The sequence below is a fragment of the Nocardia veterana NBRC 100344 genome, from assembly GCF_000308855.1.
GTDB classification, from domain to species: Bacteria; Actinomycetota; Actinomycetes; order Mycobacteriales; family Mycobacteriaceae; genus Nocardia; species Nocardia veterana.
Genome location: NZ_BAGM01000205.1, coordinates 1 through 56,068, shown reverse-complemented (window position 1 = coordinate 56,068; position 56,068 = coordinate 1). Strand labels below are relative to the sequence as shown.

At 64.8% G+C, this 56,068-nt stretch carries 57 protein-coding genes and 1 pseudogene (1 of these 58 cut by a window edge); 21 read left to right on the top strand and 37 right to left on the bottom strand.

Annotation, left to right across the window (positions count from 1 at the left end):
- The 8 genes from ON37_RS28795 to ON37_RS31345 form a co-directional block, all read right to left on the bottom strand.
- Window positions 1–347, bottom strand: partial view of an alpha/beta fold hydrolase gene (locus tag ON37_RS28795; RefSeq protein ID WP_157171670.1) — the 5' end (the start) only. Its footprint begins 589 nt before the window's first position; only the first 347 of its 936 coding nucleotides appear in the window; its start codon is at window positions 345–347; its stop codon lies beyond the left edge, outside the window.
- 107 nt (window positions 348–454) lie between these two features.
- Entirely contained in the window at window positions 455–739 is a 285-nt protein-coding gene (locus ON37_RS28790; RefSeq protein WP_040723948.1) for a hypothetical protein, read from the bottom strand.
- A 9-nt stretch (window positions 740–748) separates the two neighbouring features.
- Entirely contained in the window at window positions 749–1,396 is a 648-nt protein-coding gene (locus tag ON37_RS28785; RefSeq protein WP_051032253.1) for a CpaE/TadZ family protein, read from the bottom strand.
- Window positions 1,393–1,878: a DUF8176 domain-containing protein gene (locus ON37_RS28780; RefSeq protein WP_051032252.1), complete on the bottom strand. Its 486-nt coding sequence runs from the start codon at window positions 1,876–1,878 to the stop codon at window positions 1,393–1,395. Before ON37_RS28780 ends, ON37_RS28785 begins: the two co-directional genes overlap by 4 nt.
- Before the next feature lie 327 nt (window positions 1,879–2,205).
- Window positions 2,206–3,567, bottom strand: a complete 1,362-nt coding sequence (locus tag ON37_RS28775) for a cutinase family protein (protein ID WP_157171669.1) — start codon at window positions 3,565–3,567, stop codon at window positions 2,206–2,208.
- Between the two features lie 171 nt (window positions 3,568–3,738).
- Entirely contained in the window at window positions 3,739–4,836 is a 1,098-nt protein-coding gene (locus tag ON37_RS31350) for a lipase family protein (RefSeq protein ID WP_051032250.1), read from the bottom strand.
- Window positions 4,833–6,074: a cutinase family protein gene (locus ON37_RS28765; RefSeq protein ID WP_245553557.1), complete on the bottom strand. Its 1,242-nt coding sequence runs from the start codon at window positions 6,072–6,074 to the stop codon at window positions 4,833–4,835. Before ON37_RS28765 ends, ON37_RS31350 begins: the two co-directional genes overlap by 4 nt.
- Window positions 6,071–6,802 (bottom strand): hypothetical protein, encoded by a 732-nt coding sequence (locus ON37_RS31345; RefSeq protein ID WP_157171668.1) that lies wholly within the window; start codon window positions 6,800–6,802, stop codon window positions 6,071–6,073. The genes ON37_RS28765 and ON37_RS31345 overlap by 4 nt, the downstream gene beginning before the upstream one ends.
- Window positions 6,803–7,665: 863 nt before the next feature.
- Here ON37_RS31345 and ON37_RS28755 point away from each other — a divergent pair.
- The gene (locus tag ON37_RS28755) at window positions 7,666–8,454 is read left to right on the top strand and encodes an MmyB family transcriptional regulator (protein ID WP_157171667.1); all 789 of its coding nucleotides are present in this window, start codon (window positions 7,666–7,668) and stop codon (window positions 8,452–8,454) included.
- A gap of 408 nt (window positions 8,455–8,862) precedes the next feature.
- On the opposite strand, the gene ON37_RS28745 is transcribed toward ON37_RS28755, so the two are convergent.
- Window positions 8,863–9,846, bottom strand: coding sequence for a helix-turn-helix domain-containing protein (locus ON37_RS28745; protein ID WP_157171666.1), 984 nt, complete (start codon window positions 9,844–9,846; stop codon window positions 8,863–8,865).
- A 498-nt stretch (window positions 9,847–10,344) separates the two neighbouring features.
- Between ON37_RS28745 and ON37_RS28740 the strand changes: the two genes are divergently transcribed.
- The 4 genes from ON37_RS28740 to ON37_RS34890 are packed head-to-tail and all read left to right on the top strand — an operon-like array spanning window position 10,345 to window position 12,230.
- Window positions 10,345–11,091 (top strand): helix-turn-helix domain-containing protein, encoded by a 747-nt coding sequence (locus ON37_RS28740; RefSeq protein WP_157171665.1) that lies wholly within the window; start codon window positions 10,345–10,347, stop codon window positions 11,089–11,091.
- Window positions 11,082–11,435 (top strand): hypothetical protein, encoded by a 354-nt coding sequence (locus tag ON37_RS28735; RefSeq protein WP_040723941.1) that lies wholly within the window; start codon window positions 11,082–11,084, stop codon window positions 11,433–11,435. The genes ON37_RS28740 and ON37_RS28735 overlap by 10 nt, the downstream gene beginning before the upstream one ends.
- 9 nt (window positions 11,436–11,444) lie before the next feature.
- On the top strand, window positions 11,445–11,807 hold the full coding sequence (locus ON37_RS28730; protein ID WP_157171664.1) for a hypothetical protein: 363 nt from the start codon (window positions 11,445–11,447) through the stop codon (window positions 11,805–11,807).
- A 45-nt stretch (window positions 11,808–11,852) separates the two neighbouring features.
- Window positions 11,853–12,230 (top strand): TnsB C-terminal domain-containing protein, encoded by a 378-nt coding sequence (locus ON37_RS34890; protein ID WP_083893366.1) that lies wholly within the window; start codon window positions 11,853–11,855, stop codon window positions 12,228–12,230.
- Between the two features lie 261 nt (window positions 12,231–12,491).
- Here the strand turns inward: ON37_RS34890 and ON37_RS33320 are convergent, their stop codons facing one another.
- On the bottom strand, window positions 12,492–12,671 hold the full coding sequence (locus ON37_RS33320) for a hypothetical protein (protein ID WP_157171663.1): 180 nt from the start codon (window positions 12,669–12,671) through the stop codon (window positions 12,492–12,494).
- Window positions 12,672–12,926: 255 nt separating this feature from the next.
- Here ON37_RS33320 and ON37_RS34795 point away from each other — a divergent pair, with 255 nt between their 5' ends.
- The 3 genes from ON37_RS34795 (at window position 12,927) to ON37_RS28705 (ending at window position 15,620) form a co-directional block, all read left to right on the top strand.
- Window positions 12,927–14,204, top strand: a complete 1,278-nt coding sequence (locus ON37_RS34795; protein WP_373282096.1) for a nuclease-related domain-containing protein — start codon at window positions 12,927–12,929, stop codon at window positions 14,202–14,204.
- A gap of 671 nt (window positions 14,205–14,875) precedes the next feature.
- Window positions 14,876–15,154 (top strand): TetR/AcrR family transcriptional regulator, encoded by a 279-nt coding sequence (locus ON37_RS28710; protein WP_051032248.1) that lies wholly within the window; start codon window positions 14,876–14,878, stop codon window positions 15,152–15,154.
- A 103-nt stretch (window positions 15,155–15,257) separates the two neighbouring features.
- Window positions 15,258–15,620 carry a hypothetical protein gene (locus tag ON37_RS28705; RefSeq protein WP_040723935.1) on the top strand — a complete coding sequence of 121 codons (363 nt, stop codon included), beginning with the start codon at window positions 15,258–15,260 and terminating at the stop codon, window positions 15,618–15,620.
- 355 nt (window positions 15,621–15,975) lie between these two features.
- Here ON37_RS28705 and ON37_RS32200 read toward each other — a convergent pair.
- Window positions 15,976–16,330, bottom strand: a pseudogene (locus tag ON37_RS32200) (IS21 family transposase); the annotation flags it as partial.
- A gap of 955 nt (window positions 16,331–17,285) precedes the next feature.
- On the bottom strand, window positions 17,286–18,065 hold the full coding sequence (locus tag ON37_RS28700) for a hypothetical protein (protein ID WP_051032247.1): 780 nt from the start codon (window positions 18,063–18,065) through the stop codon (window positions 17,286–17,288).
- Window positions 18,066–18,842: 777 nt separating this feature from the next.
- Between ON37_RS28700 and ON37_RS28695 the strand changes: the two genes are divergently transcribed.
- Complete coding sequence (locus tag ON37_RS28695) at window positions 18,843–20,675, top strand: PEP-utilizing enzyme (RefSeq protein WP_245553556.1); 1,833 nt, start codon at window positions 18,843–18,845, stop codon at window positions 20,673–20,675.
- A gap of 336 nt (window positions 20,676–21,011) precedes the next feature.
- Here ON37_RS28695 and ON37_RS28690 read toward each other — a convergent pair whose 3' ends face one another.
- Genes ON37_RS28690 through ON37_RS28680 form a run of 3 tightly spaced genes read right to left on the bottom strand, consistent with a single transcriptional unit; the run spans window position 21,012 to window position 23,365 of the window.
- A complete protein-coding gene (locus ON37_RS28690) occupies window positions 21,012–21,227 on the bottom strand; it encodes a ferredoxin (protein WP_040723933.1) in 216 nt (71 codons plus the stop codon).
- 60 nt (window positions 21,228–21,287) lie between these two features.
- Window positions 21,288–21,941 carry a nuclear transport factor 2 family protein gene (locus ON37_RS28685; RefSeq protein ID WP_040723932.1) on the bottom strand — a complete coding sequence of 218 codons (654 nt, stop codon included), beginning with the start codon at window positions 21,939–21,941 and terminating at the stop codon, window positions 21,288–21,290.
- On the bottom strand, window positions 21,938–23,365 hold the full coding sequence (locus tag ON37_RS28680) for an FAD-dependent oxidoreductase (RefSeq protein ID WP_040723931.1): 1,428 nt from the start codon (window positions 23,363–23,365) through the stop codon (window positions 21,938–21,940). The genes ON37_RS28685 and ON37_RS28680 overlap by 4 nt, the downstream gene beginning before the upstream one ends.
- Window positions 23,366–23,846: 481 nt before the next feature.
- Here ON37_RS28680 and ON37_RS28675 point away from each other — a divergent pair, with 481 nt between their 5' ends.
- Window positions 23,847–25,154, top strand: a complete 1,308-nt coding sequence (locus ON37_RS28675; protein ID WP_051032246.1) for a cytochrome P450 — start codon at window positions 23,847–23,849, stop codon at window positions 25,152–25,154.
- Window positions 25,155–25,202: 48 nt separating this feature from the next.
- Here ON37_RS28675 and ON37_RS28670 read toward each other — a convergent pair whose 3' ends face one another.
- Entirely contained in the window at window positions 25,203–25,988 is a 786-nt protein-coding gene (locus ON37_RS28670; protein ID WP_040723930.1) for a ThuA domain-containing protein, read from the bottom strand.
- 13 nt (window positions 25,989–26,001) lie between these two features.
- Window positions 26,002–26,766 (bottom strand): SDR family NAD(P)-dependent oxidoreductase, encoded by a 765-nt coding sequence (locus ON37_RS28665; protein ID WP_040723929.1) that lies wholly within the window; start codon window positions 26,764–26,766, stop codon window positions 26,002–26,004.
- A 91-nt stretch (window positions 26,767–26,857) separates the two neighbouring features.
- Here ON37_RS28665 and ON37_RS31340 point away from each other — a divergent pair, with 91 nt between their 5' ends.
- On the top strand, window positions 26,858–27,265 hold the full coding sequence (locus tag ON37_RS31340) for a VOC family protein (protein WP_051032244.1): 408 nt from the start codon (window positions 26,858–26,860) through the stop codon (window positions 27,263–27,265).
- 128 nt (window positions 27,266–27,393) lie between these two features.
- Here ON37_RS31340 and ON37_RS28655 read toward each other — a convergent pair whose 3' ends face one another.
- The 3 genes from ON37_RS28655 to ON37_RS28645 are packed head-to-tail and all read right to left on the bottom strand — an operon-like array spanning window position 27,394 to window position 29,470.
- On the bottom strand, window positions 27,394–27,864 hold the full coding sequence (locus ON37_RS28655; protein ID WP_040723928.1) for a VOC family protein: 471 nt from the start codon (window positions 27,862–27,864) through the stop codon (window positions 27,394–27,396).
- 24 nt (window positions 27,865–27,888) lie between these two features.
- Window positions 27,889–28,968 (bottom strand): LLM class flavin-dependent oxidoreductase, encoded by a 1,080-nt coding sequence (locus ON37_RS28650; RefSeq protein WP_083893362.1) that lies wholly within the window; start codon window positions 28,966–28,968, stop codon window positions 27,889–27,891.
- Complete coding sequence (locus ON37_RS28645; protein WP_051032243.1) at window positions 28,937–29,470, bottom strand: nuclear transport factor 2 family protein; 534 nt, start codon at window positions 29,468–29,470, stop codon at window positions 28,937–28,939. Before ON37_RS28645 ends, ON37_RS28650 begins: the two co-directional genes overlap by 32 nt.
- A 247-nt stretch (window positions 29,471–29,717) precedes the next feature.
- On the opposite strand from ON37_RS28645, the gene ON37_RS34790 reads away from it, so the two are divergent.
- Window positions 29,718–30,203, top strand: coding sequence for a universal stress protein (locus ON37_RS34790; protein WP_373282095.1), 486 nt, complete (start codon window positions 29,718–29,720; stop codon window positions 30,201–30,203).
- A gap of 83 nt (window positions 30,204–30,286) precedes the next feature.
- Here ON37_RS34790 and ON37_RS28635 read toward each other — a convergent pair whose 3' ends face one another.
- Complete coding sequence (locus tag ON37_RS28635) at window positions 30,287–30,550, bottom strand: hypothetical protein (protein WP_040723925.1); 264 nt, start codon at window positions 30,548–30,550, stop codon at window positions 30,287–30,289.
- A gap of 138 nt (window positions 30,551–30,688) precedes the next feature.
- Window positions 30,689–31,825, bottom strand: coding sequence for a Gfo/Idh/MocA family protein (locus ON37_RS28630; RefSeq protein WP_040723924.1), 1,137 nt, complete (start codon window positions 31,823–31,825; stop codon window positions 30,689–30,691).
- A 210-nt stretch (window positions 31,826–32,035) separates the two neighbouring features.
- On the opposite strand from ON37_RS28630, the gene ON37_RS28625 reads away from it, so the two are divergent.
- Genes ON37_RS28625 through ON37_RS28615 form a run of 3 tightly spaced genes read left to right on the top strand, consistent with a single transcriptional unit; the run spans window position 32,036 to window position 34,578 of the window.
- Window positions 32,036–32,455, top strand: a complete 420-nt coding sequence (locus ON37_RS28625) for a nuclear transport factor 2 family protein (protein ID WP_083893360.1) — start codon at window positions 32,036–32,038, stop codon at window positions 32,453–32,455.
- 30 nt (window positions 32,456–32,485) lie between these two features.
- Window positions 32,486–33,337, top strand: coding sequence for an acyl-CoA thioesterase (locus tag ON37_RS28620; protein ID WP_040723922.1), 852 nt, complete (start codon window positions 32,486–32,488; stop codon window positions 33,335–33,337).
- Between the two features lie 50 nt (window positions 33,338–33,387).
- Window positions 33,388–34,578 (top strand): thiolase family protein, encoded by a 1,191-nt coding sequence (locus ON37_RS28615; RefSeq protein ID WP_040723921.1) that lies wholly within the window; start codon window positions 33,388–33,390, stop codon window positions 34,576–34,578.
- A 79-nt stretch (window positions 34,579–34,657) separates the two neighbouring features.
- Here the strand turns inward: ON37_RS28615 and ON37_RS34525 are convergent, their stop codons facing one another.
- On the bottom strand, window positions 34,658–36,313 hold the full coding sequence (locus ON37_RS34525) for a PEP-utilizing enzyme (protein ID WP_281004702.1): 1,656 nt from the start codon (window positions 36,311–36,313) through the stop codon (window positions 34,658–34,660).
- Window positions 36,314–36,585: 272 nt separating this feature from the next.
- Here ON37_RS34525 and ON37_RS28605 point away from each other — a divergent pair, with 272 nt between their 5' ends.
- A complete protein-coding gene (locus ON37_RS28605) occupies window positions 36,586–37,026 on the top strand; it encodes a limonene-1,2-epoxide hydrolase family protein (protein WP_040723918.1) in 441 nt (146 codons plus the stop codon).
- 78 nt (window positions 37,027–37,104) lie between these two features.
- On the opposite strand, the gene ON37_RS28600 is transcribed toward ON37_RS28605, so the two are convergent.
- Entirely contained in the window at window positions 37,105–38,427 is a 1,323-nt protein-coding gene (locus ON37_RS28600) for an FAD-dependent oxidoreductase (protein WP_051032241.1), read from the bottom strand.
- A gap of 139 nt (window positions 38,428–38,566) precedes the next feature.
- Here ON37_RS28600 and ON37_RS28595 point away from each other — a divergent pair, with 139 nt between their 5' ends.
- From ON37_RS28595 to ON37_RS28580, 4 genes are read left to right on the top strand one after another with little or no spacing between them, the layout of a single operon-like run.
- Entirely contained in the window at window positions 38,567–38,998 is a 432-nt protein-coding gene (locus ON37_RS28595; RefSeq protein WP_040723916.1) for a limonene-1,2-epoxide hydrolase family protein, read from the top strand.
- A 34-nt stretch (window positions 38,999–39,032) separates the two neighbouring features.
- Window positions 39,033–39,500 carry a nuclear transport factor 2 family protein gene (locus ON37_RS28590; RefSeq protein ID WP_245553554.1) on the top strand — a complete coding sequence of 156 codons (468 nt, stop codon included), beginning with the start codon at window positions 39,033–39,035 and terminating at the stop codon, window positions 39,498–39,500.
- Complete coding sequence (locus ON37_RS28585) at window positions 39,497–40,405, top strand: TIGR03619 family F420-dependent LLM class oxidoreductase (RefSeq protein ID WP_040723914.1); 909 nt, start codon at window positions 39,497–39,499, stop codon at window positions 40,403–40,405. The genes ON37_RS28590 and ON37_RS28585 overlap by 4 nt, the downstream gene beginning before the upstream one ends.
- A 25-nt stretch (window positions 40,406–40,430) precedes the next feature.
- Window positions 40,431–41,384 (top strand): PDR/VanB family oxidoreductase, encoded by a 954-nt coding sequence (locus ON37_RS28580; RefSeq protein ID WP_040723913.1) that lies wholly within the window; start codon window positions 40,431–40,433, stop codon window positions 41,382–41,384.
- Between the two features lie 78 nt (window positions 41,385–41,462).
- Here ON37_RS28580 and ON37_RS28575 read toward each other — a convergent pair whose 3' ends face one another.
- Window positions 41,463–42,632, bottom strand: coding sequence for an Rv3169 family protein (locus tag ON37_RS28575; RefSeq protein ID WP_040723912.1), 1,170 nt, complete (start codon window positions 42,630–42,632; stop codon window positions 41,463–41,465).
- Between the two features lie 91 nt (window positions 42,633–42,723).
- On the opposite strand from ON37_RS28575, the gene ON37_RS28570 reads away from it, so the two are divergent.
- Window positions 42,724–44,022: a cytochrome P450 gene (locus ON37_RS28570; protein WP_040723911.1), complete on the top strand. Its 1,299-nt coding sequence runs from the start codon at window positions 42,724–42,726 to the stop codon at window positions 44,020–44,022.
- Between the two features lie 99 nt (window positions 44,023–44,121).
- Here the strand turns inward: ON37_RS28570 and ON37_RS28565 are convergent, their stop codons facing one another.
- The 12 genes from ON37_RS28565 to ON37_RS28510 form a co-directional block, all read right to left on the bottom strand.
- Entirely contained in the window at window positions 44,122–44,547 is a 426-nt protein-coding gene (locus tag ON37_RS28565) for a hypothetical protein (RefSeq protein ID WP_040723910.1), read from the bottom strand.
- Between the two features lie 21 nt (window positions 44,548–44,568).
- On the bottom strand, window positions 44,569–45,621 hold the full coding sequence (locus ON37_RS28560) for a phosphotransferase family protein (protein ID WP_040723909.1): 1,053 nt from the start codon (window positions 45,619–45,621) through the stop codon (window positions 44,569–44,571).
- Window positions 45,615–46,391, bottom strand: coding sequence for an enoyl-CoA hydratase/isomerase family protein (locus tag ON37_RS28555; protein WP_040723907.1), 777 nt, complete (start codon window positions 46,389–46,391; stop codon window positions 45,615–45,617). Before ON37_RS28555 ends, ON37_RS28560 begins: the two co-directional genes overlap by 7 nt.
- Entirely contained in the window at window positions 46,384–47,511 is a 1,128-nt protein-coding gene (locus tag ON37_RS28550) for an acyl-CoA dehydrogenase family protein (protein ID WP_040723906.1), read from the bottom strand. The genes ON37_RS28555 and ON37_RS28550 overlap by 8 nt, the downstream gene beginning before the upstream one ends.
- Before the next feature lie 11 nt (window positions 47,512–47,522).
- Window positions 47,523–48,734 carry an FAS1-like dehydratase domain-containing protein gene (locus ON37_RS28545; protein ID WP_040723905.1) on the bottom strand — a complete coding sequence of 404 codons (1,212 nt, stop codon included), beginning with the start codon at window positions 48,732–48,734 and terminating at the stop codon, window positions 47,523–47,525.
- The gene (locus tag ON37_RS28540) at window positions 48,731–49,651 is read right to left on the bottom strand and encodes an SDR family oxidoreductase (protein WP_040723904.1); all 921 of its coding nucleotides are present in this window, start codon (window positions 49,649–49,651) and stop codon (window positions 48,731–48,733) included. The genes ON37_RS28545 and ON37_RS28540 overlap by 4 nt, the downstream gene beginning before the upstream one ends.
- 76 nt (window positions 49,652–49,727) lie before the next feature.
- On the bottom strand, window positions 49,728–50,930 hold the full coding sequence (locus ON37_RS28535) for an acyl-CoA dehydrogenase family protein (RefSeq protein WP_051032257.1): 1,203 nt from the start codon (window positions 50,928–50,930) through the stop codon (window positions 49,728–49,730).
- A gap of 201 nt (window positions 50,931–51,131) precedes the next feature.
- Window positions 51,132–51,521 carry a hypothetical protein gene (locus tag ON37_RS31335; protein ID WP_157171661.1) on the bottom strand — a complete coding sequence of 130 codons (390 nt, stop codon included), beginning with the start codon at window positions 51,519–51,521 and terminating at the stop codon, window positions 51,132–51,134.
- A complete protein-coding gene (locus ON37_RS28525; RefSeq protein WP_051032239.1) occupies window positions 51,518–52,534 on the bottom strand; it encodes a phosphotransferase family protein in 1,017 nt (338 codons plus the stop codon). Before ON37_RS28525 ends, ON37_RS31335 begins: the two co-directional genes overlap by 4 nt.
- A gap of 6 nt (window positions 52,535–52,540) precedes the next feature.
- Window positions 52,541–53,668: an Rv3169 family protein gene (locus ON37_RS28520; protein ID WP_040723902.1), complete on the bottom strand. Its 1,128-nt coding sequence runs from the start codon at window positions 53,666–53,668 to the stop codon at window positions 52,541–52,543.
- A gap of 2 nt (window positions 53,669–53,670) precedes the next feature.
- Window positions 53,671–55,278: a class I adenylate-forming enzyme family protein gene (locus ON37_RS28515; RefSeq protein WP_040723954.1), complete on the bottom strand. Its 1,608-nt coding sequence runs from the start codon at window positions 55,276–55,278 to the stop codon at window positions 53,671–53,673.
- The coding region (locus ON37_RS28510; protein WP_040723899.1) for an enoyl-CoA hydratase/isomerase family protein at window positions 55,275–56,068 on the bottom strand (794 nt) is incomplete at its 5' end. The genes ON37_RS28515 and ON37_RS28510, both read right to left, overlap by 4 nt.

The following is a 56,068-nucleotide window of genomic DNA, read 5'->3' as shown; positions in this document are numbered from 1 at the left end:
GCAGCGATCATCGACCCGGCCGAGTGCGTGACGAGCACAACGGATCCGGTGGCCTGGGTGAGCACCGTGTCGAGGTCGTCGGCCAGATGCTCGAGGGTCGTCTCGGCGCTGCGGTGGGGGCGACCGGAGCGGCCGTGCCCGCGCTGGTCCCAGACGATCTGGGCGATCTGCCCGTCGAGACGAGCGTGCACCTGCTCGGTCAGCGGCTGCCACCAGCTGCCGTCACACAGCAATCCGTGTACATAGACAACGGTCGCGGCGGCGAACGACGGACCACAGCGATCCCCGGCCAGCACGAGCCCGTCGCTGGCCGGCACGGTGAAAGGGGAGGTTTCAAAGATGGGCATTCGCACTAATTCCTTTGCCTGAGAATGCATTACGTTGTTGATTCCGCCCGTTCCGCCGGGCAGGGTGCCATCCAGGTGCGGAAGGACGAATGGCATTGGCGTTACGGCTATTTGGCGACGATTTGCGTCATGATGGATCCGGCGCTGGTGGCGATGATTCCGCCGACGAGGGCGCCGAGCACGATCTTGGGGCTTTCGACCGCGCCGCCGTGCCAGCGTTCCCATCCGAATTTGCCGCCGGCGTAGATGAGAGCGGCGATTCCGGCGAGCATGACCGCCCAGGCGAGCCAGTTCACGACCTTGGTCAATCCCTCCGAGCCCGGGGGCGGTTGCGGCGTGATCGGAATCTGTTGTGCTAGAACAGCGATACCGTCGACAACGATCGAGGTCATGACGATCTCCTAGGTGGTGGAATCGGGTTGCACCGGTCGGGTGGCGGCGATGCGGGCGGTGATCGCGGCCCCGGCCCGGTAGACGTCGGCGGGGACGGCGACACTCAGGTGGGCGCGCCGCGGCGGCGGCGGATCATTCGGTGCGTAGGTGGCGAGCTCGTCGAGTTCGTGGGTGAGCAGTTCGTCGTGCCACTGGACTGGCCATACTGCGTCCCCGACCAGCTCTGCGACGGTGCTGCGATAGCGGCGCACCGCCTGCGGGATGCGACCGGGCCGCGGCGGAACCAGTACCAGCCCGACCACGATGACCGCCGGGGGCGTGAGCCCGGCGTGCCATTCGCGCAGTCGGTCCGCGGCCGCGACCAGGCCGGGTAGGCAGTCGCGCGCTGCGACCACGACTCGCTGGGTTGTCACGGTGTTGGCCGGCCATGCGAGCCCGGTGTCGGCGGCGTGTGCCCACCAGCGAGCCAGTGTCGAGGTGCCGGCACCGCCATGGGCGCCGAGCACCGCGAACAGCGGAGGGTACGGTCCGGTGACCGGCAACGCTGAATTCCTCACCGGTGCGCGATGTTCCGGATCCGGTCCATCGACAGTGGACGGGTCGAGACGTCCGTCGGCGGGCGTGTCCTCGGCATGTGCGGCGATGGCGGCGGTCATTGGGCCGCTTGCTTCTGGATGTTGGTGATCAGCAGGCCGGCACCGTCGGGGCGGGTATTGATCACCTGCAGGTAGTCGGTACGGCTACGGTCAGGATGTCGCTCGACCACATGCACGTTCGCGCTACCGGCGGCGATCGGCGTGATCGCCACACAGTAGGTGCTCCCCTCCGGGATCGAGCGAATCCCGGCGGCGAGCACATCAGCAACCAGACCGGCCTCCGGCGCCACGACTCGCAAGGCCGCATCCGCGCTTCGGAGCCGGTAATAGGCGTGTTCGAACGACGCCACTACCCCGGCGACCGTCCCTGGGTCACCGTATCGATCGGTGACCGTGGCGCCGCTCAGTCCGGTGCACGCCCCGCCGTCGACTGCGGCGTTGCTCGACGGCGCGGCCGCGGTCAGTGTCGGGACCGGGGTGTGTTTACCGAGGTTCGCGACCGTCAGTGCGCCGATCAGTACGGCCACGGCGGCCACACTCACCGCCGCCCCGACAACTATCCATGCCCTCGCGGACGGCAGACCCAGTCGCGGAGGCTCCTGCCCCGCCACCTCCGGTTCGTGAAGGATGTTGTCACCATCCGGATGCAGTTGTGCGGGCTCGGCCTGCCGCTCTGCCGAGAGGTAGGGCTCGAGCCAACGCCATTCGTCACCTGCGACGGGGGTGGTGTTTGTGGATATGTTGTGCGGCAATGTGTTTCACCTCCTCGGTGTGGATGGGCGTGGCGATGATGGGCCCTTCGGCGGAGTCGGCCCGCGAGGAACGAACTGATCTCTCTGGCGCAGAGAAACCGTCTCCGCCGAAGGGGTTCAAGGACTCGGCACGGCAGGGGGAGGGGTTGCCGTGCCGGTCCGCTCAAGGACGGAACCGGGCATCCTCGACGGATCCGGCACCGTGGTGGTCGGTAGCGGTGTTTCGGTGGTGGGGTGTGTGGCGGCGAGGTCGTGGGCCAGGGCGGTGAACCAGTCGGCGACTGCGGCGAGGGCTGGTGTTCCGGTTGGGGTGGCGGGGGTACTGGTGTAGGCGGCGTGGTGGCCCGCGGTGTTGCTGTATTGGGTGTAGGTGGCCAGCTGGTAGAGCTGGTTGTCGTCGGTGACGGTGGAGGTGATGGCGTCGAATGCCTGGTTCACCCAGCCCAGGGCGGTGTGCGGCGGTACGAGGTCGGCGACAGCGCCGGCGAGTTTCGTGCCGAGGACCCCGAGCGCGGCGGCGGGGTTGGCCATCCCGACAGTGGCCAGCTCGGCGATCGTGGCCGGGGTGAACACCTTTTGCGCCACCGACATCACGGTGTTGAGCCCGATCGTGCCGATCCGGAACAACGCGGCCAGCGCGTCGTCGGGGCCGGGCATGGGGGTGTTCGGGTCCGATGCTTCCGCCAGGCGTTGTCCCAGGGGTTTGGCTGGTTGGTAGTTCAGTTCGTCCAGGCTGTTGCCGGCGATGTCGTCGGTGGCGACGCCGATCGCGGTTTTCCAGGTGGTGGCGGCCAAGGCTTGCGCGATGGTCGAGATCGCCGCAACCGGATCACCGAGGTTCGATTGAGCGGCAATGTTTTTCACCGTTTGAGTCAGGGGCGAACCGGCGGGTGCGTCGCAGGCCAGGTCACCTGGTGCGCACAGGTCGGCGACTCGACCGGTCAATACCCCGAATCCCGCGTTCCCGCCGCCGTTCGCACTGATGCCGGTGCCTGCGCGTGATGTGTTGGCGAAGTGGATAGACCTGACGGCTGTTCCCGAGGTGCCGGGTGCCGCTGTTGGGGTGGTCTGCCCCGGACGGCCGGGAAGAACGTCGCTGCCCGCGCGCGCTGGGTTGGCCAGCAATGCGATCCCGGCGATGGAGTCGCCTTCCACGGTGGCGGTGTTGTCGCCGACGCGGTGGGCGAAATCGGTGACCGCCGACGCGCCCTGCCCGTAGCCGGCGACGGCGATCTTCGTTGCCGGGCAACGATGGACGACCTCACTGGCCTCGGATTCGAGCCGGCGCGCGGCACTCGTGCTGGCGTGCTCATAAGGCTCGGGTTCGCCGGTCTCGTCGCGTCCGTAGGGGATGTAGAGGCGTTGGATCAGGTCGCCGGCGTGCGCGGCCAAGGGTGTGAACAGTTGGCCCAGGGCGCCGGTATCCAGAGTCGGTGCGGTGTCGGGAGCGGATTCGTCAGGTCCCTGGACCCCGAACACGAACAACGCCGGGCACTGGCGCCCCAACGGGACCGCCGGGTCAGCGGTTCCGACCTGGGCGCTGCCACCAGCGATGAGCAGACCTCCAACGGCGACAGCGGTGCCCCTCCGCAGCGCGTTAGCGAGAGCAGTTCGGCGTATATCCCAGTTGCTGTTGCAGCGCATCACTTTTCACTCCTCACGCGATCGTGCGAGGCAGTCGGCCAGGTGGGCGATGGTTTCGGTGATGGCGCCGCGGGCGGTATCGAGGTGCCCGCGGTCGTAGTTGCGCCAGCTCACCTCGACCCCGGCCTCGCGGTAGGCCGACAGCAGGCGGGTGCTCTGTCCGATCGGCACCAGCGCGTCGCGAGCGCCGTGATAGAGGTGCACCGGCACGCTCGGTGCCTGGTCGAGCGGGATGGTTTCGCGGGCCAGGACGTAATGCCACATGGGATCGGTCCACGGCTGTCCCCGGTCGCACCACTGCTCGATCGGCCGCCGATGCTGCGCCAGCAGCACCGGGGCACTACAGATTTCGGCTTCAGCGATGATCTGTCGGCCGTCGGCAGAAAGCACGTGCCGCAGGGGCAGATGGTGATAGGCGCGCGACAAGCCGATGAGCCCGGCCAGCACGAGCGCGGAGAACGGACTAGTGTTCAGCAGGGACGCCAGGGCGCCGGGAACGGTGATGGTGGAGCCGGCTGCGATGCCGCGCAGGTCCACCTCCGGTGCGTAGGATCGGTGCAGCTGCGCCGCGATCGTGACCGCGCGAGCGCCGTCGGCATACCCCCACGCCACCACTGGTGCTTCGTGTGTGTTCAGTTGCTGGATCGAGGCGGTGGCGCGGGCGAGGTCGAGGGTGTGGTGTGCTGCGGCGCGGCCGGCGAGGAAGGTGTGCGGGCCTTGGCCTGTGATGCCGAGGTTTTCCCCGTCTGGGACAGCGACGATCCAGCCGCGAGCCAGCGCCGCGATGATCGGTGCGGTGTCGGGTTCGGCACCGATCGCGAGCAGCCGAGACGGTGCGCAGGGTCCGCCCAGCCCGTGGAAGGCCGGGCAGTACACCATGATCGGGCCTGGCCCGAGTTCGGGATCGGTGTCGGGGGCGATCACGAATCCGGAGGCCGCGGTGAGTTCTCCGTGGGTGTCGGTAGAGGTGTAGAGCAGCTGCCACGCGGCGCCTGCTCCGGTCAACGCGGGCGTGCCGGTAGGGCGTATGCGCAGGATGCGACCGGGCTCGATGGAGTCGTGGAGGGTGGGCGGGGTGTAGAAGGCGGTGCCGGTGTCATTCATGACTGGTGTCCTGCGGCGTCGTAAGCGAGTGCGGTCATCCAGGCAAGGCCGGAGGCGAGTTGGCCGCTGGCGAGGTAGCCGTTGTGGCGGGCGACGGTGTCGCCGTAGCGCATCCACACCGCCGGGTTGATCAAGTCGGCGTTGTCGGCGACCAGCTGGCCCCAGGCGGCGGCGAGCTGGCCGGCCAGCTTCGGCACGACGCCGAGCGGGTTCGCTATCGCCGCGGCGGTGATCTGATCCCATCGCTGAGCGGCCGCCTCAACCTGATCCGGGCCCGCTGCCGGGGTTCGGGGGTCGGCGGCGTCGATGAGTCGCTGCGCCAACGGTTTTGCCGGAAGGTAGTCGGCGGTACCGGGGTCGGTGTGGAAGTCCTCGGCGAGCACCGTGGTCCACCCTTGTCCCATTGCCGTCGAGAACAGGCCGTTGATCGATGTCAGGGCCGCGATCGGGTCGCGCAGGTCGGCTTGGGCGGCGATTTCCGCGCCGACGCGCAGCAGGGCCGCGTGGTCCGGCGCCGAGCACGCCAGGTCACCGTCGGTGCAAATATCAGCCACACGACCGGTCAACGACCCGAAGCCGCTACCGTCGGTAGCGATACCGCTACCTGCCGCGGGCGGGTTGAGAAGCTGCACCGTCGCGACCGCGCCGCCCGACGTGCCCGGTGCAGGGTCGGGCACGGTTTGTCCCGGCCGACCGGGAATGACCGGAGAGTTCGGGAGCCGGTCGGGGTTGGCGTAGAGCGCGATCCCGGCGATCTTGTCCGGCGGAACAGGCCCATTGCCCGCTCCGACCTGTTGGGCGAATTTCGCCATCGCTTGGGCGCCTTGCGAATACGCCAGACCCGCCAGCAACGTGCTGGGGCAGGCATTGGTGATGTCGGTGGCCGCTGCATCGAGGCCGGCCAGCGCCTCGGTCACCGATTCCGCATATGGAGCCGCTCCGCCGCCGGGGACGATCCCACCGAACCCGGCTGGGTAAGGAATTGTGCTGTGCTGCACCAGGTCCGGGGCCGCAGTCTGGACTTGGGCCAGCAGTGCGCCGATGACTCCGGTGTCGGCGGTCGGGTCGGGGTTCGATTGGCCGGTGCCCTGGATCCCGATCATGTACAACGCTGGGCAGCCGGGGCCGATCGGCACAGCACCCGCCGTGGTACTACCCAGACCGCTCACCATCGCGGCGCATGCCGTGCTCACCGCTATCGTGGTCAGCGCTTTCACAGTCAGAGTCGTGTCGGTCACGGCTGGCCCACCCCGACTCCGGCGCCGAACCCGGCACCGACGGTTCCGCCGGCCAACGCGCCAACCACCGCTGCGGGGATGCCCGCGATGGCAGCGCCCGCTGCCGCACCGGCCGCGGCACCGAGCGCCGTTCCCGCGACGCCGGAGGTGACGGTGCCGACCACCGGCACCGGCACCACGGTTCCTACTGCGGCACCGGCGATTCCGCCGATCGTGCCTCCGATCAGCCCGCCCACGGCCGCGCCCACAGCTCCTACCGGTGCGCCGGTCGCGACCGCTCCGGCCGCGCCACCGATCCCAGCGCCGGCGAGAGTTGCGCCGCTGACTCGATCGGAGCGCCCTGCCGGGATACCGATCGAATCCAGAGCGGTGGCAACCTGTGCTTCCGCCCCGGCCGCGGTGTTGTTGATGCAGTCACGCGCTTGGAGTGGAAGCCAATCCGGCGTCGGGGCCTGCCATTGACCGATACGAATCGTGTTGTCCGGCGGCTGGATAGGCGCGACCGGCGCCACGGGTTCGGGCAGATGCAGGTATTGCACCTGCACCGGCGGCGCCGGGTCGTCGGCGGGTTCGGGGCGCGGGGTGGGCCCGTTGCGAACCTCAGGTGGCTGCTCGACGTAGGCCGGCTGCGGCTCGGGTGCCGGTTCCGGTTGGGGTTCCGGCGCCGGCGGCGGTGGCGCAGGTGGGAGCGGCGGTGTCGCGGTGCCGGGTTGTGAAGGACTGGTCACGCCAGGCTGGTCAGCGATCGAAGCCGTCGACGCGCCCGCCGGGCCGGTGCACGCCAGCGCGATCAGCAGCGGAACGGCACCGGCGACCACGAGCGACGCGGGTCGGGGCTTCCCTGCCTGTGACCGCTCCCGCCTTTTATAGGGTGCCGCGGTTCTTCTCTTGACGTTTCTGAATCCTGTTTTCGGCATGCCGAATAAACCCTTCGAACGGAGGGTGGGAAAGAGGAAAAGAATGAATGGTGTGACGTTTCGGGGAATCAGCGCCCCGGCGTCGTCACCGCCGACAACCGAGGCGCCGATCAACCGTTTCAGCAGCTCAGAGGAACGGCAGTACGAGCGAGAGCACTTGGGCGGCGATCGTCAGTCCGTTCGAGATTGCCGCAGAGCCGGTATCGATCCAAGAAAGAACGACCATCGGATCCACAATCAATTTCCCTTCGAAGCAGGAGCAGTTGCCCTACCATCAAAACGTGGAAAATTGTGATTCACCAGGCCTTGAAGGGACCGGGCTTTTATATACACCCGCGGCATCTCCGCAAAGAGGTCGGTTCACCTGCGACAGCGACGAGAATAGATACTCGGAGTATCCCTTGAAAATTCTTAACGGCCGCCGCCGCGTCATGGACACCACGGAGTGAACACCGCCGCGAGGTCGAGCTCGAGCGGGCATGTTCGCCGGTGGGACCGCTGGTCATTCGTTGCCGTCATCGAGAGCTTCTGGTAGGAACGAAAGCGCTCGGGGGAGAGAGCTTTTCACCAATTCCTGCATTCGCTGGCACGAAAGTGTCGGCATTCGAGGGGGCTTAATGACTTCCGCCACACGCGATTCACCTGGGCCTCGACAGCCGCCGGATGTCCACCGGTTGGCTGGTGATGTGCCGGTGAGAATTCCGGCACTCGGGCCCTGGCTGCGGGTGATGCGCGAACACCGCGACCTGACCCGCGAGCTGGCCGGCCAGTACACACACGTCAGTGCCACCTATCTCAAGTCGGTTGAGCTTGGTTCTGCGACTCCGCGTCGGGACACACTCGACAAGATCATCACCGGTTACGAACTCTCGCCCGCACAGCGTCGCCACACCATCGAATTGTGGGAACCCGCAGCAGTCCTGGCTCCACTGGACGAGCTACGTGAACGCATAGCTGTTCCTGGTCGGCGGGGGGAGTTGGCGGCATGGGACGCCCGCTCAATTGTCTGTGGCTTCTGCGATCCCCTGTGGAACATCGTGGCGGCCAATCAGCAGTTCCAGAACATGTTTCCCGGCCTGGACCAGGCCGAGAACAACCTCGCCATCTGGAGATTCTTCTCGGCTGGCCCGTCGTGTCGCCAGGATCCTAGCGAGCAGGACGCCCAATTCTTCGTGGCGACGCTGCGTGCGGCGTTGGGCCGCTTCCGCGAGGCGCCTGAGGGATCCCGGCTTCTTCAACGACTCGCCGGCAGTGCCCGATTCGCGCAGCTGTGGCGTAGCGGTGTCGAGGTCGCCTACGGCGTAGGTCCGTCCCCGCGCCGCTGGGGCGACCGGGATGAGTTGGTGACTGTGCAGGTCACCGAGCTCGTCGAGGAACCTGGGGTTCGGCTGTTTGTGGCGTATCGATCGCGCCCAGCCGGGCACCGGGGCGCGGACGAGGCTGGGGCACAGCCGGTTTCTTAGCGTGACGGAGGTAGTGGTGTGTCGACCGATGAGCAGGCAATGACTTCTGTTCCGATGATGGCCCGGAACCGGTGGCGGCACCGCACGAGCCGACGTACCCGGTTTCGGTCGGTGCGTGTGCTCTGCACAAGTCCGAAGCGTGGTACGTGCGGCAGTTGAAAGCCGGCATGCTGCCGGGGCATCGGGCTGGCCTGACATGGTTTCTCACCGCCGCCGATATCGCCACCGCCATCGAATGCATCGCGACTAAGGCGGCCGCCACGCCGCCGCAGCGGTCCTCCGTGTCGGAGCCGCAGCGGCGCCGTCGTCGCCGGCGCCGCCGCCCCGGTACCCCGTGACGTGCGCGTCACGGGCCGACGTGGCCCGGAGGGAAGACCGCCAGGCATCCGCCTCCTGTTCCCTCCCGGGTCACGTTCCTGTACCCGTCGTCGCCATCTGTTGAGCGACGGGAGTGAGCTGGCCCAGCCACCACCCGACCCGGGGCGGGAACCGCAGCTCGGCCGAAGTGAAGGAATAGTCGCGGGTGTCTCCGGTGCCTGGGTTGGTCATGCGCGCACCGTAGATGAAGCCAGCGTTGGCGGGGCGTGTGGTCCACAGCGTCTCCCATTCCGGGACTTGGCTGCACACGTCGAGCAGCCGCTCCCGCTCACTGTCGGGCATCACACACTCGATCAGCGGAGCGGCGCCCCAGACCAGAGCGTGGGTAATCGCGTGCCAGTCCTGCCCGAGCAACTGCCGCGTCCGCGGATCGGTTACCAGCCACTCGTAGATACTCATCCCAGTGCGCAGCCGCATCAGCGACTCACACGCCCTGTTGGCTGCCACGACCCGGCCCATCACGGTGTTCAGAATGAACACCGGTGCCTTGATCGCCTCGATCGCACGCAACTCCAGATCACAAGGAGCTCTGTCGTCGGAACGAAGCCGCCCCTCCCCCGCAGACAGAAGGAGGCGGACGTAGTTCTCCTGAACCTCGAGTGCGGCCAGCACTTTTCGGAGATTGTCGTCGACAAGAGGCCGCTTGTCGAGTTCTATCTTCTTGATCGTTCCCCCCGCCAAGCCGACTTGTCGACCCAGCTCGAATCGGTCCAAACCCAGTTGTTTCCTGCGTTTTTCAATGAACGCACCCAGATTGCTGAACCTCACCGGCACCATAACGGTCGCCCCTCCCCACCGATCGTACTGAGCAACCGGGCACAAGTTGTCCCCGCTGCAACCGTTGATCCCCTGCACGGTCGACACAATGCTAGAACCAGATCGCAAGCGCATACAGGCCGCAATCACACAACGCAGTGTGATGCCGGTCATGAAATACGAAGGTGTACAGGCGCTTCGACCGACTTCCAGTCGAGATATTCCATCGCGCAGCACGTTTGGTTCGAATGCGCCCACGGGGGCGACACGGGAGGGAATCAACAATGAGCCCAGAGCGCCGAGCGTTGTTGTCCTTCGACCTCTACGCGGTTACCGGTCCGCGACGCAGGTCCGCGATGCCGCCGACCTCATCAAGACCGACACCGACACCGACACCGACACCGACACCAGGTGACCACGAACCGTCCGAATTCGCGCAAAATCCGCCACCGAGCTCCACACCGAAATGCATCCTCCGCGAACGGGCGCCACTACTGGCCGCCGAGAAAGCCCCGCACTTCATGGGCACAAGTCAGGGCCCGCCAATGCGCCACTATCAGCACAAAGCGCTGACACGCCGGTGATCGGTCACAAATCAACGCACGGGAGCACTGAGACTATTCACACTTCGGATCGGTCGTGTCCATGTCGGGGAGAAACAGAGGAAACAGGCGGGTGAACCGAACACACAGCCACACAGACAACAGACACCCACCCAGACACACGCGACCCGGCCACGCGGCAGCGAGGGTGGAGATGCCGAGCCTGCCGCCCTGGTTGGAACAGTTACGCACGGAGCGTGGCTGGTCACGCGAGACCGCCGGCGCGCGCGCCACGATCAGCGGGGCCTACGTGACCAAGATCGAACACGGCCGGTCCGTTCCCACCATCGACACCCTGGCCAAAATTGTGCGCGGATACGACCTCAATCCCGCTCAACGTCGCCACACCTACGACTTGTGGAATCCACCCCAGCGGCTTCCGGCCGACGACGAACTACAGCACCAGGTCTCGACACCGCAACTCACCGCTCATCTCGCACATCTTGATGCGGCACACATCCTCTGCGCATACACCACTCCCCTGTCGACGGTGCTCGCCGCCAGCGCCCGGCTGCATGACGCATTGCCCGGCCTTCGTGAGGCCGGCAACAATCTCGCGCTGTGGTTTTTCCAGCCGCCAGCGCGTGGGCTGGTCGTTGACTGGGACGACGAGGCGCCTCACGTGGTCGCCGCGCTGCGCGCGGCCATCGGCCCCTACCGGGAAAGCCACCATGCCCGCGCCCTCCTCCGCACCCTGGCCACCAATCCGCAGTTCGCCGAGCTCTGGACGACACACCCCACCGCCGTCGACTATGGCCGACCGTCCGGCAAGCCGGTTCTATTGCAGCGCAGTGGTTCTTCCGATCCGGTCGCTATCTCGCTGCAGATCAGCGAATTCCACAGCCCGCACGCCGTCCTCGTCGCCTACGGCATCAGCAACGCCAGCGCGGAATGCGCGTAACCGTTTGTGTCACAGCACTTTCCCAAGGTAGAAACCTCATCATCAGCACGCCGGGGCAGGTCACGGCGGGTATCGACAACGACCACGTCCAGACCCTCGGCCGCTACAGCCTGTGCTCCACCACCGCGGCCATCGTCCAGCCCGGCAATCCGGGGCAGCACGCGGTCGAGCTCCGCCAGCAGACCCACATCTACGACGTATACGATTTCGCTGGTGGTGATAACTACGGCGGCCTTGCCCAGCACGCCAGCGAGGTCGGTCGCGAGGGGGAAAAGCTTGGAATCGCCAAGCCTTTCCTGATTGCCTCCTCGTCTTCAGTTCACTCGTGGTCGGGAGTTAGGTAACAGCACCAGATGACAACACGCGAGGCACAGCAACCAGGTAGGTGGAGCGTGGTGTGGGGACTGTGCGGCGGTGTCGCAGTCGCGGTGATCTACGTTCCGATCACCATCGTGCTGCAGCATGCGCTCAACGTCCCCGAACCGACTGCGGTACCGCGCCACCTACGAGCCCCGCACACCGATGCGGTCTCACCGCCGTACTGGGCAAGCTGGGCGTACTCGGCGTTGCTGCTCATTGCGCCGGCTGCTGTGCTCGCGATGTTCGGGCGGACCCGCCGCATCGGGGCGGGATACGCTCTGATCGCCACCTTGATCGGCGGCGTCCTGGCCGCGGCCGTCATCTCGATGGACGTGGGCGGCTTCGCACCCAGCTGACCACGTCGGACCCGCCTGACCCGTCGCCGGAAATCCGGCGCGGCCATGGTTGACGGTGATCGAGGACGACAATTCCCGCGCCATCGCAGCCGAATATGCGGTCAACCTCGGTGTCGCGTCGTCGTTGAAGACCGCATTGGCGCTGCGGCAAGCGATCTGGCGCAAACCAAACCGGATTGGCACGTCGACGTGCTCTACACCGACCACGGCAGCGACTTCACCTCCCACCACCTCGAACAGGTGCTGGCCGATCTGAAAGTCCGGGCGGTGTTCTCACTGCCCGGCCGGCCACGCGGACGCGGGAAGATCGAACGCTACATGCGCACCATCAACCAGATGTGCCTGTCACCGCTGCCCGGCTACGCCCCCCGCGGTCTGCCCGACCGAGCCGGACCGGCACGGTTGACCCCTGCCGGAACTTGATAACGCCATCGGTCAATTCATCGGTATCGGCAAAACCCTGTCCGCCCGCCGCTACAGCCACTGGGACACCGTCGAACCCGTTGTCCGCCACTTCTGGTTCGTCGAAGAAACCACCGCACCCGAACAGGCACTGTCGGCGCGGACCGTCTTCGACACCCCGAAGGTTTACAACACCCCCGTACCGTCGACCAAGAGGTCCGCTCCCTGGCCTGCAGTCTGAGCTGGGCGCTGGAAACAACCCTGTACCCCGACCGGGCGCTGTCATCGCTCAACAACGACGGCCTCTACACCGAACTGGTCATCATCGACGAAGCTGACCGGCTCAAAACTCCCAGCCTCGAAGTACTCGCGACCCGCCGCCACCACGGCCGAACCGGTGGAAGCGGCGAGAGAGGGGAAGCTTGGCCGCACGACGTGCGGCCAGAGCACGCCTGCCGCCACTTCCGGTGGCTACCGCACCGCGTGTACGACCACCCGCCCCCGAAGTGCTCATGGCACAACATCATTCCCTACCTGGCATCGGCGAGAGACCGTTTCGGTCAGCGCATGGACCGCCGCTCACTGACAGTTTCGTGCGGCCGGACCACCGACATTTTCGTGCGGCTTCGCACTTGGGATCGGTGTCAGCGGCGGTTTGTTCGAACTGTTGTGCGAGTTAATTGCGTTGTGGGGCAACGAGTTCGGTGAAGCCTGTCGGTGGTCCGGGTTACCGTTGATCCGTTGGTTTTCGTTGTTGTGCAGCAGGACTCGGCCGTTGTCGGTGTGGGCGTTGGCCGAATTACTCGAAGGGGGTTGGCTGTGCTGGTCGTCAACGAGCGAGGGGATGCTCCGTATACGGAGAAGGTGGTGGCCGGGTGGCTACGGTCGTGCCGTGTGCCCGGTCTCGCGGTGGCTAGCGGGCATGTACCCGGGCGTGGCCGGGCCGCAGGGGGCCAAGAAGCCGACTTCATCGTTTTCACGCCGAATGTGTGCGTGTGTATCGAGGTCAAGGGCACGCTGAGCCGGACTGGTGGGACTTTGTCGTGTCCGGTGAACGGGCGGTGGACGATGCCCGGGTTTCCGGGGGATCCGGTGCATGTGCGAAAAAGCGATGTCAATCCCTTGGATCAGGCACGCTCGGCAATGTTTTCGCTGAAGTCGATGACCGAGGCGGTGACCGGCGCGAATCGGTTCGTTTCCGCGCTGGTCGTAGTCGTCCCGTTGAGCGGCACCGTCGTGACGTTGGACAAGCCGTCGAAGGCGATGATGCCCAAGGGAGTGGACGTGCTGCTGGGAGACCGGCCGCACGAGTTGTTTTCCTGGTTCCAGCGCGGCAGGTCTCGCGCATCAGTATGGACCGCGGAGCGGGTCGCAGCGATGTTGGACGTCTTGGGAGTCAACGACCCGGTCGCCAGCATGTCTACGCTGACCGCGGAGGGATTTCCCAGCACGGCGACCGCGTCGAGGCCCGTCGCGACCTCACCGGGCGGGACGACGGCGTCCGTCACCGATGACGACCCGTTCCGAGTCGATGTCGATCCATTCGCTCCGGCCACACGCTGGCGTGATTCCGAGCCCCACGCGTCGGTCGGCTCGTCGGCCCCGGCTGGAACAAAGTCATCGTTCGATGATCACCACGATTCGTGGCGGCAGAGCTACGGCGAGCCCGTCTTCAGCACGACACCGGTGTCGCCACCGCCAGGCAGACGCCCGGCGTTTCCCGCACCCACCCCCCGCACCGAATATGGCGGCGGACGCGCCCGCGTTCGGTCTGCTTTACTAGCGCTCACCGTGATGGCGTTGGTTGGGTTCGGCGTCTGGTACACAGTCGGTGTCGATCATCCCCGCTCTCGCCACGATTCCACCGGAGGTTCCGGCGGCACATCGGTGACCGAAGCCCCGGCGCCGACGGGCGCACCGCCGGGACCAGCAGATCCGGCTCCGATGGGTGACCCCGGTTTCCGGCCGTGCTATCCGTTGCAGCCTGATTGCTGAGCGGCACCCCTGACCGGCTGGGCCGGTCGGGATTGCTCCGGACTTGTTTGGGAATGCTCTGCGGCCGTTCGACCGTGAAACCGACCGACGTGGGTCTGGGAGAATCGACTCCATCAACCTCGATCCAGAGGGAATTCGAGCCGATGAACCATTCGAGCGACAACGCGGCAGATACCCTGTATGCCAGGCTGGTCGCGGCCTATGGGCCCGACTTCGGTATCGATGACTTCCGGCCGGACCCGAGGCGCCGCCGACAAAGCCACCGCCGGCAGTGATGGCCGAGGAAGTTGAACGACCGCAACGCCAAACACGATGTGGCCGTGAGTGATATCGATCCGGTGAGGTTGCGGGGCCGGTTGTCGTATCGGCGGCTTGGAGCTGTTCGAACAGCACACCGCCGATTGCGCGTGGGGCCGTTCACCCTGCATCAACTGCGCCACTACCGGTGCACCACGCTGCCGAGGACGGGCCCTCGACCCGATACTCATACGGAATGAGCGGGCACACCTCGGTGTGGTCGCTGGGCAGGTATGCGCGCCCCGTCGGCGGAGGCGCTGATGGCCTGGCCGGCGCGCACCGGTCTGCCGCCCGGCGCACAGCACGCAGGAGGCGACAGGTGCCGGTGAACGGGATATTTCGGCGGCGGGCGGGCGGCGCGACGTCGGGAGATCGTGACCGCCGCGGCGGCGGTGTTCGCCGCGTACGGCTATCACGACACGAGCATGGACGAGATCGCTGGGCGGGTCTGCATCAGCAAACCGATTCTGTACAAGTCGTTCTCAAGCAAGCACGAACTGTACCTGGTGGTATTGCGCGACGCGGCGGAGAAGTTGGCGCGCGGGCTGAGCGAGGCGTTGTGCTGGGCCGCCGTGATGGGGACGGTCGCGTCGGCGACCGTGGTTGCCTACTTCGATTTCGTCGATGACTATCCGCACTGTGCGCAGGACTGACATCGCGCGCCGCACCCCGATGCCACCGGGGCTGGCAGAGGTATGCCGGGATCAACGGGGGCGCTAGACTCATCACGGCAATCGCTGACAACAGGGGGAAATCATGGACAGCAGCGCGGACTTCGGCGCGCGGATGGTGCGCTACACGCTATTCGTCATGGTCCCGCCAACGGATGACGATTCGGACGGATTCGACTCCTTCCAATTCGTGGTCACCGGGCCGTTGTTGCCACGGGCGGGGGAAAGCCTCGAATTCGACGGGCCCGGCGGGTTCTCGCTGTCGCTGCTGGTCATCGAGGTGACGCACTGGTTCTTCGACGCTGCCGACGAATCCGGGCAGCCGTTCCGGCTTGTGGTCGAGGCCCAGCCGGTGCCCACAGGGCTCGCCGACGCGCAGAAGCTCCTCGACCCCACCGCCCTCGAACACTGGATCGGGCAGCACCCCACACTGGCACTGGCCGCCTGACCCACGATTGCCGGTCGGCGCATCGGACCGCTGTGTCCGTAGCCCTATCTACTGCGCTAGGTTCTCGAAGTGGTGAGGCCGCCCGAGGTTCGGTTCTCACGAGTGCCGCAGCCATTGATTGATCACGGCGACATGGATCGTGACTTCGTAGCGGACAGCAAGTTTGTCGTACCGCCTCGCTACGGCCTGACGCTGTTTTAACTGGTTGATCCCCCGCTCGACGGATTGCGGTCCCGGTAGATCGAGTGGCACCCCGCAACGCCGCCACCGCATCACTCACTTCGAAACAGAACTTAGCCGCGCCGCCTTCCGTCCATAGAGCAAACGAGCCGCTGAGCTCCGGTAGTTCAGTCAACACACACGGACGGAACACCCGCCGCTGACCCGCCCGCAACTGCGCCTTGACCTGCGCGACCACCCGGCGGGTGGTGCGTTCCCCACCGGTGAACCCCATCGCGGTGATCCGCTTGTGAGCCACATCGGCGCGGATATTGCTGTTAGAACGAACCACCAGTTCTTCGATTTTCGGCAGATACTCATCGATCGGGCCGCGCACGATGCTCCCTCGCCACCGGGCTCCCAGACGCCCGCAACGGGACATACCTTGCGACCGTGTGATGGTCGCAGCCGGCCAGCTCCGCCGCTGCCCGGTAACTCCCCGTGAGGTCATATGCCTCAAGGATTTCCACGATCCCCCTACCGCTCTTCACCGGGCGAGCAGACCCGCCCAGCCTTCCGGAACATGCGCAACACGCCGGGGAAATATCTGGCCGCCCACGGGAAGTCGATGACCATCAGCGGGGCGTCATATGGCCGCCCACGGGGGGATCCCATGGCCGCTGCCACTTGGATGACATGCCGTCGATCCATGCAACAGCCCGCTGTCGGTCGACCAACTCCCGCCAGTGGGCGGCCGCTGACGCTTGGCTCATCCCCGCGTGCGGGGAGCACGGCGAACTTGACGCCGAACGTCTCCTCATCTTGGGCTCATCTCCGCGTTCGCGGGGAGCACACTTGTTGACGTGCAGGTTTGCACTCGAACCTACACGCGGCAGCACAAAGCAAAACGAAGGGACAAGGTAGAGAGTCGAAGAAACCGGCCGGCGAGCGGCAGGTCGCCGGTTCCTATAAAAGCGTCATGGTGGGCCTGGCGACTGCCCTGCATAGAGACCCGGCTATCCACGTTCGTTGGAGAACTGGTGGATCCTTCATCGTGCCCGTCAGTACTCCAGACGGATATGTTTGGCCCCTTATTTCGCAACCGAGAATCGGCCGCGCAGACGGCCCTTCAAATAAAACACTCTGCATAACAGGCGATCCGGCCGGGACGTAAGTGATGGCGCTTCGCGGACGACTGATACGAGTTGATCGTAATGAGGTGATTGTCACGTCACGCATAATCGTCGAGATGGATGTGAAATTTCAGTCGACATCCGGTATACCGCCATTCCAGAGAACCTTTACTACCCGTTATAATTTCGATCGGAATTGGTTATCATGACAAGATTGAAACGGCAGCGAAACTCGTCGGCGGCCGATGCCGTCGGATCGAAATCGTCTCTGTTGCTCGCCTCCCCCACGTCCGCCAGCCATGTCGCGGAACCTAGCCCGCCTCGACCGAGAACCGCGTGGCTTACAGCGTCTCGATCGAGGCGCGTGCGTGGATCAACCAGTGACGACGGTTCGTTCATCGAGCGGTGACACCGGATCGCCGAACTCGGCCGCCTGCTTCGACGGTGCGTATTCCAGATCTGCGGGGTTGCGGCCCAGGACAAGTCGAAGGATCAGAGCGAACACGACTATTCCCAGACCGATCGTGGCGAGGCCCAGTATCTGAGTGGGCAGCCAAGGGTAGTCCCGGTTTACCGCTATCCAGGAAGGGAGCGCGATCGCACCATAGACCGTCGTAACCGATAAGGGGGTGATGACGAACATCGACAGCGAACGCCAGCCCTGCAGGGCAGATTGAAAGCGGTACGCCAGAGCCGCAGCGAGGAAGACTCCGATCGAGTTGCACGGGATCCACCACCAAGGCAACTGAGACACCAGGATCAGAGGCTGGTTGCCGTAGTAGTGGTAGACATCGAACTTCAACAGAAGCTCTTCGAAGACGACGTCACCGACAGCCGCACCACCGAGCATCAACCACAGAGTCTTGGTCTTCGGTTTCGCCGCGAGCACGGAAAACATGAAAAAATTGAAGACCCCGTAGCCGAACCATCCCGCCACGATCCACCATGGCATGTGGCGTCCCAGAATGGCGTAGGCGTTTCCGAGCGGTTCTGTTGCGCTCCACGGGAAGTACACAGCGCCCATCACATCGAAGAAGACCTCCGGGATACAGATCAACGCTCCACTCAGCGCGATCATGAGCGGTAGTACCGATCGGGTCCGCTTCCATTGATAGAGCCCCAGCCCGACGCCGACGAGGCCGACGAGCGTCATGACGATCGTGCACCCGATGTTGCTCCCGGCAGAATAGGGTAGGTCAGGCGGTGGGGGTGTTCCATAGGTAGGATCGAGCGCCACCCTGTGATGCCCTTTCAGGCCTGTGATCAGAAGGCACACAGCGACGAATACAACCGCCGCCGTACCGATCCAGATCTTGTTCGTCCTGCCGAGGGACCTCACAGAGCTCCTTTGTGCACCCATCTGTGCACTCGTTGCCGTTGCCATCAGATTGTTCACCTCCGAGATACGCACGGATATCCACCAGGGCCGTCGGCGCACCCGCCGCCTGCAACCATCTCGATGGTAGAGCTATAGATAGTCTATGGATGCATTATCGATTAATCTTGTTTGAGTATTTCTCCGAGATCGGATAGTTGCGGAGTCCGTCGACACGCACTACCTGCCGCCGACGAGGTGTTCCCTAACGTCCGGCCGGCGCAGATTCACAGGCTAGAAGCCAAACCCATTGTGTAGCAGTGGATCCCGTTGGACACTTCCATCATAGCCTCACATGCTGGTGCCCACTTCGACGCCATCGACCCGCCGCGTCCGGTGCTGACGCCACGCGGAGGCGTCAGGCTTGCGAGCAACCCAGGCGAGGCCTCTCATTCGCACACTCTCCAGGCCGCATCCTCCGGTCAGGCGGTATGCCGCCCGAGCCACACCGTCGGACGAGGCCCGAAGAAGATCAATAGGGTTGTCACGCAATGCAATTGATAGACAGGCTTCCGCTCAGGCTGTCTCACGAGGCCCTCGGTCTACGAATTCAGTGTGATCCTGGACACGAAGCCACGCATATGCTTCAGTTACCTACTATCTAGTCTTAGAGCTTCGGAGGTAGCGGTCATGGTGGACATCACACGCCCTTGGGTGGTGGATCAGCCGTTGAGCACTCGTTTCCCGGTGTACACGCGGGCCAATGTCGGCGAGGTATCGCCGCATGTCTTTTCCCCACTCGGAGGGTCGATGATCGGCGGCCCGGCTGCGGAGCAACCATGGAAGCAGGCTCTGGTCGACTTCGGGGCATTCGATCGTGAAGAATTTCGCGACGACGCGATCGATATACAAGGTCTGGTGCACGGCTACATCTACCTGAACCTGTCCAATCTGCGCGTGTTCGGCGCGCGAATGCCCGGCGCATCACCGGAGCTCATGGACCGCACCTACCTGGGTGAGCGCTCCGACGCGCCCGCGTATGAGCCACACCCGGACGATGCCAAGCCGGAATACACCGAACGCATTCTCGCGACGGTCGAACGAGTTTTCGCCACCGAGTCGCGTGATGATCTCATCGTCGACGCGGCGCACGCGGAGAGCATTCGCGCAGCGCGGCCGGACTACGCGACGCTGACCGACGCGGAACTGGTCCAACACGAGCGACGGATCCTGGCCGAGGAGTACTACCAAATCCTCTACAAGCATCTGATGATGGTCTACGAGTCTTCGCTGGTGACCGGCCTGCTGGACCAGGCACTGGCTCCATTCGAGGATCCGAGTCTCGCAACGCGCTTGCTCGGCGGCTGGGGCAACATCGCTTCAGCGGCGCCGACGGCCGAGTTGTGGAAGCTCAGCCGCCTGATCAACGATTCCGGCGTTCTCACTTCGGTTTTCGACGAGGGAATCGATGGCGCACTGGATCGACTGCGCACCAAGGCGGCGGCCACGGCCTCGGATGCGGCCGTCGCGACGTTCCTCGCCAGGTGGGACCGCTTCGTCTACGACTACGGTTCCCGCTCCGCCGCGGAATGGGACGCTATGCCTCATACCTGGGAGACCCACCAGCATATCCCGCTCGGGCTGCTCGAGCGGATGCGCCACCAACCCTCCGACCGCGATCCCGAACTGCAGTCGGCCCGCCTTCGCGCCGACCGTGAACAGCTGACCGCGCAACTTCGGGAAAGGCTCGCACATTCCCCCACGGAACTCGGCCAGCTCGACCTCGCTCTCCGGCTCATCGGCATCTACATGCCGGCGCGAGAGTTGTCCAAAACCAACACGATTCGAGTCTTGCACGAAGCTCGGCTCGCTCTCCGCGAGTTGGCGCAGCGCTATACCGAGCGCGGCTATTTCGCCACTCCCGAGGACCTCACGATGGTACGAGAGGACGAGCTCGACGCACTGCTTGCCGATCCGCAGGCTTGGCTGCCCACCATCGCCGAGCGGTGGGAGTGGTTCCACGAACTCGAAAAGCTGGAACCGCCCTACATTGTCACCGCGGGGAACGTCCCGCCGATTGCCACCTGGGCCGAAAAGGCTGCCCCCGCAGTCAGTATCGCGCAAGCGGGGGATCTGCTGACGGGTCTGCCGGCCTGCCCGGGCACTGCGACCGGAACGGCACGCGTCATCAACAGCCCGGACGAGGCCACCGACTTGGAGCCCGGTGAAATCCTCATCGCTCCGATCACCGATCCCGGTTGGACCCCGCTGTTCACCTCTGCCGAAGCAGTCGTCGTCAACGTCGGATCGACTCTTTCTCATGCCGCTATCGTCAGCCGCGAACTCGGCATCCCCTGCATCCTCGGTGTCACCAATGCCACGAAGCGCATCCCCGATGGTGCGAAACTGACGGTCAACGGCACCACCGGGGTCATCACAGTTCACTGATCGTCGATCGGTCTCGCGGCCGCGCGGGAGGCGTTCACCGATCGCGACGCAGCGCGGAGATTGCGAGTGCGGCGAAATTTCGCTGCACTCGCAATCGGACGCCCGCAACGCTCGCACAAGATGGACTACCAGCCCATCGTCAGCCGCTCTTCGAGTACCACAACCGCGATGAATCCGGTCATCACCGCCCGTCACATGGCGTATGACGGCCAAGGTTGCAGCACAACGGATTCTGCCGCGAACCTATACGCGGCAGAATCCCGCCCCGACCGCCCGATCGTTCATGCCGGCAACTCACCGCTCACAACACGCGCTACGAATCGACCGGGGCTCCGGCTACGAATTGCCGGTCGGGCTCAGCCTCAGCGCGGCTGTCGGGCAGTTCTGTACCGCCCGCTGCAAGAGCGTCGTGTCGGCCTCATGTGCCGCCGCGGCGTCGATGTCCACGGTTCCCTCATCACCCACGGTGAACACGTTCGGCAGCAGCATTTCGCATTGGCCGGAACCGATGCATACATCCCGATCTGCCTCGACGATTCGGTTGTCTACCATGCCAATTGCTCCGCTTCACTCTGTCTGTTCGGCGTCATAGGTCCGGCGTCGCAGCCTGGCTCATTCATCGAAGGAATCGAAGCTCAGCCGGTAACTCGGGTCGGTCAGATCGCGCGCGCCGGGAATGTCGTACTGCGAACGCCCGCCCTCGGTCAGCATCCGCGACGGCTGACATTGGTTCCATTCCACGGTTATCCGGCGCTGCCAGATCCGCCAGATTCCTGACCGCTTTACCAACTTGTCCAGGTAGCGACCACCGGTCATGTATTCGTGCTCTGCTTCGAGAGTTCCTTCCGCCGCACAGCGGTCGGCGTAGGCGGGTCCGAAGAAGGCGGCCACCGACTCTCGCCCACCGGGCACCCGGTGGTAACCGAACAGATACGACTCTGCGATCGCCCGATCCCCCTCCACCTCGACGAGCTCGTTGGTGACGTGGTGAATTCCATAGCTGGTCTGTGCCCGCAGCCGAGGCACCATGAATTCGGCGAACTCGTGTGCGTTGCCGTCGAAGGAGCCGTGAGCGTCGGTGGCGTCCTCATGATAGACCGACTTCAGCAGTTCGACGTCGCAGCGATCGATCGCCCTGGCATATCGGTGCAGTACCTCGACGATCTGCTGCCGGTCGTAGACCAACCGCAGCATTTCTCCCTGGTCGTCGGGCTCTGCTCGCGGCGTGAACAGCATCCGGCCCTCCGACGTGCTCTGCTTGCTCATGACCGCGTCGACCGCACGTATTCCGCGGCGGCCTCGCCCGCCATCCGGCCGATGCCCGCGGCACTGGCGAGGGAGCTGCCGGAACCTGAATATGTCGGTCCGACAATGCCTCCCGTGCACTCACCGGCCGCGAACAGACCCTCGATCAGATCGCCGTCGACACCGATGACACGGGCGTGGTCGTCGATACACAATCCGTAGCCGGTGTGAGCAATCGCCGTCGGTCGCACTTCTACCGCGTAGAACGGTGCGGTCGAGATCGGGTTCAGGAAGCGGCTCGCTTTGCCGTAGTCGGTGTCGCTCCCGGACTCCACCAGGTGGTTGTAGCGGGCGAGGGAACCACAGAAGTCGGCTGCCGGGATGTTCACGGAGTCCGCGAGAGCCTCCAGCGACTCGGCCGTGTGGACCCGTGGGTGATCCTTGTACTGCTCCATGACGTCGGCGTTGTAGTGCTTCGGCTTGAATTTCGCGTGGTTGGGCCACACCTGCTTGTAGGCATCCGCATATCGGGCCGCCTTGTCGGCCGGCGGCCGCAGCGCAGCATCGTCGAAGACGACGTACCCGACGTTGTTCCTGGCCTTCAGCAAACTGTCGAGGATTCCGTACGGGGCGGTCTCGTCGCAGAATCGCTGCCCCCGCTCGTCGAGCAGCACCGTCCAACCGGGCAAGAAGGCCTCGTGCAGGGTATCGACGCCGGGGTTGAGCATACGGAGGCCGCGATTCTCGCCGGTCACCTGGGCGCCGACCTGATCGGCGAACCTGAGGTGGTCACCGCGAGCCCCCTCGGCGCCGATATAGAAGGTCTCCCCCGGAATCCACGCTATCGGATAATGCGCGGCCAGGTACTCCGGGTTCGCGCCGAAACCCCCGGTGGCTACGATCGTGGCGGCAGCGTTGAGTTCCTCGCCGCCTGCCCGCACCCCCGTCACGCGTCCATCGGCGCGAAGAATCTCGTCGACTCTGTTGCCCAGGGCGAAATCGATCCCTGCCGCGCGGCACTTCGACACCAATGCGTCGACGATGGCCTGCCCTCCGCCCTCGACACAGTGACCGCGCGGACGACGATCATCACCACTGAAGATGAGGCGCTCGTAGAACGGGACACCATGGTCCTGAAGCCAGTCGACCGTTTCGCCACTGCGGCGCGCCCAGCGCTCGACCGGTCCCGCGGCGACATCCCAGACGTTGATGGCCATGTATTCCTTGAACATGTCATCCTCGGCATCTTCGATGCCGCCGGCTCGCTGGAGCCGACTTCTGCTGCCCATCACGACACCGCCGCAGAGCCGGGTCGATCCTCCGACAACGGGCTCCGACTCGACTATCAGAACGTCCTTGCAGCCGTTCTCGACGGCTGTCAGGGCCGCCGCGAGGCCACCCAGGCCGGATCCGATGACGATGACTTCGACGTCCGGGCTGTTCATCTCAGCTCCTTCGTGCTGCGCCCGCCGAAGCCGGCGCAGCGTGGTTTGAGTCGTTGCAGCGATATTCGTCGTCCCGCGAGGAGGTCACAGGTACCGGACACGCGAAGGTCTGCGAAGCGGTCACCGTTGGGGTTCCGCATCCGGCCCCGGCGTCGGCGCGTGAAGGCGCAGGCGGCTGATCCGCTGCTGCGACGGCATCCTGTACCGAACGATATGACGTAGATTACTCTATAACTAAACTATCGCAACCAAGAGTTCGTTGGCCGTCGCGGTGGATCGCAGGCCGGGTCTATGACCCCCACCCCGGATGTCGACGGCCGACCCGAGTGCAGTACACGAGGATCGTCCGACTTTCGAGCGCAAATTGTCGACCAGATAATAATCTATACGTAGACTATATACGTAGCGCGGCACGGAGCCGCTACAGGTCCGTTTGCGTCGCGCCTACCGAGACCATTCGTCACCACAGCAGGAGCCAGCAGTGACAGAAGTCGTCCAATCGTGTCCCTACTCCCCTTCCGACCTGTCCAGGTTGTTCCGGCTCGAGCCCGCAGTGGTGCGGTGCCCGTACCCGCTCTACGACGTCCTGCGGGACGAAGCCCCGGTTACCTACAACGAACAACTGCGGGCTTGGGTGGTTACTCGCCACGACCACATCGTCGAAGCTCTCCGGGCCCCAGAGACCTTTTCCAGCGCCCAGGCCTCGGGCCCCAGCTCGGTCACCGGACTGGCCCAGCAATTGCTCGACGATCCGGCTACTCCCGCACCGCTGCGGGCGCAGGCCACACGGCGCGTCCAACTCTCGAAGTCCCCGGTATTGCTGTTCACCGACCCTCCCCTCCACAAGCGCCAACGGGTGCTCGTCAGTGCCGCGTTTCACCCGCGGCGTGTCAAACTGCTCGAGCCCGATGTACGCCGACTCACCAACGAGCTCATCGACGGATTCCTCGACGCACGCCAGGTCGAGCTCGTCAGCCAGTTCTCGATTCACCTGCCGATGACCATCATCGCGACGATGCTCGGCGTACCGCCGGAGAACATGGACACCTTCAAAAGGTGGTCCAACGCCTTCACCGCCGGCGTCGGCGCTCTCGAACAGTCACCCGAACAGGTCGCCGAAATCTTCGCTGCCGTCGACGAGTTCTATGACTACTTCACCGAGCAGGTCGCGGTCCGTCGCACCAGCCCCCGCGACGATCTGTTGTCGGATCTCGTCAACGCCCGTATGGAGGGCGAACAACCGCTGACGATGGACGAAATCCTGCAGATGCTGGTGCAGTTCCTCGTCGCGGGAAACGAAACCACGACCAACATGATCACGTCCATCATGTTCCGTCTGGCCGCCGACAAAAGCTTGCAAGATCGAGTGCGCGCGAATCCGTCGCTGATCCCGGCACTCGTCGAGGAGATGCTCAGGCTGGAGTCCCCGACGCAGGGGATGTTCCGCGTGACGACCAAGGACGTCGTGCTGGGCGGCCAAGCCATCCCGGCCGGCGCACTCGTATTTCTCTGCTACGCGGCGGCAAATCGGGATCCCGACGTATTCGAGGCACCCGCCTCGGTGGACCTCGACAGCGATCGCCCTCCACATCTCGCCTTCTCCCGCGGCGAGCATTTCTGCCTCGGCATCAACATCGCCAAGCTGGAATTACGTGTGGCGGTGGAGATCTTGCTCGCGCGACTCGATGACATCACCCTGGCCGAGCCGTCGCAGTCGGTCGAGTACCACCGCAGCTTCATGCTGCGCGGTCTCGAATCCTTGCCGCTGCGATTCACCGCACGAGCCTGATAGCGCATGGGAGGCGCAGTGAGCGCCTCCCATGTTCAGGCCCTGCGCTCAGCTCCTCCGGGCGACCCAGTTGAGCGCGTTCGTCAGCAGTCGGCGGTACGCGGGATTTCTGAATGCTTCGGCGCTGTCGCCGAACTGCACGTAGACGATCCTGCTGCGGGGGTGTTCGCGGACCCACGTGACCACACCGGAACCCGCAGGATGCTGCCAGCCATCGTTGGTATCCCGCTTGCCTACGACCGCATTCCACGTCGACCACACTGTGCGGTCGGTCAGTTCGGCGTCGGTGACCAGCAGCGGAGTGATGTCGGCATCATGAATCTGAGCGAGGTAGACCTCATCGGTGATGTCGAATCCGTCCTGCAGCCCCTCGAGTACCGGGTGCGTGGCAGCGGCATCCGAAATCGGGACAATCCGCTGCTCGACCGCGTGCCGATAGCCCGAATCGGGATTCTCCCGGTCACGAACGAATCTGAAGCGACCACCCATCACACCGGCGTATTCGGCCCAGGTGGGCCATGCAGCCAGGGCATGGTGCATGAAGACGAAGCCGTGCCCTCGATCGACCAGCGAAGTGAAATCGGCCCGGAACTCCGGCGGCGGGTCGAGGAGATCGGGGGCGGAATGGTCGGGATCGAAACGGAATCCCGGCATGTCGTACATCAAGTAGGCGTCCCAGCGCGAGGGTTCGTCGCCCGCGAAATGTCGCTGTGCGGCGGGCTGTTCGACTTGGGTGCACTCAATCCCGGGTAGCCCGTCGAGCATCGCGCTGAAGGCGTTGCGATCGTAGGCGTGGCCCTTGGTCACAGTCATGATCTGCAATGGGGCAGTCATGGCAACCTCACCTTCAGTGCTGGACGCGGCTGAGCATGCCGCCATCGACGACCAGGTTGGCCCCGGTGATGAAAGATGCCCGGGCGCTGGCAAGAAACGCCACGGCGTTCGCCACATCCATCGGCTCCCCGTAGCGCCCGAGTGGAAGCTTGGACTTCACGAGCTCGTACACATCGGGACGCCCCTGACGCACGTTTCCCCAGGCGCCACCATCGACCTCGATCGGACCTGGAGAGACGGTGTTCACGCGGATTCGGGCGGGAGCATAGGCCCGGGCGAGCGCGGACGCGTGGTGCAGCACCGCAGCCTTTATCGCCCCGAAAGAGGTTGGCCCTGACGGCATCTCGACATCGAGCGCACTCGTCGAACTGATCGCGACGATTGCCCCTTGGCCGGATGCGGCCAGACAGGGTTTGGCCGCGTCGGCGAGAATCGCAAACGCCTGCAAATCTCCGCGTGCGCTGTCAACCCACGAGTCGTCACCCTTCAGACTTCCGGGCGAGGCATTGGAAACAACGATGTCGAGACCGCCCAGGGCGTCCGAACTCTCGGCAACGAAGCGTCGCACCGCGTCGTTGTCGGTGACATCCACCGCGTCGGCAAACACGCTTACCCCTTTGCTCGCGAGTTCGGCGCGGGCCGCTTCGAGCGAGTCCCGGTTGCGAGCACACAACGCCAACGCGCATCCCTCATCGGCTAGGACCTCCGCGACCACGCGCCCGATACCCCTACTGGCTCCGGTGATCAATGCCCGTCGGCCGTCCAACCCAAGATCCACTCTCGACCACCCTAATACTCTGATATAAAACAATTCATTACACGACTATAGTGACATAGACCTCACGTAGCGCAACCCTGAAGGAGCCACAATGCCTGCACAGTTGGTGAAGCCCACGATCGACATCGGCATCGTCACAACCGATTCCGATGCCCTGGTCGACTTCTACGGCAACGTCATCGGGTTTCCCGCGCTGTCCGACGTCCCGATGGACGGATTCCTCGTCAAGCGCTTTCAGGTGGGCGATTGCGTCCTCAAGATCGTGCAGTACGTCGAGGAGCCGGCGGGGCGGGCGGTTGTCGGTGCACTCGGCGAATCGACCGGTCTGCGGTACTGGACCGTGTCGGTGTCAAATCTCGACGAGCTTCTGACCGCGGTCGAAGCCGCGGGTCAGAAGGTTGTCGAGGGTCCAACGGAGGTGCGTCCAGGCGTCAGCATCGCGATCGTCACCGATCCCGACGGCAACCTCGTCGAGTTCGTGAACCGTCCCGCTGGCTGAAAGGCCCCGTGAAGCCCCGCGATGTCCATGCACGTTCGATAGGGCGAGTTTGCCGGCCTCGGCGCGAGAAATTCTCGAGCACTTGCACCGAGGCCGGCTTCGCTCATTTATTCAGGCCGTACAGCCAATTATGTCGGCATAGCCCCTGTCGCGAACCATGTTTCGAGCTGTTCCCGGCGGTCGTCGTTCACATATTCGATACGAGCGCCGGCGAGATGTCCCGCGCGGGCGTAGATCGCAGAAATGCCGCCATCGGCCCTGCGAATGACGGCGTCGATCTGATCACCGTCGGCCTCCAGCCGACGTAGCCGCTCGACAGGGTCGCTTTCCCAGACGCCCAAGTGATGCAGTCCGGCCAATCGCTCGGAGTACACACCGTTGCCCTGGCCGGCGATCACCTCCAGTCGGAAGGGCCCCTCACAGGAGTAGGCCGCGACCAACTCCACCGCGCCGGTCTTGTCGGCTACGCGATCCTCGACCTCGGGTATGGCGATTGTGATCGGCGCGTTGAACGTATAGCCGAACCTGCGAGTCAGGTCGTGCATCGCAGTCGCGATGTCGGGGACCAGGATTCCGGCGTGGTAGGGCATCAACAGCATGTGCCGCTCCGTTCTGCATCGAGGCTAGGCCGCCAACCGCGGCAGCACTTTGTCGGCGAGCAACTCCAGGCTCGCCCAGGACAGTTCCGGTGGCAGTCCGCCGAGCAGCGGGTGCACCCGAAGCTCGTAGTCCGGTGGCAGCGCTCGCAGCCGCGCGACCGCTTCGTCCGGCGTGAGGATCCACATCGTCGGATCGGCCTTGATCGACTCGATGCCCCCCTTCTCTTGCCAGTAGCCGTTCACCGTCGCGTTGCCGCGCTCGGTCGCCCACGCGGCGTACATATTGCTGGCGTGGATCAAGTGCGGGGCTATCTGCCGCAGTGACTTCTCGGGGTCTTCGGTGATGTGCACGAAAGCCGGTCCATGTTCGGGAAAATGCTCGCGCGCAGGACGTCCCAGCTCCGCGCACTGCTGCTCGTAGTACTCGTAGAGCTCCTTCGAAGCGGGGCGGTAGCCGAAACCCAGTCGTGCCGCACGGCGTGCCGAAGGCTTTGCGTTGCCGCCGATGTAGATCGTCGGCCCACCCGGTGTCGCGGGTGCCGGCGTCACGCGGACCGTTTTTCCCTCGAACTCGAAATCCTCTCCCGCCCAAGCCTTCTGCAGTACCTCGAGATTGCGCTCGAAGACCTTCGCGCGATTGGGGAAATCCACGCCGAACATGTCGAACTCGACCGGGCGGTACCCCATACCTGCGGTAATCAGCACCCGACCGGGTCCGGCGATCAAATCGAGTACGGCGAGGTCCTCGGCGAGTCGGACCGGGTGATGCATGGTGATGCACAGGGCGGAGAAATGAACGGCGATGTGTCGCGTCGCACCGGCGATCGCAGAGGCGAGCACTATCGGCGCCGGACAGTAGTTGTCCTCTGCTCCATGATGCTCGGCGAGGTACACCGCCCCGAACCCACGCGCGTCGGCCCACTTGCACTGCTCCACCGCCGCGTCGTAAAGAGCTGCCGGAGTGGGAGACTCCGGCCCCAGATCCGGCGCCCGCATATCGTAGCGAAGCCCTATTCTCATGCATCTTCTCCAGTTCGATCGCTGAACAAGAGCGGCGGCAACCGCCACCCACTCACCAGGGCTCGATGAACGGCCGACGACCATCGACAGTGGCGCCCTCGACCACAATGCTGTCGACCGACCTCTTCAGCCTGGTCAAGCGCAATCGGGCGATGCGCCATCGGCCATCGACCTTGCGGTAGCTCTCGGTGTAGTGCCCATAGCCCGTCAGCACCGGATAGCCACTGCGAGCTGAAGGTTCGACAGCGTCGAACATCGCCCAAATGCCATGCGCCGTCTCGGTACCGACAATTCGTATCTCCGGCATGTGCCCGTGGTGCACGCTCGTCGCTTCGTTCAAATGTCGTCCGACAGAAGCCACGAACTCCTCCGGCGTTTTCGGCGACGACGTGGACTCGCCGATCTCGAATACGGCGTCATCGGTGAACAGGTCGCGCAGTTCAGGCCACCAATGCAGGTCGAGGAAACGGAAGTAGCGCGCCTTGAGCTGCTTGATCTCCTCAATGTCCTTGAGCTGCTGCACATCTGCGAGAGAGACGCCCGGCTGGGCCGGGCACTCGTCTCCTGCGCTCGTCACGTCTGTCATCGGGTCGTTCTCCTCGGTACCGACACCGGCCAAGCCACTGTTGGGCGGCGGAGCTCCTGGCGAGGCACAGCAGATCCGGCCGACATGCGTGGCCTCGACCGTCGCACCGATGGTACTCTACGAATGCACTATTTATGGATCGATTACTGGCGGCAACTGTGCTGAGGCGGTAGCTGACGAATCCCCGCCACGACTGCACAGTTCCGAATCGCATCGAGACGGCGACGCGAGAGGTTTGTGACTGGATGTGATTCCCTGGCGGAGACCGGCGCGCCCGAGGGCTCACGCCACTGATCCCGGTACGCGGATCAAGTCCGACGGCTCGAAGGTGGTTCTGGTCGGAGTCGACGACTCGGTGTCTTCCTGGCGTGCGGCAGCCTACGCCGCGGGCCTCGCACGCCGCGAAGACGCACTTCTGATAATGATCTACATCCGTCCGGTCGTCGCGGTCACCGGCCCGTACGGGTCTGTCGACGTAAGTCCCGACCACTCGCACAGCATTCTGAGCCACATCACCGAGAGTCTGCGGCACACAGCCGGACGAGGCGTTCCACGATGGCAGTTCGTGGTTTCACGCGGAGATCCGTCGACGGGGCTGATCCACGCTGCCGATCGATACCAGGCGGATGTCGTCGTCCTCGGCACGTCTCGACGTCGATGGGGCCGGTTCTCGAGCTCCGTCTCCTGCACGCTGGTCAAGACCGCCCGGTGGCCGGTGACCGTGGTGCCCTAAGCTGTTGCGGCAAGTTCGGGCGCCAGCTCGGCCCACCCCGGCTAGCAGTCGGCCATTGGGCCTACGGGGTCCCCGCTGTGGGTTCACAGACCAACGAACAGACTTTCGTTCGGCAGGCGGTCCTTCGGCAGGCCGTTCTCTCCACTTCGAAGAATCAATTCGATGACACACTCGCGCCGCCGGCGACAGTCATGAATGAAGTTGTACGCAGCCTCGACAGTCGCCCGGTAGTCGAAAGTCATCCCACCCAGCCGGATTCGCAGGTGCACGTCCTCATCGTGCATCTGGGTCCGCATCCCTTCGGTCGGTGTCAGCATCGAAACGGCCGCCTCGTGATCGAGTCGCATCGCGCTGAGGCCCGGGTATCCCCGACCGCGTCCGCTCGCATCCCCGGATGCGCTGATGCTCCCCGTGGTTCTCGGGGGTCAGCGTTGTCCAGCTAAAGAGAACAGCAATAGTGCCGCTTACCGTTGATAGCAACATCGTCACATCGACCGATCATCTGTTTCCAGCTGCTGGGTCGACGTGCTCGATACCCGCACTCGCTCGAGCTGCCGGTACCGGGTCACCGCATGGTCGAAGGTCGGCGCATCTGCTGCACGGCCGGATAGGTGTTGTTCGATTTCGAGGTAGGCTTCCGCGACGTTGTACGCTCGGGGCGCCGACTCGAGCAGTGCATGGGGAATACGCCGATACCGATCGGGGACAGGGAGCGGCGCCATCACCGCGCCGTCCCGGCTGCCGAACAGCTCGACCTCGGCGAGCTGTAGATGACCGGAATTGCCCGTCAAACGTAGGTCACCACGCGTTCCATTGATCTCCCACAGCAAGTTCGTGGCCGCACACATTCCGCCGCGGAAATGGATCGACGCGACTGCCCCGGTCTCCAGCACACCGGTGACAGCAATCTGATCCTCGGCTGTCATCGGGACCGACTCGCCGGTAGCCGAGTTAATGACCTGACGCCGCCGCGTCGCCGTGGTCGCGGTGACATCATCGAACTCCCCGAGCACCATGGCCACAGCATCGGCCGTGTGTCCGAACGGGATGGTCAGCATGGTTGCCCCATTCGAGTCATCCAGGGTGTATTCCTCACGCTCGGATACCGTCGCGCCCCACGCTCCCCCGGAGCCGATCACTGAGGTGGAAAGAATGTCGCCGATATAGCCGTCGGCAACCAAGTCGCGAAGGTACCGGACAGTCGGAGCCGACCGCGCCTGCAGGCCCACGAAAGCCGGCGTCCCTGCGGCTCGCGCAGCATCGGCGAGCTCGATGGTTTCGGCCAACCCGTTGCCCAATGGCCACTCACACAGCACGGCTTTACCTGCCGCGATCGCCGAGCGCACCAACTGCCGATGTTCCGGAACCTTGACGGTAACGACCACGAGATCGACTTCGGGCTGCGCGACGAGATCGTCAACGCTGTCGAAAGCTTTTGGTACACCGAACTTCTCACCGGCAGCCGCAGCGGATGCCGAAGTGCTCGCAACCAGCCCACGCAGCTCGAATCCGCCCAGGCTCGTAACGGCGGGCACGTGAGCAGCGGCTGCCCAGCCGCCGGAGGCACTGAGCCCAACAATTCCGACTCCGATCCGCCCGCCGCCTAATGTCGAAGTTCGCACAACACGTCCCTTCTCTACGCGGCGCCGCGGTACCTGCGGCGCTGCGGTGCTTGCCGCTCAGCCGAGCCGGGGTTTCCCGACCGGCACCATGCAATATACTCTACTAATTGACTATTTATACTCAGAGAGATCGCCCAGCGGTCGCCCACGGTCCCAGCGCCCGCATCGACATGGCGGGGCCGTAACTATGTCCCCCAACTGGAGAAGACCATGTTCGACGACAGCGCTGCCGGCGACCTGCTCATGGCCGAGCGCGATATCGACCGAGCACTCGCGGCCTACTGCCGGGGCATCGACCGTCGTGATGCCGAACTGCTCCGATCCGTCTACCACGACGATGCCATCGACGACCACGGCGACTCCTTGGGAGGCGCTCCGGATGCCTATGTGGAATGGGTGATCGGCTGCCGGTACATCGATCGGTTCGAAAACCGGCCCGGGCCTGGCTGGCGAATCTCGCATCGCATCGTCGTCAGAGAGTGGCGGATACGCCAGCCGATGTTGCCGGAGGCCGACCAGCCCCCAGGCTTCGCGCGCTCGCGCCGCGACCGGATCGATCTCAGCTACCTGAAGCGCCTGCCGACACGTGCCGAAGCAGCCGAGGCCGGCTCTTCGGCGCAGTGGTGGTAGCCAGGCCCGGGCCGAAGGTAAGGAACGCACATGGTCACCACAGTCGGACAGATCCTCGAACTTCTCGACCTCCAGCCATGCGGGCCCGACCGCTACCGTGGGCCGGAGCCTGCCGAAGAGCGGGAGCGGCTGTTCGGCGGACATATCGCGGCACAGGCTCTGATGGCGGCCTCCAAATGCCTGTCCGAGGGCGGGCAGGTACCGCTCGGATTCCATTGTTACTTTGTGCGCCAAGGGATTCCCGACGTCGCGGTCGACTATTCGGTCGAACGGCTCAGGCGCGACTCGACCGTGTCGACCTGCCGCGTGACTGCGACGCAGAACGAGAAGACAATCTTCGAGGCGATCACAGGTTTCGGTGTTTTCGATCCGGGGGTCGACGATCTCCACTCCCTTCCGGACGCTCCCGATCCCGACACTCTCACGCGTATCGAGAGACAGCTCGCCCCATACGCCGAGGAGCATGACGGATGGTGGATCCGCCGCCGCCCCTTCGATATCCGCTACGTGAACCCGCCACCGCGAATTGCTGTCGACCAACCGGTCGCACCGCCTCCTAGGAGCAGACTCTGGCTTCGGGCAGAAGAGCCGGTACCGGACGATCCGATCGCCAATCGCTGCATGCTCACCTATTTGAGCGATATGACGCTGCTCGATCCCGTCATGCTCGCCGCCAGGCGAACCACCCGAGGACCCGGTTTCATCGCGTCCCTGGATCACACGATCTGGTTTCACCACTACGCCAATTTTTCGGACTGGCTGCTCTACGACAAGCACGCTCCGAGCATCCAACGGGGCCGAGGCCTCGCCCGTGGCCGCATCTACAACCGCAACGGTGAACTCGCGGCGACGGTGGTTCAAGAAGGTGTTCTAGGCCGCTGACGCGGCATTCGAAAAGTATGACAGCACAGAGAGATTGGATTCCCATCGTCATGAACGACCCCGAACGGATTCTTATACTCGACGGCGCCCGGACCCCGATCGGCCGGTTCGGGGGCGCCTTCGCCGGCGTCCCGGCGCACGAACTGGGTGCCACGGCAGCGCAGGCAGCTCTCGCCCGCGCCCGCGTCTCCGGCACCGATCTGGATGAAGTAGTGATGGGTTGCATCGGGCAGGTCGGCCCTGACGCCTACAACGCCCGGCGAGTAGCTCTGGCAGCCGGCGTTCCGGTCACGGTGCCCGCGTACACCGTCAACCGGCTGTGCGGATCAGGACTGCAGGCGATCTGGTCGGCAGCGATGCAGATGCGCTGGGGCGGAGTAGATTTCGCACTAGCGGGTGGCGACGAGAACATGTCCCGCATGCCGTTCTACGACTTCGGCGCACGCAGCGGATACAAGCTCGGCGATCGCACCCTCACCGACGGCACGGTCGCGATGCTGACCGATCCTTTCAGCCGGGTGCACATGGGTGTCACCGCGGAGAACGTCGCACGCAAGTACGGAATCGATCGAAGCATGCAGGACGAATTCGCCGCCGAATCCCAGCGACGGGCCGCCACCACCGCGGCTGCCGCCGCATTCGCCGAGGAGATCTGCGCCGTCGACGTTGCGGGCCCGAAAGGCACGACGGTCACGGTGTCGACGGATGAACACCCCAAACCCCAAACCACCGTGGATACGTTGGCGGCGCTGCGCCCCGCCTTCGAAGACGGAGGCACCGTCACCGCCGGCAACGCCTCCGGAATCAACGACGGGGCCGGTGTCGTCGTACTCGCCCGCGAAGCCGTGGCCGCCGAGCGCGGCCTGCGCGGATTGGCCGTCATCGAATCCGTGGCCACCGCGGCAATCGAGCCGGAACTAATGGGCTATGCGCCTGTGCCCGCGCTAGCGAAGTTGTTCGAGCAGACGGGCCTGACGCCGGGAGATATCGACATCATCGAACTGAACGAAGCTTTCGCATCACAAGCGGTAGCCGTCATCCGCGACGCGAAGCTCGATCCGGCGAAGACCAATCCTTACGGCGGGGCCATCGCGTTGGGTCACCCCGTCGGGGCCACCGGCGGCATTCTCACCCTGCGGGTGGCCAAGGCTTTGGCTCGGGAGGACGGGGAACTCGGGATCATCACCATGTGCATCGGCGGAGGTCAAGCGCTGGCCGCGTTACTTCGCCGGGTGCACTGATACTGCCCCCACCCTCGCTCGCAGCGCCGGCCCTCCGATGTCATCGACGTCGGAGGGCCGGCCACCGCGGTGGATCGGATCAGTGGATGGTGACGGTGCCTGCGGCGCCGTCGACAGTGAGAATCATTCCGTCGGTGATCCGTTTGGTCGCGTCCTTGACTCCGAGCACACACGGAATCCCCAGCTCGCGGCTGACGATCGCCGCATGACTCATCGACGAGCCCACATTGACGACCACCGCCTCAGCGGAGGTGAACAGCGGGGTCCACCCGGGATCCGTCCACGGCGCAACCAGAATCTCGCCCGGCTCCAGATCTACACCGTCTTCGGGATCTTCGATGATCCTCGCCCGGCCCGTAGCCACGCCCGCACAGGCCGACAGCCCGGTGAGAACGTCACCCGATTCCGCTGTCTCGGCAGTGGGATTCACCCTTTTGCCCCATTCGGTGACTGGTGGCACCTTGCCCTTCTCGATGAGCACCGGGGGCTCCAACTCCGAGAGCAGCTTCCACCACTCCCACCGCTCCTCGATGGTCCGCTTGAACGCCTGCGGATCGTTCACCAGGGCGTCGAGTTCATCCTCACGCAGCATCACGATGTCGTCCGCGCGATCGAAAATTCCACGGTCAGCGTAGCGCCGACCGAGTTCGACCAGGCACAACCGCGCCTCGTGGAGGACGCGGATCGTGTTGGTCTTGCTCTGCTCGCGCGCAATCGAATACACGGTCACCGACCGCAGGACGTTCTCGAGTCCGGCCAGCTCGTCCGGCTTCCCGGCCAAACGCTGACGTACCTCGTCGAGCAGCGCCTCACGCTCGGCTCGCAGTCGCTTACCTTGCTCGGCGGGATTCTTGCTCTCCGGCTGCAGGCGCATGCGGTCGATCATGCCCAGTGGAATCGCCGGGAAAGACTCCCACGTCTTCGCATTCGCTTCCCACTCCTGCGTCGACCGCGAACCGAAGCGATAGAGCAGGTCGTCGAATCCTTCGACGAACGACACGGCCGCGGGATCCGACGACGCGCGCAGGCGCTGCTCGAGGCCTGCCACTCCCTTGTCGAATTCAGCGGTGAGCACGTAGGAGCCGGCCACCTGCCGGCCCAGTTGCCACATCGCCTCGTTGGGCGCCGCGGACGCGATATTGCCGAGGCCGCTCATCAATCGAACGGTGAGAGTGGGATCACCCAACGAGGCCAGCGCGTCGTCCAGGGCGCCGGTGACGACCGAACCTTCGTAGACCATGCGCAGATGAGTGCGAAGGAGCGGCGGGTAATCCACCGACATGACCTCACGCTCTCGCGCTACCAACTCCGCATCGGTGAGAGTCGACAAGTCCGGCCGCTGTGACCGCAACTTCTCTGCGGCCTTGCGGTGTTCCTCGACGTCGGGACGCGCCGTCTCACTCAGCACACGCTGCACGGTAGCCAGGATGCGTTCGGTGTATTCCGGCTTGTCGTCGTCTGGATGCGGCTCGTAGGGCGGAGCTTCCTTGTCCCCCAAGTAGGTTCGGTCCATCAGATCGGGCGTGGCGCCCGGCATGCGCGCGCCGAAGGTGCGCATATTCGACAGATTCAAGTAGACGTAACCGTGCACGAGACCCTGGATATCGATGACATCGGGCCGGAATTCGTCCAGGTCGAAGGCGCCGAATTCGACCAGCGCCTGTTTCCACTCTCGCTCTGCGGGTGGACCGCCCACCATGCTCCAGAACAACGGCGTCGCAGCGGTGGAAGACACCTCGCCTACGTTGCCTCGGGTGTAGACCGGCCATCGGGAACTCAGTTCGTTATCCACTACCCACGGGCGCGTGATGTCGACCATTGCCGATTCTCCTTCTCTTCCTCGGCTTCTCGCACCTGGTGCTGCGCAGAGCCCGGCCGATAGGCCAGTACGCCGGAAACCTGCCGGCAATCGAATATGTGATACCTCCCACGGTCGGCGCCGTGTGATGTACATTACGTGACAATAGTCTATAACGAGACTATTGACAACAAGACTAAGGAGTTGCGATGCCGACCGCGAACAACGAAAAGGAACAGCTGGTTCTGGACTTCTTCGCCGCGATGGGGCCCGACCTGGAGACCTTCAAGAAGACGTACCGGACCTATCTGGCCGACGACGTCGAATGGGAAAGCGTCGGATTCGACCATCACCCCAATCTCGAGGATTCCCTTCGCTACCTCGATACCCTGGCCGAGCAAACCGGAATGGCCTACTGCAACATCAACGTGATCAACATCGCCTCGGCCGGGGATCTCGTCTTCACCGAGCGGGTCGACACCATGAGGAAGGCGGACAACTCCAAGATCATGGACTTCCGAGTCGCCGGAGTGCTGGAGGTCCGCGACGGCAAGATTCACCGCTATACCGATTACCTGGACAGCCTGGGCACCGCTACCCAACTCCAGTCTCTGGCGCAGGAGATGGGCCACGTCCCGGCCGGCAGCTGATCCGGACGACCGGACGGGCGCGGGCGGGTCGCCCCCATCCGTCCGGTCGCACATCGCGCAGTTGTGAACGACCGGAGTTCAGCCGATGATCCCCGGAATCACTTCAGGATCATCGTTGACGACCGCGCGGCCCTGTTCCCGCCAGGCAGACAGCTTTGCCGCGACACCCGGGCTACGCAGCGCGTTCTCATCGAAGTTGTGCGCGTAGCGTTTGGCAGCCAGTGCGACCTCCGGGTCCTCGGTCGCCGCCTGCGATACCAACGCGCCCGCCCGCATGGCCTCGGCGGTAGGACGCTGGACACCGATCAGCTCCGCATCAGGATAGGCACCGTCAGTCGAGACCGCCATCGCGAACACCGTGTCGATAACACTCTTCATCGCAGCCTGCGTGCGCCGGCCCAGCCCCGCGGTGTCGGGATTCTCCGCCAGGACCTGGGCAAAGCACAGCGCCTCACACGCCGCCACCGACATCCCCTGTCCATACAGCGGATTGAACGCCATCACCGCGTCACCGACCACGAGATACCCCTCGGGCATCCGCTCGAGTTCTTCCCACATGCGCCGCCGGCTTCCTCGAATCCGGTACGGCACAACAGGTCCGAGGAACTCCGCCTTGCGGGCGATCTGTCCGACGATCGGGCTGGGAGCCGAATCGAGGTGCGCGAGAAAGCCGTCCAGGTCCTTGGGCGGGTCCTGGTTCATCATTCCCAGACCGGCTACGAGGTAGACCCCATTGTCCGCCGGAACCACCGCGGCACCACGACAGTTGTCCGGATTCGGATGTGCCAGCACACCCACGACACCGTCGGTGAACACATCGTCCGGCAACCGGACCTCCGCCGTGGCATATCCGATATGCGAGCGCAGTTCCTTTTCCTGCGGCTCCGGATACCCGAGGTCTCGAAGCCATTCCGGCGACTTCGACACCCGCCCGGTCGCGTCGACGACGAGATCGCCCTTCATGACGTTTCCGTCCAGCAACCGCACGCCCGTCACTCGCGAGCGATCGCCGGTAGCGGTCAAGCCGGTCACCGAGGACGTCACCACGCCCACATTGGGCAGGGCCAGCACACGGGAACGCACGACGTGTTCGAGCTGCGGCCGGCGCATCATCACGGTGCGTGCACCACTGCGCACTCTGCCCGCCCAGCCGTGACGGCCGAAGACGGCCAGGTCAGCCGGCGAATCGACCATCCGCGCGCCGGCGGCCTCGAAGTCTTCGACTATGCCGGGAAGCAGCTCGGCCATGGCGTCTTGTCCCGCACCGAGCAAGGCGTGCACCTGCCGCCCCTGCGGCACTCCCCGGCGGGGACCCGGCTCCTCGGCCAGCACATCCTTCTCGACGATCACAACCCGGCCCACATGGGGGCTGGCCGCAGCAGCCATGAGCAGGCCGGACATCCCCCCACCCGCCACTATTACCGAACTCGGACCCACGGGGCCTCCTACATCCGACGACTCAGGAATACATTGACGCTATATAGTTTGTCATGCGAGTATTTATGTGACAAGCAACATAGTCGAGGGAGAGACACACACGATGAACATCCACCCGGGCGCGGAACCTCTCACCGATGCCGAGAAGGCCGTCGTCGGCTTCCTCGACGACTGGGGGCCTGGGCGGTGGCCGCATATGCGGGAGTGCTACGACCGGTGGATGACCGACGATGTCTCCTGGGAGAACACCGGATCACCGGCCACCAAGGGGAAAGCGGCCGCCATGCAGTTCCTGACCACTCTGCACGACACGCTGGAGATGGAGTACTGCACTGCCGAGCTGCTGAGTCTCGCCTCGCGCGGCAACGTCGTACTCACCGAACGCGTGGACCGGGTCCACGGTGCCGACGGCAGTGTCCTCATCGAGATCCCGATCATGGGCACCTTCCTCGTGGAGGACGGCAAGATCGCGCGCTACGCCGACTACAACGCCGACTCCCCCATCAAGCAGCGCTTTCCCCGGCACCAGCACTGACCGCTCGAGCGCAACGACGATTGGCAGGCATACCTTGAACAACAGCGAACTGGAACGGGCTGTCCATCGGCTGGTCGCCATCGAAGAGATCCGGCAGTTGAAGGCGCGCTACTTCCGCTGCGTCGACCTGCGGCAGTGGGAAGAGTTCGCAGATCTCTTCACCGACGACCTGACGGTCGACTTCGCCGAATCGACCTCGGATCCGAAAGGCAAGAAGGAATTCCTTGCCAGCGTCGCGCGGCACTTCGAAACCGGATATTCGGTGCACCACGGCCATATTCCGGAGATCGATATCGTCGACGAGACGACCGCCACGGGTGTATGGCCGATGTACGACCGCGTCGAATCCCCGGCCGACAGCGGCTACGTCTCGCACGAAGGATGGGGACACTACACCGAGACATACCGCCGATGCGATGACGGAAAGTGGCGCATCTGCCGCAGCCGGCTCAGCCGCATCCAACGCGACGTTCTGCCCAAGCGTGAGGAGTCGGTGCGATGACGACCATCGGACTGTCCCTCCCTCAGCTCGGTCCCGTCGTGTCGGCGACGCTGGTACGCGACTTCGTTCAGCAAGCCGATGCGATGGGCTTCGACACCCTCTGGGTGCAGGACCATTTCATGTACGCCCTGCGGCAGGCAGGCGAGTACGGCGGCAGCGCCGCCGAACAACCGAGCGTGTACCGATCCGTCTGGGCACCAACGGAATTGCTCGCCGCGGCAGCAACCTGGACCGAGCGGATGGAGTTCGGCACCAGCGTGCTGGTCGGCGGGAACCATTGGCCAGCCCAACTCGCCAATCGACTCGCGACCATCGATCGCATCTCGGGCGGCCGGTTGTCCGTCGTGGGCTTGAGCGTGGGCTGGTCCGAGGAGGAGCACCGCGCCGTCGGCGTCGACCCCAAGACCCGCGGTAGGCGAATGGACGATTTCGTGCCGGCTCTTCGGGCCTGCTGGGGAGCCGATCCGGTGGAGTACCACGGCTCGTTCTTCGACATCGGACCGGCCATCATGCAGCCGAAACCGAGTCGCATGCCCAAGTTGATGTCGGGAATGTATTCCGAGCCGGGTCTGGCCCGGACCGCCCGCGACTTCGACCTGTGGAATCCGGGTTCGATGCCGATCGATGCTGTGGTCACCAGCTTGGCAACCGTCAATGCACGCCGTCCAACCGGGAAGCCGCCGGTCGGTGCCATCTACCGTATGGCCCAAGAATCCACGGCGGGCAAACGCCTGTCCGTCGACGAAATGACGCTGCGCGCCGAAGAATGTGTCGCAGCGGATCTCGACGGCATCATCGTCGAGACCAATTTCTGTTCCGAGATCGATTCCCCCGCCCAGTGGCTGAACATTCTCGGCGCTCTCGAACCTGTCGTGAACAGCGTCCGCGGACATCGTGACAGCTGAGCCCGCCAACCGAAAGAACGATCCGATGATTACCACCACCGAACGACTGACCCTGCGCACCACTGCCGTTCGAAAGATCGCCGACGATGTCGTCGAGTTGACCTTCGCGGATGCGGAGGGGCACGAACTTCCCGGGTGGGAGCCCGGGGCCCACATCGAGTTGGAGTTGCCCTCGGGTCTGTCTCGGCAATATTCACTGTGCGGCTCGCCCGCTGATCGATCTATCTACACGGTCGCGGTATTGCGTGAAGAGAACGGCCGTGGCGGATCGCGAGAAATTCACGAAATCGCCAGCACCGGAATGCAATTCGAGATAAGCCTGCCGAAGAATCACTTTCCGCTAGTCGCTGCGGACTCGTACCTGTTCATCGGCGGTGGTATCGGAATCACTCCGCTGATCCCGATGATCGAGGAAGCGCGGCGCCGGGGCGCAACGTGGCGGCTCGTGTACGGCGGCCGGAGCGCGACATCGATGGCTTATCGGGATGTCCTGGCGAACTCGGGCGAACAAGCCGATATCTGGATCGAATCCGAGCGCGGATATCCCGACCTGCCCGCGATTCTCGCCGGTGCCCCCGCCGGCACGCAGGTGTACACGTGCGGACCGACAGCCATGATCGATGCCGTCGCCGCGGAGTTCACCCGCCATCCCCACCTGGGCGGACTCCATTTCGAACGCTTCAGCGCCAGCGGCCCGATCGACACCGGCGGCGACTCCTTCGAGGTGGAACTGCGCCGGACCGGTGCCACGTTCACGGTGCCCGAGGACAGCACAATCCTCGCGGAGGTGCAGAAACTTCTCCCCAACCACCCGTCTTCGTGTGAGGAAGGCTATTGCGGGGAATGCGAAACCCGAGTGCTCGAGGGTGAACCCGACCACCGCGACGACTATCTGACCGAACAGGAGCAGGAACAGGGCGACGTCATGATGATCTGCGTCAGCCGCTGCAAAGGTCCCTGCTTGGTCCTCGACCTCTGATCAGCGGAAAAGGGGCCGGGGCGTCGTCCGATCGGACGACGCCCCGGCCCCTTTTCTCGCGTCAGGCCGACGGCGTTCTCATTTCAGGCCCAGCGGCGCGAATGGACCGTCCAGGAACAACTCCGTCTGCCCGGCGCCGATCCATTCCCGGCCGTCGGGTGCTGTGGTTCGCGTCTGTACCAGGTACTCCTTGCCGATCAGATCCCGCTGCACCGTGCCGTCGTGTTGGGTGTGGTCGAAAGGCTGTGTGCTGACGTCGATTTCGTCCCACTCGACGCTGATTCCCGGACCGTGATAGGTCCGCATCGATCCGCCGTCGCGCCAGGAACCCGCCTGGTACCCGATCGTGGAGGTCACCCACGGAAGACCTGCCGGTTCCACCTCCTGGATCCATTCACCACCCGCGGAATCGGTCAGCACCACCCGTCCGGAGCGCAGCAGCCGCGTGCCGTCCACCAGCTCGATCTCACAACGCCCCGCGACGAGTTCGTAGACCTCCTTGTCCCACCCCACGGTCAGGCGGCCTTCGAATGGCGTGCCGAAGGTATCGTTCATCGGCACCTGGCGGCCGTGAGCATCCTCGTGGATGGCGTAGAAGCCGGACAGGTCGCCGGAACCGAACAGCGTCCAGAAGCGCATGGCGCGGCCGACGCCTTCGGGCTGCCGGGGCGGCAGCAAACCCGGCGCCGGCGCCAATGGGGCCCGCTCGAAGTACACGCCCCAGGAGTGGTCGCGACTGCCGTACCAGTGTGGCGGACCGACGGAGATTCGATCGCCGTCGATGTCGATCCATCCCTCCACCGTGCCAGGCTGGGAGTACCGCGACTGATCGGTGGTGGGCCGGCCACGATTGGTGGCGAGGTGGTGCGCCTCGAGGTATGCCGGCGCACTGCCGTACCAGTTCAGCTCGCACGTCAGACCTGAGTCGTTGGGCGCCAGTTCCAGCCGGATGTGCCGATAGGGTTCGATCACGCTGATCCGATAGGGGCCCACCTCCGTGGCGCAGTTGTCGCGCCAGGTTCGGCTGAACCGCACGGTGCGCTGCCGGCCGTTGCGCTGCAGGCCCACGTAACCGCCGATCAGATCGGTGTTGGGCGAGATTCGCAGTCCCTGGAAGCAGAACGTTCGCTCCACCGCCGAGAAGGCCCCGAAATAGTAGCCGTCGTCGAATCCGGTACTGGTGTCCGCGACCACCGACAGTGGCCGGGACGTCTGGTGGACCGGGTATTCGTCATATGGACTGAGCACGGTAGCTCCTCCTGTGCTGGTGGACACATCTGCGGCACCGATATACTCTACACATAGATGTTTTAGTACTCACCTATTTTGAGGAGACACGGTGGCCGAGACAGCGCGGGCCGGAACCTGCCCGGTAGCCACATTCGATGACCTGCTGGCGCTGCGCGAAGACGTGGTCCGCTGTCCGTACGGCGCGTACGAGACCCAACGCACCACCGAACCCGTCGCCTACAGCGAACGCCTCGGTGGTTGGGTGGTCACCCGTCACAACGACATCCTGGCCGTCCTCCGCGATACGGAGAACTTCTCCAACCGTCTGGCCAGTGGCCCCAGTTCCGTGTCGGGACTCGCTCAGCGTGTCGTCGAGGACGACCAGCTGCCCGAACGCACCCGCAAGGCCGCGGCCCGCCGCATGGAGTTGAGCAAGGCGCGCATCCTGCTGTTCTCCGACCCGCCACTGCACAAACGGCAGCGTTCCCTCGTCAACGCGGGGTTCACCCCCAAACGTGTCGCTGAACTGGACGACTCGGTGGAGGAGCTGACGAACGAGCTGATCGACAACTTCCCCGTCGACGGGCCGGTCGACATCGTGCCCGCGTTCAGCCACCCGATCCCGATGACGATCATCGCGCGCATGCTCGGCGTTCCGATCTCGAAGTTGCGCACCTTCAAAGGCTGGTCCGATGCGTTCACCCGCGGTGTGGGCGCGCTCGACCACGACAACAACGCGGTCATCGACATGTTCGACAAGGTAGACGCGTTCTACGACTACTTCACCGACGAGCTGAACAAGCGCCGGGCCGAGCCTGTCGATGACCTGCTCAGCGATCTGCTCGCAGCCCGGCTGGACGGTGAGGAACCGCTGAGTGAGGCCGAACTGCTCCAGATGCTGGTGCAATTCCTCGTGGCCGGCAACGAGACGACGACCAATCTTCTGACCTCCTGCGTCTGGAAGCTCGCTACCGACCACGAGCTGCAGCAGCAATTGCGCGAGCATCCCGAGCAGATCCCGAACTTCGTCGACGAGGTGCTCCGCCTCGAACCCCCGGTACAAGGAATCTGGCGGGTCACCGAGACCGAGGTCGAGATCGGTGGCGTCACCGTTCCGGCGGACAACTTGATCTATCTGGTCACCGGTTCGGCCAATCGCGATCCCGAGGTGTATCACGAGCCGGACGAATTGGATATCGATGCGACCCGTGCCCGCCACCTGTCGTTCGGCCGAGGCGAACATGCCTGCCTGGGCATGAACCTCGCCAAGCTCGAGGCGAAGGTCGCACTCGGAGTGCTGCTCGCCCGGTGTCCAGACATCAAGCTGGCCCAATCCGACGACGACCTCGTCTTCCACCGCAGCTTCGTCCTGCACGGAATCGGATCACTGCTCGTCACGGTGAAATAAATGTCAGGCCGGGAGCCGCCATCATCCCGGCCTGCCGAAACGACGGGAGGGGCGCTGATGATCAGCGCCCCTCCCGTCGTTTCCCTATGTATGAACCGCTCAGCGACGAGGACCTGTATACGCGTCGCGTTCCCAGCTCAGACGGCCACGCAAGTGACGCTCCACGTAACCGCGCGCCGCCGCGCGCACCGCCGACTCACCCTCGAGATCCGCCGCGACCGCTTCGGCGAGCTGCCGCTCCAGCGCCGCGACATCCGCCCGTGCACTGTCGATATCCGGCCATCGGGATGTGGGTGGCTCACCGACCTCGTGGCCGAGTTCCACAAGAACGGCACGCAGATCCGCGGCTTCACGCACCAGCACCGGGAGTTCCTCGCGCAATCGGACGTCGAGTTGGCGCAGCATCTGTGCCGCCGTTCGGCAGAGACTGCCCGCGTAGTCGTCGTCGATCGCTGGTTCTATGTCGTTTTCCAGCGCTCCGATCACCGCGGCGATCAGTGTGTGCGGGTCAGGTGCGATGCTCATACCCCTCCTCGCTTCCGCATGTCATGCCACCTGTTCGGTGAGGAGATTTCCGGTGTACTCGGCAGCCAGCCGGAGCTCGCTTCGGAATGCCACCTCCGTCGCGGTCCAGACGAACCGGAGCGGCGGGACGGCGTGCCGGCGCACGACCCACGCGGCGTGCTGGGTGTACACGTGTTGCAAAAGCGCCATCACCTCGCGGTAATACGCAACTCGTTCGAGCGTCACGGTCGAACCGGTCAGTTCCCGGTAGTACGCCAAGGCTTCGGGCATACCCCATATCCGACGGTTGTCGACGACGATGTCGGCGACCAGCTCCTGGCACTGCGCGAAGTCGAAGGCCGGGTCGCCGATAGCGGCCAGCTCCCAATCGCTCATGGCGACGATCCGGCCGTCTCGCCACACTTCTTCGCCGTGTCCGTTGGTTCCCTTGCAGAACGCCAGGCGGTCCAGATCACGCGGTGCCCGCGCTCGCAACGTCGCGATGGCTTCGGCGGCCGCCACGCTGGGGGCGCCCTGGTAGCGCCGCAACTGGTCGAGCAGTCCGTCGACGACAGTCGCCGCCGCGTCCTGCGGTGACGCCGGCGCGCCCAGTATCCGGTCCAGGCCCACACCGCGCCAATCCACCGCGTGAACCTGCGCGAGCCGGCGAATGTGCTCACGCGCCAAGTCGATTCGCCGGTCCGCGACCTCTGCCGGATCCATGGACAGCTCCGGAAGCCGCCAGTCGCCCTCGATGCTTTCGCGGATGTAGGCGGGCCGCCCGTCCGGCATCCAGGCCGGATCGTCCTCCCACCACAACGCGCGCGCGTGCGGCACGCCGGTGCCGGCCAGGGCCGAATACACCGCGTACTCGGTCTCGAGCGAGGTCGGGATCACGCTGCCGACCTCGTGGTCGCGGCGCACCATCAGTGGGTGCTCGCCGGAGTCGTCATCGACCAGCACCGACCAGGTCTGCCGAGACACCCCGCGGGACATCGGCCGGACGTCACGCACCGACAGCGAAGCGGAATCGAGGCCCAGAACGTCGGAGCGATGAACCAGCCACTGCCGCACGAACTCGTTGTCTGTCAACATGATCGGAAGTCCGGCGTACGTTTCTCGAAGAAGGCTCGTGCGCCTTCCCGGGACTCCTTGGAACGAAACGCCAGCGACTGCCCCATCACCTCCGCCTCGATCGCGTCGGCGAACGACCGCTCGAAGGAGGCGTTGAGCTGCCGTTTGATCACCGACAAGGCGCGACGGGGACCGTCGGCCAACCGTGTCGCCCACTCCACGGTGGCTTGGTCCAGTTTCGTGTCGGGCACGCAGCGGTTCACCAGGCCCATCTCGCCGGCCTCACGCCCGGTAATCCGGGATGCCAGGAACATGATTTCCTTCGCCCGGCCGAGCCCGACCAGCCGCGGGACGAGCCACGACCCTCCGCCGTCGACCGACAGCCCGCGTTCGGCGAAAATCTCACCGAAAACAGCTGTGTCCGAAGCAATTACCAAGTCAGCGCACAGGGCGAGGTTGGCGCCGTAGCCGACAGCGCCACCCCGTACCTTCGAAATGACCGGCAACGGCAGATCGTGGATCAAGGTGCACAGATGTCCCACCCGGCGCATGAAGGTCACTTCGTCGGGTTCGATGCGCTCGGACAGATCCATCCCGGAACAGAACGACGAGCCGGCACCGGTGAGGACGACGACGCGGCACGCGTCGTCGGCCCCGATGCGCTCCAAGGCGGCGATGCCCTCGTCGACCATCGCCTTGTTGAGCCCGTTCTTCCGTTCCGGACGGTTCCAGGTGACCGTCGCGATCCCCGCGTCGCTGAGCTCGGTGACCACAGCGGGCGTATCAGCCATTCGCGGCCTCCTCGAGCAGCGTGCTCGCGAAACGAGCGCGATGCGCGGCCGGCGAACCGAACAACGTCTCCAATACCTTCGCGCGCCGAAGGTACAGGTGCGCGTCGTGCTCCCAGGTGAAGCCGATACCGCCGAAGATATGCAGCGATTCGTCCGCGACCCGGGCCGCGGCGTCACCGCAACGCGCTGCGGCCGCGCTGGCCGCGACACCGAGTGCGCGAGCGGCACTCTCGGAAGGAGCGGCCAAGTAGGCGTCGGCCGCGGCGACCGCGACATCGTGACTCGAACGCGCGAGTTCCACCGCCATCAACAGATCCACCAACTGGTGCTTGATCGCCTGGAACTGCCCGATCGGACGATCGAACTGGATACGTTCCTTCGCCCAGGCGACCGCGGCATCATGGCAGTGTTGTGCGATGCCGACCTGTTCGGCCGAGATCAGCACCTGCGTGACATCGAGTGCGGCTTGCAGATTCACATCGCCCAGCACAGTGGCCGAAGCGTTGTCCAAGGAGACCGATGCCAGGCCTCGAGTCAGATCGAGGCCTGGCATGGCCTCACGCCGGACGGACGGTGCCGATGTGGACACCGAGACGACGACATCGGAGTCGCCGTATCGGGCCGGGAACAAGATCACATCGGCATTCGCACCGTCCAGCACGAATTCGGCACGACCGCTGACCGTCACCTCGGCTCCCTCTCCCGGCTGCCCATCGGCAGCGAGAAGGGGCGCCGCGGTGTGCGACGAAGGATCGGCCCAGGCCACGGTGGCGCAAAGCCCCTCCGAGGCAAGGCGATTCGCCAAGGCCGTGGCTGTCGGCGTGCCGGTCAGGCGAAGCAGACTCGCTGCCGCGCCGAGGGACGAGAGCGCGGGCACCACGGCCAGCGCACGGGCGAGCTGCTCCAGTACCACCGACAACTCGGCGATGCCCGCCCCCGCTCCGCCGTCTTCTTCCGGAATCAGCAGACCGGCCAAGCCCATCTGCTCGGTGAGCACTTTCCATAGCCGGACGTCGCGGGCCGGGTTGCCGCGATCGTCGAGGAATTCACGCGGGCCCGACGACGCTGCTTCGCGAACCGCCTCGGCCAACGCATCGCGCTCCTGCGCGTCGATGCCCATGATGGTTTCTCCTATTCGGATCGCGCGCGCAGCGCCACCGGCGACGGGTTGTCACGCGTCGGCAGGGCGATGGTGGCGGTGCCCGGCATGACGTCGGCACCGCGCTGGTTGCGCGAGAACGTCGTCACCTCGACCACGTGCTCACCGGCGTCGTTCACGGACTTACCGGTCACCTGCCCGCCGAGGGTCACCACGTCGGACAGGTACACGAAACCGCGGTACTGAGCGCTGCAGTCCACCACCCATCCCGCGTCGCCGCACCAGTTGGTCAGCAGTTGGATCTGCCAGCACTGCCGTTGGAAGCCGACGTCGTATTGGAATGCGACACCCATTGCGTTGGCGGCCGCCTTGTTGTAGTGGACGGCGTAGATGGGTTCGCTGGAACCCATGACCGGGTCGCGGAACGACCACGCCGGGTGCAATTGGTAGTCCGCCAAAGCGGCGGCGTGAGCTTTCAGCCGAGGAATCGGTGTGCCGCCACCGGCGATGAAGGCGACCTCATCGGTGAGACCGATCGGCCCCTTCGTCAGCGGGTCGATCGGGTCGCCGACCTCGACGTCCTCCCAGAAGCGCGGTTCTGTGCCCCGGGGCTTCTCCGAGAGCACCTGTTCCTCGATCGCCTGGATCTGGTTCTCGGTCCACGGATGCGGCAGAACCAATTCCGGTTTGTTCGAGTCCTTGGCCCTCGACTTCGCCGAGCCGCGTTCGAAATTGACTACCTGCCAGTTGATTTCGGCGACAAGCTCGTCATGCTGGTTGCGGTAGCTGTTGACGAAGTGGTCGGTGACCATCCGACCGGCGAAGTTGCTCGGCCGCGGTCCGGTGAATCCGTCGTAGCGGCAGGTGGCGGTGATCGTGTCGCCCCAGTACACCGGCTTGTGGAAGTGCGCCTGAGTCGCGTTGTGAAACGCGCCCAAACCGGGCCAGCCGAACTGGATTCCGGAGAAACAGCCGATCACGAAGGACGGCGGCGCGACGGGAGCGCCGTAGTCGGATGCGGTGGCTTGCTCGGCGTCTGTCCACAACGTGTTGATGTCGCCGACGCCGCCGACGAACTTCGTCACGGCGATGCGCGTGGCTTCCTCGTTGTTCACCGAATGGTCGATGCGCAATTCGATGCCGGCTCGCGCTTGCATCGAGGCGACCATCTCATCGGTGATCACGGCTTCGGGCATCTTCGCTTCGGTGGTCTTGTCCACCGACTGCTGTTCGGTCGTCGTCACTTGGACCCCTTACCCGGGTTGGCGGTCCAGGTGTTGCCGCCGGACGGCACCCCGGCGTCGGCGACGGCCTTCTCGAGCGCATCCAGGGTCCACCGGCCCTCGGTCATCAACTTCCAGCCGGAGTCCTTCTGCCACGGTTGGATTCGCTGCACCCTCGATCCGCCGACCAGGAAGACCTCACCGCTGAGAACGCAGTTCGGTGAGAGGAGATAGCCGACGAACGGCGAGACGTTGGCCGGATCGAACCGGTCGAATTCGCCCTCTTTGCCGCTGAGCGCATCGCCGAAGGCGCCTTCGGTCAGGCGGGTGCGAGCCTGCGGCAGGATCGCGTTGACACGCACGCCGTAGCGCTGCAACTCCTTGCTCGCGACCTGAGTCAGCGACGCGACACCGGCCTTGGCCGCCGCGTAGTTGGCCTGCCCCGGGTTGCCGAAGACGCCCGATTCGCTGCTGGTGTTGACCACCGAGCCGGCTACCTGGTTGCCCGCCTTGCTCTGTTCACGCCAGTAGCGGCCGACCTCACGTGTCATCAGGAACGTTCCGCGCAGGTTCACCTTCAGGACCAGGTCCCAGTCCTCGGGGTCGATATTGACCAGGACGCGGTCGCGCAGAATGCCGGCATTGTTCACCAGCCCGTGAACACCGCCGAAGGTGTCGATCGCGGTGGCCACGATCCGCTCGACGCCGGCGGGATCGGCGACGTCGTCGCCGTTCGCCACGGCCTTGCCGCCTGCGGCGGTGATCTCGTCGACCACGTCCTGAGCCGGACCGGCCGCCGCGCCGCTGCCGTCCTGGGCCCCGCCGAGGTCGTTGACGACCACGTTGGCGCCTTCCTTGGCGAACAACAGCGCGTGCTCGCGGCCGATCCCCCGGCCCGCGCCGGTCACAATGATCGTCCTACCGTCCAGATGTCCCATCGAATTCTCTTCCTGTTCTGTGGTTGTCGTATCCCGCCGCGGCGGGTGCGGAATGCGCCGAGCGCAACTCCGCCTGTCACACCGCTGCCGGCTTGTCCTTCGGCAATCCGAGCGAGCGTTCGGCGACCGTGTTGCGGTGAATCTCGTCGGTTCCGCCACCGATGCGCATCCCGGGCACACTCAGCACGAACTCGGCCCAGGCGAACGACTGCGGCCGGCCCGAGTCCGCCGCCAGGTTCGGACCGAGCGCGAGACTCACCAAATCGCTGAGAGCGCGTAGGTTTTCGGTCAATGCCAACTTGCCCAGCGACATCTCCGGCCCCGGGACGCCGCCGGCCTTCACCTTCGCGTCGGCGCGGGCCCGCATCGCCTTGGCCGCGGTCACCCCGGAGTACACCCGCGCGTACGCCTGAACGACGGCCGGATCCTCATGCCTGCCGAGCCCGACGATCCACGCCGCGAGATCGTCCATGCGGAACAATCCGCTTCCGCCACTGGAGGATCCGCCGATGGCGCCGCGCTCGTGCATCAGCATGGCGATGGCGACCGACCAGCCCTGCCCGACCTCACCGAGCCGCCAGGCGTCGGGTATCCGCACGTCGGTCAGGAAGACCTCGTTGAAGTCCGCTTCGCCGGTCATTTGACGAAGCGGCCGGACCTCGACGCCCGGCGCGTGCATATCGACAGCGAAAGCGGTCAAATTGCGGTGGCGCGGCCCGTCCGCCGTGCGAGTGAGAATAATGCCGACATCGGCGTAATGAGCACCGGTGGTCCACACCTTCTGACCGGTCAGCCGCCATTCGCCGCCGTCCGAGTCCTGCGTTGCCTTGGTGCGGACCGCCGCCAGATCGGATCCGGCTGCCGGTTCGCTGAACAGCTGGCATCCGATGACGTCCGCGCGACGCAGACCACGCAACCACCGCTGCTTGGCCTCATCCGTCCCGAATTGCGCCAGCGTCGGGGCGACCATGCCGAGACTGACCGACAGCGGTCCCTTGGACGGGATCGCATACCCGCGCTCGACGGTGGCGAATGCCTTCTCGTACCGGGACGGCAATCCCGCGCCGCCGTATTCCACCGGACCGCTGATCCAGCCGTATCCCGCGTCGAACGCCGCCCGCTGATATGCGATCGCGGCATCGATCTCCTCCTGCGTCGAACCGGAGAAGAGCACGTAGCGGGATTTACCGTCCCCCGGCTGCACACGCACGCGATCCGCGGTCACGGATTCCAGGAAAACCCGTGCGCCGTCCACGAACTCCTCGAGTGTCGGAGTCACCGGACCACCCACCTTAATAGTCTAGTAGTCGACTTTCTGAGTATAGAGTATTGATCTAGCGAGCACCATGCAACCCCGCTGGCTGGGGGTTCCCAGCAGCTCGAGGTTGCAGCGCCCCCGGCTCGGACGGACGATGGCCCGGACATGACAAAGCCCGTCCGGCGCCTTCTCTCGAAGTCGCCGGGCGGGCTCCGATGAGAATCAGACGGCGGCGAGCAGCCCGCGGTAGGCGTGGCGAACCGGCTCGTCGTCCGGTTGTGCGTCCAGTCGTGCTCGAAGTCGGCCCAAGACCTGTACAGCCAGCTCGGCGAGTTCCTCGTAGTGGCGCTCGAATGCCGCGTAACTCGCGCTCTCCGGCGGGGCCGGTACGACGACCTCGCCGACGTGCTCACCCGCTCGCTCGAGCCACCGCGCGAGTTCGGCCGATCGCACCACCAGAGCGAAACCGACGTTGTCCCAATCGATTTGCGCCAGCACCGCTCGAATCTCCGCCAGCCGGGACCGGGCATGCTCGCTCGTGAGTTCCGGACCGATCGTGTCTGCCAATATGGAACGAATCCCGGCGACGACTTCCGACGGACGAGGTCTCATTTCGCACTCCTGTCCACAGTGGCCGCAGCGTCGAGCAGCCCGGTCTCCAGCAGAGCCAGCTTTTCGACCCTGTCGGTCGGCCCCGCGGGGCGGTCGGTGGACCCGTCGCAGAATGCGCGGACGCCGGTCAACGCGATGACTGCGAGCCGGAAGGTCGACATGACCTGCCAGAAATGCAGGCGGTCCGGCTCGACTTCCATGCCGGATTCGGCAGACCAGCGTTCGAGGAAGTCGTGGGGCTCCCAGCGCCCCTCGAGGAAGTGCTCTCGGCGATACACCGAACACGTGTACCAGCCGAGATCGTCGTGCGGGTCGCCGAGGTGGGCAAGTTCCCAGTCCAGCAGCGCCGTCACGCGACCGCCGTCGACGAGCACATTCGCCGGCCGGAAATCCCCGTGCACCAACCGGCACGGCACAGGCGAGGGAAGATGATCCGCCAACCACGCGATGACCTCGCGAAGGCCTGGATGTGGTTCAAGTTCGACACGATCGAGCTCGGCGATCCAGTGGTCGAGCTCGGCGCGTGCGGGGTCGGCCGGGGCGGTCAGGACTTGCGAAAGGCCCGTCTCGTCGACGTCGAGACAGTGCACCCGCGCGAGCAGCGCGGCCAGCCGCGCGGCGACGTCCAGCCGCGCGGGTTCGCCGATGGCCAAGGGGTCGGTGTCGCGAAGTAAACCTCGATGTGCGCGGCCGGGCAGCCGGTCCACGACCATGCCACTGCGACCGAGGCGGCGTCCGTCGTCGAGTGCGTAGACCCGCGCCACCGGAAGATCGGTTTGCCCCAGCTGACGCAGCAACGCGAATTCCACATCGCGCGGGGTATCCACGACGCCGGACTCGGGCTCGCGCCGCATCAGCAGCGGCAGTCGGATCGGCCCATGTGGGCCGTCGATCATCGCGTCGAAGGCCCAGTTCTCTTGGGAACTGCCGCCGCCGAGCCGCGCCGGAGCGCTCACCTCTCGAACACCGATGTCGGCCAACATATCCAGCAGGGCAGCCTGCAGATCACTCATGACGGATCAGCTCTGCTTCCGGCGCGGCGGCGGCAGCGCCTCTTCGTACCGGCCGTAGCCAGGCAGCACCATGTATTCGATCACTCCGTAGCCGATCTTGCCGTCACATCGCACTTCGACCAGATGGTCCGAACCCGCCTTGGCATAGCGATAGAACGTCTCACGATCGGTGAGGTCCCATTCGTCGTGCTCGGCGGTCGAGTCTCCGCGCCAGAAGCCCTGCTTCCACCCGTTCCATCCCTCGTATCCACCGCCGCGAAGGTGGGCACGCCCCGGCTTGGCCGTAATCTCGAGCACGATCCGGTCGCCGCCGTGCAGTAGCAGCGTCACGGTGCCGCCGACGAGAGTCGGTGCGGCAGCGTCCTTTTCCCATTCGAGATCGTGGTCCACGCCGACGATGACCGGCGCTTCCCGACCGGCGCCCGGAGCTCCGACGATCCCCGCCGAGAGGTGCACCGGAAGTCCCGGCTGCGACTCCTGCACGTACAGATGAACCGCGAAATCCGGTAGCTGCAACGGGGCGAACATAAGCATCCGCCATTCCGGACGCTCCCCCGGCGGTTGGCCTTCGGCTCGGGGCAGGGGCCGGGTACCCCAGGAGTGGTCGCGCTCGGCCCACCAACGCTGCGGATCGAGCTCGAGCGTCTCACCGTCGGGCGTCCGGATCCAGCCGGTACCGCGGCCGTGCTGCACATAACGGATGGCGTCGTAGGTGGTCCGGGCACGGCTGATCTGAAAGAACTTACCCTCGAGCAGAGGTTCGAACGTCGCGTCGAAGCCGACGTCGAAGCTGAGCCCGGAATCGTTGTCCGACAAGGTGAATCGCAGTTCCTGCAGGGGTCGGCGCACATCGCACGCGAAGGGCCCCACCCGCATCGCATGGCTGTCCGGAAGCAGGGACCGAGACAATCGCAGGTTTGTCTGCCGGCCTGCCCGGGACAGACACGCGAACGCCTCCATGACGTCCTGATTCGGATACCTTCCCAATCCCAAGGTGAGAACGGTATCTCCGGCCTCGGTGTCCTGGAAACTCACCCAATACCGTTCTCGCCACGAAGGATCGCTGGTGTCGACCATCGCGTGCGTGAGCGCGGTCTGATGGGTGAAGTATTCGTCAGCGGCGCTGAGATGCATGCTCATCCTTCCCGCGGCGACTCGAGCAGGGCGGCCTTGATCGCCTTCTTGTTCAGTTTCTCGCCCGCCAGAGTCGGCAGAGCCGTATCGCCGATCCGCCATACCGAGGGCACCTCGAAGTACGCGAGGGTGCCCTTGCAGAAGGCGCGCAACTCGTCCGCATCGACCGGTTCGCCCGGCCGGTAGGTGATCGCTGCCGCGAGCTCTTCGCCCAGATCCTCGTGTGGCAGTCCGACGACGGCGGCCTCGACCACTGCCGGGTGGCTCAGCAGCACGCGTTCCACGTGCGCGCAGGCGATGTTCTCGCCACCGCGGATCACGATGTCCTTGCTGCGGCCGTCCAGGTACAGATATCCGGCGTCGTCGAGATGACCCAGATCGCCGGTATGCAGCCATCCTTCGGCGTCGACCGTTCCGTCATCGATACCGAGATAGCCCAGCATGATGGTGGGCGCACGAACGAGCACCTCACCCGAACCCGTCGCATCCGGATCGTCGATGCGCAACTCGACCACCGGGTAGGGGCGCCCGACCGTTCCGGGCCTGGCCTCGAGGTCGGCATTACCGGCCACGGTCATGAAGCCGCCCGTCTCGGTCATACCCCAGGTATTGGCCAGCCCCCGCTTCTCGAGCTGCGGCAACTTGGCCGTGAGTCGTTGCAACAATGTCCGCGGCAACGGCGCGCCGCCGAGTGGGAACGATCGTAGGCTCGACAGGTCATAGGACTCGAACTTCGGATGTTCGAGCACACGTACGGCCATGGTCGGGACGCCGCCCCACGCGCCCACTCGCTCGGTCTCGATCAGCTGCAGGATTTCACCGGCATCGAATCGGCCCGCGGTCAGGACCAGTCTGCCGCCGGTGATCAGATTGGTGAGCGCGTTCGAGATCCCGCCGATATGAAACAAGGGAGTGCACACCAAGCCGACGGGCTGCGGCGCGTCCGGATCCAGATTCTGTGGCAGTCGCCGTGAACGTGTCAGCAGGTTGTGCTGATTGACGATCACCGAACGGGCCGACAGTGCCACGGCTTTCGGTGCTCCCGAGCTGCCGGAGGTGAACAGCACTACTGCCGGATCGTCGAGATCGATGACCACCGGCTCCGTCGGCTCGGTGTCCTGCTCGTCGAACGCTCGCGCCAGTTCGCTGATCCGCACGACACGTGTGCCGGCGCCGATCAGTGCGGGCGGGAACTGTTCCGGCGCATCGGTCAAGACCAGAACGGGTGCGGTGATGCCGACACTGTGCTCGATTTCGTGGCCGCTCCACCACCGGTTCGCATAGACGGGGACCGCACCCAGCCACCATGCCGCCCAGGTGGCGAGAACGAATTCCGGGCAGTTGTAGCAGTGGATCAGAACACGATCCCCGCGACCCACACCGGCCTGGGCGAGTTGCCTCGCCGCAGCGGGTATGGCCGCCCGGAATGCCGGGTGGGAAATCCGGCGTTCGCCCTGCACGATGTAGTCGCGACCGTCCCATTGCCGGGCGGAGCGAAGCATCGCTGGGAGAGAGGCCGGAGACGGTTCGTAGAGAAGTCCCCGATGCCCCGCGTAGACGCCTTCGACAACGTCTTCACCCCAGATCACCGCAGCGTCAGCATCGTTCATGCGCCTGTCCATCGTCCCTCTCGTTTCTCCTTGAATGCTTCGACCGCCTCGACGGCATCCGCGCTGCGATTCGACAGCGCCTCGAGGTAGAAGCTGGTATCGAGCACCTGGTCGGTCGCTCCCGACAGCACCTTGTTAAGCGAGCGTTTCGTCAACTGCGTCGCGAGAGGCGGAATATTCGATACCCGCCGGGCCAGCTCGAACGCCGTATCCCGCACCCGGTCGGGGTCATCGGCCAGATCGGTCACAAGTCCGAGTTCGAACGCCTCCTGACCGGTGAGGGGTTCTCCCCAGAGAAGTTTGCGTTTGGCCCGTATCAACCCGGCGCTCAACGGCCACGCCACGCAACCGCCGTCACCGGCGACCAGTCCCATGTGCACGTGTGGATCCGACAACCGGACCGTGGGGGTCGCGACGATCGCATCGGAGGTGAATATGAGGCTGGTGGCGACGCCGAAGCTGTGGCCGTGCACCGCCGTAACCAATGGTTTGGGGAAATCGGCGAACGCGCGGAAGAGCCGGCGCCCGTCGTCGACACCGCGAAGGAGAACGTTCAGATCCCGGTGGCCGGCGAGAATCGTCTCCATATCGCCACCTGCCGAGAAATGCTTACCGGTCGAAGTCCACACCACAGCGCGAACATCCCCGTCGCGGGCGAGGTCGATCAGTACGCCCGGTAGTTCGTTGACCAGTACGTCATCGAAAGCGTTCAACGTCTCGGGGCGACTCAGGCGCAGTTCGGCGACATGGTCGTCGGTGTGGACTTCCACTGCCCGGCGGGTCATGGGTT

Bases quoted from the DNA above. Each gene is read 5' to 3' on its own strand.
- ON37_RS28790 (WP_040723948.1), bottom strand. From the start codon at position 739: ATGACCTCGATCGTTGTCGACGGTATCGCTGTTCTAGCACAACAGATT.
- ON37_RS28785 (WP_051032253.1), bottom strand. From the start codon at position 1,396: ATGACCGCCGCCATCGCCGCACATGCCGAGGACACGCCCGCCGACGGA.
- ON37_RS31350 (WP_051032250.1), bottom strand. From the start codon at position 4,836: ATGAATGACACCGGCACCGCCTTCTACACCCCGCCCACCCTCCACGAC.
- ON37_RS28740 (WP_157171665.1), top strand. From the start codon at position 10,345: ATGCCGAGCCTGCCGCCCTGGTTGGAACAGTTACGCACGGAGCGTGGC.
- ON37_RS28735 (WP_040723941.1), top strand. From the start codon at position 11,082: ATGCGCGTAACCGTTTGTGTCACAGCACTTTCCCAAGGTAGAAACCTC.
- ON37_RS28730 (WP_157171664.1), top strand. From the start codon at position 11,445: ATGACAACACGCGAGGCACAGCAACCAGGTAGGTGGAGCGTGGTGTGG.
- ON37_RS34890 (WP_083893366.1), top strand. From the start codon at position 11,853: ATGGTTGACGGTGATCGAGGACGACAATTCCCGCGCCATCGCAGCCGA.
- ON37_RS28705 (WP_040723935.1), top strand. From the start codon at position 15,258: ATGGACAGCAGCGCGGACTTCGGCGCGCGGATGGTGCGCTACACGCTA.
- ON37_RS28700 (WP_051032247.1), bottom strand. From the start codon at position 18,065: ATGACGCTCGTCGGCCTCGTCGGCGTCGGGCTGGGGCTCTATCAATGG.
- ON37_RS28690 (WP_040723933.1), bottom strand. From the start codon at position 21,227: ATGGTAGACAACCGAATCGTCGAGGCAGATCGGGATGTATGCATCGGT.
- ON37_RS28685 (WP_040723932.1), bottom strand. From the start codon at position 21,941: ATGAGCAAGCAGAGCACGTCGGAGGGCCGGATGCTGTTCACGCCGCGA.
- ON37_RS28680 (WP_040723931.1), bottom strand. From the start codon at position 23,365: ATGAACAGCCCGGACGTCGAAGTCATCGTCATCGGATCCGGCCTGGGT.
- ON37_RS28670 (WP_040723930.1), bottom strand. From the start codon at position 25,988: ATGACTGCCCCATTGCAGATCATGACTGTGACCAAGGGCCACGCCTAC.
- ON37_RS31340 (WP_051032244.1), top strand. From the start codon at position 26,858: ATGCCTGCACAGTTGGTGAAGCCCACGATCGACATCGGCATCGTCACA.
- ON37_RS28655 (WP_040723928.1), bottom strand. From the start codon at position 27,864: ATGCTGTTGATGCCCTACCACGCCGGAATCCTGGTCCCCGACATCGCG.
- ON37_RS28650 (WP_083893362.1), bottom strand. From the start codon at position 28,968: ATGGTCGTCGGCCGTTCATCGAGCCCTGGTGAGTGGGTGGCGGTTGCC.
- ON37_RS28645 (WP_051032243.1), bottom strand. From the start codon at position 29,470: ATGACAGACGTGACGAGCGCAGGAGACGAGTGCCCGGCCCAGCCGGGC.
- ON37_RS28635 (WP_040723925.1), bottom strand. From the start codon at position 30,550: ATGCGACTCGATCACGAGGCGGCCGTTTCGATGCTGACACCGACCGAA.
- ON37_RS28625 (WP_083893360.1), top strand. From the start codon at position 32,036: ATGTTCGACGACAGCGCTGCCGGCGACCTGCTCATGGCCGAGCGCGAT.
- ON37_RS28620 (WP_040723922.1), top strand. From the start codon at position 32,486: ATGGTCACCACAGTCGGACAGATCCTCGAACTTCTCGACCTCCAGCCA.
- ON37_RS28615 (WP_040723921.1), top strand. From the start codon at position 33,388: ATGAACGACCCCGAACGGATTCTTATACTCGACGGCGCCCGGACCCCG.
- ON37_RS28605 (WP_040723918.1), top strand. From the start codon at position 36,586: ATGCCGACCGCGAACAACGAAAAGGAACAGCTGGTTCTGGACTTCTTC.
- ON37_RS28600 (WP_051032241.1), bottom strand. From the start codon at position 38,427: ATGTCCGGCCTGCTCATGGCTGCTGCGGCCAGCCCCCATGTGGGCCGG.
- ON37_RS28595 (WP_040723916.1), top strand. From the start codon at position 38,567: ATGAACATCCACCCGGGCGCGGAACCTCTCACCGATGCCGAGAAGGCC.
- ON37_RS28585 (WP_040723914.1), top strand. From the start codon at position 39,497: ATGACGACCATCGGACTGTCCCTCCCTCAGCTCGGTCCCGTCGTGTCG.
- ON37_RS28580 (WP_040723913.1), top strand. From the start codon at position 40,431: ATGATTACCACCACCGAACGACTGACCCTGCGCACCACTGCCGTTCGA.
- ON37_RS28565 (WP_040723910.1), bottom strand. From the start codon at position 44,547: ATGAGCATCGCACCTGACCCGCACACACTGATCGCCGCGGTGATCGGA.
- ON37_RS28560 (WP_040723909.1), bottom strand. From the start codon at position 45,621: ATGTTGACAGACAACGAGTTCGTGCGGCAGTGGCTGGTTCATCGCTCC.
- ON37_RS28555 (WP_040723907.1), bottom strand. From the start codon at position 46,391: ATGGCTGATACGCCCGCTGTGGTCACCGAGCTCAGCGACGCGGGGATC.
- ON37_RS28550 (WP_040723906.1), bottom strand. From the start codon at position 47,511: ATGGGCATCGACGCGCAGGAGCGCGATGCGTTGGCCGAGGCGGTTCGC.
- ON37_RS28540 (WP_040723904.1), bottom strand. From the start codon at position 49,651: ATGGGACATCTGGACGGTAGGACGATCATTGTGACCGGCGCGGGCCGG.
- ON37_RS31335 (WP_157171661.1), bottom strand. From the start codon at position 51,521: ATGAGACCTCGTCCGTCGGAAGTCGTCGCCGGGATTCGTTCCATATTG.
- ON37_RS28525 (WP_051032239.1), bottom strand. From the start codon at position 52,534: ATGAGTGATCTGCAGGCTGCCCTGCTGGATATGTTGGCCGACATCGGT.
- ON37_RS28520 (WP_040723902.1), bottom strand. From the start codon at position 53,668: ATGCATCTCAGCGCCGCTGACGAATACTTCACCCATCAGACCGCGCTC.
- ON37_RS28515 (WP_040723954.1), bottom strand. From the start codon at position 55,278: ATGAACGATGCTGACGCTGCGGTGATCTGGGGTGAAGACGTTGTCGAA.